Origin of the sequence: Streptomyces sp. OZ13, assembly GCF_052068155.1 — a bacterium.
In the GTDB taxonomy this organism is placed as follows: Bacteria; Actinomycetota; Actinomycetes; order Streptomycetales; family Streptomycetaceae; genus Streptomyces.
The window spans coordinates 57,672-114,340 of record NZ_JBQHCZ010000016.1 but is presented as its reverse complement, the minus strand read 5'-3'; the positions used below and the strand labels follow the sequence as shown (position 1 = coordinate 114,340).

General features: G+C 70.7%; 50 protein-coding genes, 1 pseudogene and 1 riboswitch (1 of these 52 only partly in view). Of the genes and pseudogenes, 35 read left to right on the top strand and 16 right to left on the bottom strand.

Going from position 1 to position 56,669, the window contains the following annotated elements; genetic code table 11:
• The first annotated feature begins 8 nt into the window (after positions 1–8).
• The 8 genes from lepB (at position 9) to ACTMTU_RS28980 (ending at position 6,634) form a co-directional block, all read left to right on the top strand.
• Positions 9–755: a signal peptidase I gene (gene lepB / locus ACTMTU_RS29015; RefSeq protein ID WP_441266412.1), complete on the top strand. Its 747-nt coding sequence runs from the start codon at positions 9–11 to the stop codon at positions 753–755.
• Complete coding sequence (locus ACTMTU_RS29010; protein ID WP_441266411.1) at positions 745–1,281, top strand: NUDIX hydrolase; 537 nt, start codon at positions 745–747, stop codon at positions 1,279–1,281. The genes lepB and ACTMTU_RS29010 overlap by 11 nt, the downstream gene beginning before the upstream one ends.
• A gap of 29 nt (positions 1,282–1,310) precedes the next feature.
• Positions 1,311–1,619, top strand: coding sequence for a DUF2469 domain-containing protein (locus ACTMTU_RS29005; RefSeq protein ID WP_005311352.1), 309 nt, complete (start codon positions 1,311–1,313; stop codon positions 1,617–1,619).
• Positions 1,620–1,735: 116 nt separating this feature from the next.
• On the top strand, positions 1,736–2,098 hold the full coding sequence (locus ACTMTU_RS29000) for a YraN family protein (RefSeq protein WP_441266410.1): 363 nt from the start codon (positions 1,736–1,738) through the stop codon (positions 2,096–2,098).
• A complete protein-coding gene (locus ACTMTU_RS28995; RefSeq protein ID WP_441266409.1) occupies positions 2,098–3,723 on the top strand; it encodes a YifB family Mg chelatase-like AAA ATPase in 1,626 nt (541 codons plus the stop codon). The genes ACTMTU_RS29000 and ACTMTU_RS28995 overlap by 1 nt, the downstream gene beginning before the upstream one ends.
• Positions 3,720–4,901: a DNA-processing protein DprA gene (gene dprA, locus ACTMTU_RS28990; protein WP_441266408.1), complete on the top strand. Its 1,182-nt coding sequence runs from the start codon at positions 3,720–3,722 to the stop codon at positions 4,899–4,901. Before ACTMTU_RS28995 ends, dprA begins: the two co-directional genes overlap by 4 nt.
• A 276-nt stretch (positions 4,902–5,177) precedes the next feature.
• Positions 5,178–6,014: an RNA polymerase sigma factor WhiG gene (gene whiG, locus ACTMTU_RS28985; protein ID WP_441266407.1), complete on the top strand. Its 837-nt coding sequence runs from the start codon at positions 5,178–5,180 to the stop codon at positions 6,012–6,014.
• Positions 6,015–6,076: 62 nt separating this feature from the next.
• Positions 6,077–6,634, top strand: a complete 558-nt coding sequence (locus ACTMTU_RS28980; protein ID WP_441266456.1) for a TetR/AcrR family transcriptional regulator — start codon at positions 6,077–6,079, stop codon at positions 6,632–6,634.
• Between the two features lie 385 nt (positions 6,635–7,019).
• On the opposite strand, the pseudogene ACTMTU_RS28975 reads toward ACTMTU_RS28980, so the two are convergent.
• Positions 7,020–7,814 (bottom strand): annotated as a pseudogene (locus ACTMTU_RS28975) (peptidoglycan DD-metalloendopeptidase family protein); the annotation flags it as partial.
• A gap of 257 nt (positions 7,815–8,071) precedes the next feature.
• Between ACTMTU_RS28975 and rpsB the strand changes: the two are divergent.
• From rpsB to ACTMTU_RS28950, 5 genes are all read left to right on the top strand, one after another.
• Positions 8,072–8,977, top strand: coding sequence for a 30S ribosomal protein S2 (rpsB, locus tag ACTMTU_RS28970; protein ID WP_441266406.1), 906 nt, complete (start codon positions 8,072–8,074; stop codon positions 8,975–8,977).
• Between the two features lie 105 nt (positions 8,978–9,082).
• A complete protein-coding gene (gene tsf, locus ACTMTU_RS28965; protein WP_307708525.1) occupies positions 9,083–9,919 on the top strand; it encodes a translation elongation factor Ts in 837 nt (278 codons plus the stop codon).
• Positions 9,920–10,080: 161 nt separating this feature from the next.
• Positions 10,081–10,845, top strand: a complete 765-nt coding sequence (gene pyrH / locus ACTMTU_RS28960; protein ID WP_441266405.1) for a UMP kinase — start codon at positions 10,081–10,083, stop codon at positions 10,843–10,845.
• Between the two features lie 129 nt (positions 10,846–10,974).
• Positions 10,975–11,532, top strand: coding sequence for a ribosome recycling factor (gene frr, locus ACTMTU_RS28955; RefSeq protein WP_005311329.1), 558 nt, complete (start codon positions 10,975–10,977; stop codon positions 11,530–11,532).
• Complete coding sequence (locus ACTMTU_RS28950) at positions 11,532–12,677, top strand: phosphatidate cytidylyltransferase (RefSeq protein WP_441266404.1); 1,146 nt, start codon at positions 11,532–11,534, stop codon at positions 12,675–12,677. Before frr ends, ACTMTU_RS28950 begins: the two co-directional genes overlap by 1 nt.
• A gap of 61 nt (positions 12,678–12,738) precedes the next feature.
• Here ACTMTU_RS28950 and ACTMTU_RS28945 read toward each other — a convergent pair whose 3' ends face one another.
• The 3 genes from ACTMTU_RS28945 to ACTMTU_RS28935 form a co-directional block, all read right to left on the bottom strand.
• Positions 12,739–13,164: a contact-dependent growth inhibition system immunity protein gene (locus ACTMTU_RS28945; protein ID WP_441266403.1), complete on the bottom strand. Its 426-nt coding sequence runs from the start codon at positions 13,162–13,164 to the stop codon at positions 12,739–12,741.
• Positions 13,165–13,246: 82 nt separating this feature from the next.
• Positions 13,247–13,582, bottom strand: a complete 336-nt coding sequence (locus tag ACTMTU_RS28940; protein ID WP_441266402.1) for a hypothetical protein — start codon at positions 13,580–13,582, stop codon at positions 13,247–13,249.
• 537 nt (positions 13,583–14,119) lie between these two features.
• A complete protein-coding gene (locus tag ACTMTU_RS28935) occupies positions 14,120–14,965 on the bottom strand; it encodes a hypothetical protein (protein WP_441266401.1) in 846 nt (281 codons plus the stop codon).
• A gap of 846 nt (positions 14,966–15,811) precedes the next feature.
• On the opposite strand from ACTMTU_RS28935, the gene ACTMTU_RS28930 reads away from it, so the two are divergent.
• The 5 genes from ACTMTU_RS28930 to ACTMTU_RS28910 all read left to right on the top strand — a co-directional run bounded on the left by ACTMTU_RS28930 (position 15,812) and on the right by ACTMTU_RS28910 (position 22,643).
• Positions 15,812–17,080 carry a glycosyltransferase gene (locus ACTMTU_RS28930; protein ID WP_441266400.1) on the top strand — a complete coding sequence of 423 codons (1,269 nt, stop codon included), beginning with the start codon at positions 15,812–15,814 and terminating at the stop codon, positions 17,078–17,080.
• 483 nt (positions 17,081–17,563) lie between these two features.
• Entirely contained in the window at positions 17,564–18,670 is a 1,107-nt protein-coding gene (rlmN, locus tag ACTMTU_RS28925; protein WP_398065132.1) for a 23S rRNA (adenine(2503)-C(2))-methyltransferase RlmN, read from the top strand.
• A gap of 63 nt (positions 18,671–18,733) precedes the next feature.
• Positions 18,734–18,855, top strand: a riboswitch (TPP riboswitch).
• Entirely contained in the window at positions 18,851–19,951 is a 1,101-nt protein-coding gene (locus ACTMTU_RS28920) for a thiamine ABC transporter substrate-binding protein (protein WP_441266399.1), read from the top strand. (Overlaps the previous riboswitch by 5 nt.)
• Positions 19,952–19,989: 38 nt before the next feature.
• Entirely contained in the window at positions 19,990–21,606 is a 1,617-nt protein-coding gene (locus ACTMTU_RS28915; RefSeq protein ID WP_441266455.1) for an ABC transporter permease, read from the top strand.
• Positions 21,606–22,643: an ABC transporter ATP-binding protein gene (locus ACTMTU_RS28910; protein ID WP_441266398.1), complete on the top strand. Its 1,038-nt coding sequence runs from the start codon at positions 21,606–21,608 to the stop codon at positions 22,641–22,643. The genes ACTMTU_RS28915 and ACTMTU_RS28910 overlap by 1 nt, the downstream gene beginning before the upstream one ends.
• Here ACTMTU_RS28910 and ACTMTU_RS28905 read toward each other — a convergent pair.
• From ACTMTU_RS28905 to ACTMTU_RS28885, 5 genes are all read right to left on the bottom strand, one after another.
• Positions 22,637–23,749, bottom strand: coding sequence for an LOG family protein (locus ACTMTU_RS28905; protein WP_441266397.1), 1,113 nt, complete (start codon positions 23,747–23,749; stop codon positions 22,637–22,639). The two genes, ACTMTU_RS28910 and ACTMTU_RS28905, sit on opposite strands and share 7 nt — an antisense overlap.
• A 175-nt stretch (positions 23,750–23,924) precedes the next feature.
• The gene (locus tag ACTMTU_RS28900) at positions 23,925–25,034 is read right to left on the bottom strand and encodes a hypothetical protein (protein WP_441266396.1); all 1,110 of its coding nucleotides are present in this window, start codon (positions 25,032–25,034) and stop codon (positions 23,925–23,927) included.
• Positions 25,016–25,744 carry an ABC transporter ATP-binding protein gene (locus ACTMTU_RS28895; protein WP_441266395.1) on the bottom strand — a complete coding sequence of 243 codons (729 nt, stop codon included), beginning with the start codon at positions 25,742–25,744 and terminating at the stop codon, positions 25,016–25,018. The genes ACTMTU_RS28900 and ACTMTU_RS28895 overlap by 19 nt, the downstream gene beginning before the upstream one ends.
• 183 nt (positions 25,745–25,927) lie before the next feature.
• Positions 25,928–27,307: an aspartate aminotransferase family protein gene (locus tag ACTMTU_RS28890; protein WP_441266394.1), complete on the bottom strand. Its 1,380-nt coding sequence runs from the start codon at positions 27,305–27,307 to the stop codon at positions 25,928–25,930.
• Positions 27,292–27,807 carry an Lrp/AsnC family transcriptional regulator gene (locus ACTMTU_RS28885; protein ID WP_307708535.1) on the bottom strand — a complete coding sequence of 172 codons (516 nt, stop codon included), beginning with the start codon at positions 27,805–27,807 and terminating at the stop codon, positions 27,292–27,294. The genes ACTMTU_RS28890 and ACTMTU_RS28885 overlap by 16 nt, the downstream gene beginning before the upstream one ends.
• A 163-nt stretch (positions 27,808–27,970) precedes the next feature.
• On the opposite strand from ACTMTU_RS28885, the gene ACTMTU_RS28880 reads away from it, so the two are divergent.
• The 3 genes from ACTMTU_RS28880 to ACTMTU_RS28870 all read left to right on the top strand — a co-directional run bounded on the left by ACTMTU_RS28880 (position 27,971) and on the right by ACTMTU_RS28870 (position 30,718).
• Complete coding sequence (locus ACTMTU_RS28880; protein ID WP_364597711.1) at positions 27,971–29,410, top strand: gamma-aminobutyraldehyde dehydrogenase; 1,440 nt, start codon at positions 27,971–27,973, stop codon at positions 29,408–29,410.
• A 204-nt stretch (positions 29,411–29,614) separates the two neighbouring features.
• Positions 29,615–30,148, top strand: coding sequence for an HXXEE domain-containing protein (locus tag ACTMTU_RS28875; RefSeq protein ID WP_441266393.1), 534 nt, complete (start codon positions 29,615–29,617; stop codon positions 30,146–30,148).
• Positions 30,149–30,178: 30 nt separating this feature from the next.
• On the top strand, positions 30,179–30,718 hold the full coding sequence (locus ACTMTU_RS28870; RefSeq protein ID WP_441266392.1) for a hypothetical protein: 540 nt from the start codon (positions 30,179–30,181) through the stop codon (positions 30,716–30,718).
• 295 nt (positions 30,719–31,013) lie between these two features.
• Here ACTMTU_RS28870 and ACTMTU_RS28865 read toward each other — a convergent pair whose 3' ends face one another.
• Positions 31,014–31,721 carry a glycerophosphodiester phosphodiesterase gene (locus tag ACTMTU_RS28865; protein ID WP_441266391.1) on the bottom strand — a complete coding sequence of 236 codons (708 nt, stop codon included), beginning with the start codon at positions 31,719–31,721 and terminating at the stop codon, positions 31,014–31,016.
• Between the two features lies 1 nt (position 31,722).
• Positions 31,723–32,748 carry an adenosine deaminase gene (locus ACTMTU_RS28860; protein WP_441266390.1) on the bottom strand — a complete coding sequence of 342 codons (1,026 nt, stop codon included), beginning with the start codon at positions 32,746–32,748 and terminating at the stop codon, positions 31,723–31,725.
• Between the two features lie 150 nt (positions 32,749–32,898).
• Here ACTMTU_RS28860 and ACTMTU_RS28855 point away from each other — a divergent pair, with 150 nt between their 5' ends.
• On the top strand, positions 32,899–33,597 hold the full coding sequence (locus ACTMTU_RS28855) for a DUF4190 domain-containing protein (RefSeq protein WP_441266389.1): 699 nt from the start codon (positions 32,899–32,901) through the stop codon (positions 33,595–33,597).
• Here the strand turns inward: ACTMTU_RS28855 and ACTMTU_RS28850 are convergent.
• Complete coding sequence (locus ACTMTU_RS28850; RefSeq protein WP_441266388.1) at positions 33,594–34,196, bottom strand: NADAR family protein; 603 nt, start codon at positions 34,194–34,196, stop codon at positions 33,594–33,596. The two genes, ACTMTU_RS28855 and ACTMTU_RS28850, sit on opposite strands and share 4 nt — an antisense overlap.
• A 175-nt stretch (positions 34,197–34,371) precedes the next feature.
• Here ACTMTU_RS28850 and ACTMTU_RS28845 point away from each other — a divergent pair, with 175 nt between their 5' ends.
• From ACTMTU_RS28845 to ACTMTU_RS28810, 8 genes are all read left to right on the top strand, one after another.
• Positions 34,372–35,886 (top strand): gamma-aminobutyraldehyde dehydrogenase, encoded by a 1,515-nt coding sequence (locus ACTMTU_RS28845; protein WP_441266387.1) that lies wholly within the window; start codon positions 34,372–34,374, stop codon positions 35,884–35,886.
• A 52-nt stretch (positions 35,887–35,938) separates the two neighbouring features.
• Positions 35,939–37,186, top strand: coding sequence for a polyamine ABC transporter substrate-binding protein (locus tag ACTMTU_RS28840; protein ID WP_441266386.1), 1,248 nt, complete (start codon positions 35,939–35,941; stop codon positions 37,184–37,186).
• A 37-nt stretch (positions 37,187–37,223) separates the two neighbouring features.
• Positions 37,224–38,375 (top strand): ABC transporter ATP-binding protein, encoded by a 1,152-nt coding sequence (locus ACTMTU_RS28835; RefSeq protein WP_441266385.1) that lies wholly within the window; start codon positions 37,224–37,226, stop codon positions 38,373–38,375.
• A complete protein-coding gene (locus ACTMTU_RS28830) occupies positions 38,372–39,301 on the top strand; it encodes an ABC transporter permease (RefSeq protein WP_441266384.1) in 930 nt (309 codons plus the stop codon). Before ACTMTU_RS28835 ends, ACTMTU_RS28830 begins: the two co-directional genes overlap by 4 nt.
• Positions 39,301–40,098: an ABC transporter permease gene (locus ACTMTU_RS28825; protein WP_441266383.1), complete on the top strand. Its 798-nt coding sequence runs from the start codon at positions 39,301–39,303 to the stop codon at positions 40,096–40,098. The genes ACTMTU_RS28830 and ACTMTU_RS28825 overlap by 1 nt, the downstream gene beginning before the upstream one ends.
• Before the next feature lie 56 nt (positions 40,099–40,154).
• Positions 40,155–41,567, top strand: a complete 1,413-nt coding sequence (locus ACTMTU_RS28820) for an NAD(P)/FAD-dependent oxidoreductase (protein ID WP_441266382.1) — start codon at positions 40,155–40,157, stop codon at positions 41,565–41,567.
• 151 nt (positions 41,568–41,718) lie between these two features.
• Complete coding sequence (locus tag ACTMTU_RS28815; RefSeq protein WP_441266381.1) at positions 41,719–42,177, top strand: hypothetical protein; 459 nt, start codon at positions 41,719–41,721, stop codon at positions 42,175–42,177.
• 104 nt (positions 42,178–42,281) lie between these two features.
• Complete coding sequence (locus ACTMTU_RS28810) at positions 42,282–44,090, top strand: chitinase (RefSeq protein ID WP_441266380.1); 1,809 nt, start codon at positions 42,282–42,284, stop codon at positions 44,088–44,090.
• Here the strand turns inward: ACTMTU_RS28810 and ACTMTU_RS28805 are convergent.
• Positions 44,041–44,607 (bottom strand): phosphatase PAP2 family protein, encoded by a 567-nt coding sequence (locus ACTMTU_RS28805; protein WP_441266379.1) that lies wholly within the window; start codon positions 44,605–44,607, stop codon positions 44,041–44,043. The genes ACTMTU_RS28810 and ACTMTU_RS28805 overlap by 50 nt on opposite strands.
• A gap of 354 nt (positions 44,608–44,961) precedes the next feature.
• Positions 44,962–46,296, bottom strand: a complete 1,335-nt coding sequence (gene gabT / locus ACTMTU_RS28800; RefSeq protein ID WP_441266378.1) for a 4-aminobutyrate--2-oxoglutarate transaminase — start codon at positions 46,294–46,296, stop codon at positions 44,962–44,964.
• Between the two features lie 405 nt (positions 46,297–46,701).
• Between gabT and ACTMTU_RS28795 the strand changes: the two genes are divergently transcribed.
• The 4 genes from ACTMTU_RS28795 (at position 46,702) to ACTMTU_RS28780 (ending at position 53,512) form a co-directional block, all read left to right on the top strand.
• Entirely contained in the window at positions 46,702–48,924 is a 2,223-nt protein-coding gene (locus tag ACTMTU_RS28795; protein WP_441266377.1) for an ATP/GTP-binding protein, read from the top strand.
• 183 nt (positions 48,925–49,107) lie between these two features.
• On the top strand, positions 49,108–50,691 hold the full coding sequence (locus tag ACTMTU_RS28790) for a PucR family transcriptional regulator (protein WP_441266376.1): 1,584 nt from the start codon (positions 49,108–49,110) through the stop codon (positions 50,689–50,691).
• Between the two features lie 285 nt (positions 50,692–50,976).
• Positions 50,977–51,936: an EamA family transporter gene (locus ACTMTU_RS28785; protein WP_441266375.1), complete on the top strand. Its 960-nt coding sequence runs from the start codon at positions 50,977–50,979 to the stop codon at positions 51,934–51,936.
• A 130-nt stretch (positions 51,937–52,066) separates the two neighbouring features.
• Positions 52,067–53,512 (top strand): aldehyde dehydrogenase family protein, encoded by a 1,446-nt coding sequence (locus ACTMTU_RS28780; protein ID WP_441266374.1) that lies wholly within the window; start codon positions 52,067–52,069, stop codon positions 53,510–53,512.
• A 736-nt stretch (positions 53,513–54,248) separates the two neighbouring features.
• On the opposite strand, the gene ACTMTU_RS28775 is transcribed toward ACTMTU_RS28780, so the two are convergent.
• Entirely contained in the window at positions 54,249–54,986 is a 738-nt protein-coding gene (locus ACTMTU_RS28775) for a dienelactone hydrolase family protein (RefSeq protein ID WP_441266373.1), read from the bottom strand.
• A gap of 440 nt (positions 54,987–55,426) precedes the next feature.
• Positions 55,427–55,924 carry a hypothetical protein gene (locus ACTMTU_RS28770; RefSeq protein ID WP_441266372.1) on the bottom strand — a complete coding sequence of 166 codons (498 nt, stop codon included), beginning with the start codon at positions 55,922–55,924 and terminating at the stop codon, positions 55,427–55,429.
• A 566-nt stretch (positions 55,925–56,490) separates the two neighbouring features.
• Here ACTMTU_RS28770 and ACTMTU_RS28765 point away from each other — a divergent pair.
• Positions 56,491–56,669, top strand: partial view of a VOC family protein gene (locus ACTMTU_RS28765; RefSeq protein WP_441266371.1) — the beginning only. The gene runs 262 nt beyond the window's last position; the window shows 179 of its 441 coding nt (coding positions 1–179); the start codon lies at positions 56,491–56,493; its stop codon lies beyond the right edge, outside the window.

The following is a 56,669-nucleotide window of genomic DNA, read 5'->3' as shown; positions in this document are numbered from 1 at the left end:
GCGCCGGGATGGGCGGAACGGGACGTGACGACGACGGCCGCGGCCGGCTCGGCAATGCGCTGTCGGGGCTGGCCGTGGCCGTCGGCTGTGTGCTCTTCCTCGGCGGTTTCGTGTGGGGCGCCCTCGTCTACCAGCCGTACACGGTACCCACGGCTTCGATGGCGCCGACCGTGGAGGCGGGCGACCGGGTGCTCGCGGAGCGCATCGACGGCGCGGACGTGCGCCGAGGTGACGTCGTGGTCTTCCGCGACAAGCTGTGGGGCGACATGCCCATGATCAAGCGTGTGGTGGGCGTCGGCGGCGACGAGATCGCCTGCTGCGCCGACAACGGCCGGCTGACCGTGAACGGCAAGGCCGTCGAGGAACCGTATCTGCTCCAGAGCGACGGGCCCGCGTCGCAGAAGTTCACCGCGAGCGTGCCCGAGGGGCAACTGTTCCTCCTCGGCGACGAGCGGATGGGGTCGCTCGACTCACGGTCCCACCTCCAGGACCCCGGCCACGGCTCGGTCCCGCGTTCCGCCGTCTCCGCACGGGTGGACGCCGTGGCGTGGCCGCTCGACGGCGGCCTGGTCGAACGACCCGCCGGGTTCGAGGCACTGCCGGGCGGAGTGTCGCAGCCCGGACCGGTGAAGCTCATGCTCGGCGCGGTGGTCGCCGGCGCCGTGCTCATCTTCGGCGGGGCCGCCTACGGGCCGGTGGCGGGGCGTCTCGGCCGCAGCCGGCGCGCGGACAGGGAGGTCTCCGGTGTCGCATGACGGGCCGGCCGCCGTGCCCCCGCTCCGCAAGGTCTCCCGGGTCGTGCTGCTCGATCCGGGGGACCGGATCCTGCTCATGCACGGGTACGAGCCGGGGGACCCGGCGGACGACTGGTGGTTCACCCCGGGCGGCGGCCTGGAGGGCGAAGAGACGCGGGAAGAGGCCGCGCTGCGGGAACTGGCCGAGGAGACCGGGATAACCGACGTGGAACTGGGGCCGGTGCTGTGGCAGCGCCAGTGCTCGTTCCCGTTCGACGGCCGGCGCTGGGACCAGGACGAATGGTATTTCCTGGCGCGTACGACGCAGACCGAGACCGCCCCGGGCGGGCTGACGGAGCTCGAGCAGCGGAGCGTCGCGGGCCTCAGATGGTGGACCTCCGCCGAACTGTCGGCGGCGCGTGAGACGGTGTATCCGACCAGGCTCGCCGAGCTGCTGCGGACGCTGCTCGACGAGGGACCCCCGGGTGCGCCGGTGGTTCTGGACACGGAAACCGTCCAGGACCCCAGTGCGGCTGGCGCACAATAGGGGGACGCAAGGCTGAAGGGGAACATGCCATGAGCGCCGAGGACCTCGAGAAGTACGAGACCGAGATGGAGCTGAAGCTCTACCGGGAGTACCGAGACGTCGTCGGGCTGTTCAAATACGTCATCGAGACCGAGCGTCGCTTCTACCTCACCAACGACTACGAGATGCAGGTGCACTCGGTCCAGGGCGAGGTCTTCTTCGAGGTCTCGATGGCGGACGCCTGGGTGTGGGACATGTACCGGCCCGCCAGATTCGTCAAGCAGGTCCGGGTGCTCACCTTCAAGGACGTGAACATCGAGGAGCTCAACAAGAGCGACCTCGAGCTTCCCGGCAGCTGATTCCACTCCCGCGGGTGACGCGGTTTTCCACACACCGCGGGCTGTCCACAGCTTTCGACCAAGATCCACATTGAGGGGTCCCACGCGTCAGAGTCGGTGCCGGAGGTGGTGCCGGAATGAACGCGACGGGGGCACTGGGACGGTACGGAGAGGACCTGGCGGCGAGGCTGCTGACCAGGTCCGGCATGCGGCTGCTGGCAAGGAACTGGCGCTGCGGTCGGTCCGGGGAGATCGACATCGTCGCCCGCGACGGCGACACGGTCGTCGTCTGCGAGGTCAAGACCCGCAGGATCGGCGGGTACGAACATCCGATGGCCGCGATCACACCGGTCAAGGCGGTACGGCTGCGGCGGCTCGCCGAGTGCTGGCTCGAGCGGCACGGCGGCGCACCACCGGGCGGCGTGCGCATCGACCTCGTCGGCGTGCTGCTGCCCAGGCGCGGCCGCGCGGTCGTCGAGCACGCCCGCGGGGTGGCCTGATGGGATTCGCACGCGCGTGTTCCGTCGCCCTGGTCGGCGTCGAGGGCGTGGTGGTCGAGGTCCAGGCGGATCTGGAGCCGGGAGTCGCCGCGTTCACGCTCGTCGGCCTTCCGGACAAGAGCCTGGTGGAGAGCCGGGACCGGGTGCGGGCGGCCGTGGTGAACTCCGGCGCCGAGTGGCCGCAGAAGAAGCTCACCGTGGGGCTCAGCCCGGCGTCCGTGCCCAAGGGCGGGAGCGGCTTCGATCTCGCCGTGGCCGTCGCCGTGCTCGGCGCCGCCGAGCGGATCGACCCGCGGCAGATCGCCGACCTCGTGCTCATCGGGGAGCTGGGCCTCGACGGCCGGGTCAGACCGGTGCGAGGCGTGCTCCCCGCAGTGCTCGCCGCGGCCGAGGCCGGGTACGAACAGGTCGTCGTGCCTGAGCAGACAGCCGGTGAGGCTTCACTCGTACCGGGGATCTCGGTCCTCGGCGTGCGGAGTCTGCGACAGCTGATCGCGGTGCTCGCCGACGAGCCGGTGCCCGACGAAGAGGCCGTCGAGGAGGGCAGACCCGACCGCATGCTGGCGGGGCTGCTGGTGCCGGGCGCGGGTGTCGGCACGGGCATCGCCACGGACGCGGCGGGCGGACCGGACCTGGCCGACGTCGCCGGTCAGCACACCGCACGCACGGGCCTCGAGGTCGCGGCGGCCGGCGGACACCATCTGCTGCTCTCGGGCCCGCCGGGCGCGGGAAAGACCATGCTCGCCGAGCGGCTGCCCGGTGTGCTGCCGCCGCTGACCCGCCGGGAGTCGCTCGAAGTCACGGCGGTGCACTCGGTGGCGGGCCTGCTCCCGCCGGGCCAGCCGCTGGTGCGGACACCGCCGTACTGCGCACCGCACCATTCGGCGACCATGCAGTCGCTGGTCGGTGGCGGGAACGGCCTGCCGAAGCCGGGTGCCGTCTCTCTCGCACACCGTGGACTGCTCTTTCTCGACGAGGCGCCGGAGTTCTCCGGGAAGGCGCTGGACGCCCTGCGGCAGCCCCTGGAGTCGGGCCATGTGGTCGTGGCCAGGAGCGGGGGCGTGGTGCGTCTGCCGGCCAGATTCCTGATGATGCTGGCCGCCAACCCGTGCCCCTGCGGGCGGCACACACTGCACGGCGCCGGGTGCGACTGCCCCGCCTCGGCGATCCGGCGGTACCAGGCCCGGCTGTCGGGCCCGCTGCTGGACCGGGTCGACCTGCGCATCGAGGTCGAGCCGGTGAGCCGGTCCGACCTGCTCGGCCAGGGCGGCCGCGGAGACTCCACGGCGGTGGTGGCCGACCGCGTGCGCGAGGCACGGGCACGTGCGGCGGCGCGTCTGGACGGTACTCCGTGGTCCGTCAACAGCGAGGTCCCCGGCCACGAACTGCGAACCCGCTGGACGGTCTCGCCCGGGGCGCTGGCGGCGGCGGAGCGGGACGTGGACCGTGGTCTGCTCACGGCACGCGGTCTGGACCGGGTGCTGAGAGTCGCCTGGACCGTCGCGGACCTCGCCGGCAGGGACCGGCCGGAGGCGTCCGACGTCGCCCTGGCCCTTGAACTGCGGACCGGGATCGCGCGGGGCGTACCGGCAGGGGCCCTCGCGGTGATCGGGGGCCGGCCATGACGCCGCGGACACCGGACCGTGGCGCCGACGACCGGGAGCGGATGGCGCGCGCCGCGTTGACGCGCATCCTCGAACCGGGGGACGAGCACGGCGGACGGTGGCTCCGCCAGTTCGGCGCCGAGGGACTACTGGCCCTGCTGACATCGGAGGACTGCGCCGCCGGGGCCCTCGCGGGCGTTTCCGAGCAGCGGGTACAGGGGCTGCGGGACCGGGCCGTGGGAGTGTGCCCGGAGCGGGACCTGGACGCCGTGCACGCGGTCGGCGGCCGGTTCGTCGTCCCGGGCGACGCCGAGTGGCCGAGCCAGCTCGACGACCTCCAGGACGCCTCACCCGTCGGGCTGTGGGTGCGGGGCAGGCCCGACCTGAGGAAATGGGCGCTGCGCTCGGTCGCGGTGGTGGGGGCACGGGCCTGCACACCGTACGGGGCGCACATGGCAACGGGTCTCGGGGCCGGACTCGCGGAGCGCGGCTGGGTCGTGGTGTCAGGGGCGGCGTTCGGCGTGGACGGCTCGGCACACCGCGGAGCGCTGGCCGCCGGCGGTGCCACGGTGGCCGTCCTCGCCTGCGGTGTCGATGTCGCCTACCCCCGCGGTCACGGCAAATTGATCGGACGCATCGTCGAACAGGGGCTCGTCATCGGCGAGTTGCCGCCGGGCGGCCATCCCACCCCGAGCAGGTTCGTCCAGCGCAACCGCGTCATCGCCGCGTTGACGAGGGGCACTGTCGTGGTCGAGGCCGAGTACCGCAGCGGCTCGTTGGTCACCGCGCGCAGTGCCCAACGGCTCGGCCGTCACACGATAGGAGTGCCCGGACCGGTCACCAGCGGGCTGTCGGCAGGCGTCCACGAACTGCTGCGCGGCGAGAGTGTGCTGGTCACCGATGCGGCGGAAGTCGTCGAACTGATCGGCCGGATAGGGGAACTGGCGCCGACGCACAGCGGTCCCGTGGTGCCCAGGGACCTGCTGGACCCGCTCGCCAGGCGGGTTCTCGAGGCGCTGCCCGCGCGGGGTGCGTGCGCCGTGCACCAGGTCGCCCGCGAAGGCGGCACGACGGTCGACGAGGCCCGCGGCAAGCTGTACGAACTTCATTCACTCGGATTCGTGGAACGGGACGGAGAGGGATGGAAGTTGACGCGCAGACGACGTCATGGTTCGAACGCGCGGCGAGGCGTTACTTGACCCCGGGCATTCGGGTGAAAAGGTGAACCCGATGACCTCTGCAGTCCAGTCGACGGGACCGGAGGGGCCGGTGCATGGGGCATCGGCCCCGGCTCGAAGGTGTGGACGACGGCGCATACCCGCCCCGGTTCGAAGGTGTGGACGAAGGCGCATACCCGCACCGGTTCGTAAGCCGGTCCTTCGCCCACCGCAACCGTGCAGTCACGCTACGCTCACCGGGTTCCCGGCCCAGGCGGCCTCCCGCTCCCTTCACAGCAGAACGGCTCAAGGCAACGCATGCCCCAGCACACCTCCGGGTCTGACCGCGCGGCAGCGCCACCCGCTGCCCGTGGCACCGTGCGGCCTGCCGCACCCTCGTCGCTCGAGGAGTTGTGGCGGTCGTACAAGGCCACGGGTGACGGCCGGCTGCGGGAACAGCTGATCCTGCACTACTCGCCGCTGGTCAAGTACGTCGCGGGCCGGGTGAGCGTCGGCCTGCCGTCCAACGTCGAGCAGGCGGACTTCGTCTCCTCCGGAGTCTTCGGGCTCATCGACGCCATCGAGAAGTTCGACATCGAGCGGTCGATCAAGTTCGAGACGTACGCCATCACCCGGATCCGCGGCGCGATGATCGACGAACTGCGCGCGCTGGACTGGATCCCCCGGTCCGTGCGGCAGAAGGCCCGGGCCGTGGAGCGTGCGTACGCCACGCTGGAGGCCCAGCTGCGGCGCACACCTTCGGAGTCCGAGGTCGCCGAGGAGATGGGCATCACGGTCGACGAACTGCACTCGGTTTTCAGCCAGTTGTCGCTCGCCAACGTGGTGGCGCTGGAGGAGTTGCTGCACGTCGGGGGGGAAGGCGGCGAGCGCCTCAGCCTCATGGACACGCTCGAGGACACCGCCGCCGACAACCCGGTCGAGGTGGCCGAGGACCGGGAGCTGCGCAGACTCCTCGCCCGGGCCATCAACACCCTGCCGGACCGTGAGAAGACCGTCGTCACGCTCTACTACTACGAGGGGCTCACGCTGGCCGAGATCGGGAATGTCCTCGGCGTCACGGAGAGCAGGGTCAGCCAGATCCACACCAAGTCGGTGCTGCAGCTGCGGGCGAAGCTGGCCGACGTGGGACGGTGACTCTGGGATCGCCGGGGCGGGATCCGTAAAGTGGTGGCGTGCCCAGGATTCGAGCGGCCTCCGTGGCCGAGCACCGGACGATGCAGCGAGGCGCCCTGCTGGACGCCGCGCGTTCCCTCCTGTCCGAAGGCGGTACGGAGGCGCTGACCTTCCCCGCCCTGGCCGAGCGCACCGGCTTGGCGAGGTCTTCCGTCTACGAGTACTTCCGGTCGCGTGCCGCGGTCGTCGAGGAGCTCTGCGCGGTGGACTTCCCCGTCTGGGCGGCCGAGGTGGAGACCGCGATGGGCAGCGCGGACACCCCGGAGGGCAAGGTCGAGGCGTATGTGCGCCGCCAGCTCGAGCTGGTCGGTGACCGGCGGCACCGGGCCGTCGTCGCCATTTCGGCGAGCGAGCTGGAGGCCGGGGCCAGGGAGAAGATCCGCGCCGCGCACGGGGCTCTGATCGCCATGATCGTCGAGGCCCTCGGCGAGCTCGGCCAGGAGCGGCCCCGGCTGACCGCGATGCTGCTTCAGGGCGTGGTCGACGCGGCGGTCCGCCGTATCGAGCTCGGCGCGGCCGAGGAGCCCGACGCCATCGCGGAAGCGGCCGTCGCCATGGTGCTGCGAGGCGTGCGGGGCTGAGCGTGGCCGCCGCGGCGGGCGCCCGTCGGGCGTGGGTTCCGTCTCGTGGTGTGCCGGGCCCGCCGGATCGTGTGCCCGGCCCCGCCGTACCGCGTGCGGCCCCGCCGGACCGTGTGCCGGGCCCGGCATCGCGTGGTCGCCCGCGCAGGGCGCGGTGCGCCACTGCGCCACCCGCCAGCAGCAAGGTCGCGTGGAGCAGGTCCGCCGCCCCTGCGGCGGCCGTCGGCGGGAGCGCCTCGGGGGCTGCGCGGGGGCCGGGGACTCCGAACACCGGTAGCAGGCGCGACGGGCCGCGGCGCAGCATCCAGGGCGGCAGCAGGGCCAGCGGGTCCAGGTACGCCGTGCCGCGTCGCAGCCCCCAGTGCAGACAGCCCCGGCAGTGGGAGGCTCCCGGCTCGACGGTCGCCACGACCTGCCCGGCCGTCACGGCCGTGCCTTCGTCGACCAGCGGGCGGACCGGTTCGTAGCTCGTACGCAACGGCGGGTCACCCGTACCGGTGAGAGTGATGGTGAGGACGCCCCGGCCGGCGACCGATCCGGCGAAGGAGACCGTGCCGGAGGCCGCCGCTCGTACGGGCGAGCCGGCGGCCGCGGCCAGGTCCACACCACGGTGCCCCGGGCCGTAGGGGGACGAGGGGGGCTCCCACCCCCGGACGACGAGCGGCCGCGGCGCACCGACCGGCCAGCTCCGTGGCGCGTCCGGATCCGGCGCAGCCGTGGTGAGGCCTTCGCCGCTGCGCGCGGGAGTCGCGGGCCGGTGCCGGACGTCCGCGGTCAGGCTGTCATCGCTGCGCGCGGGCGGTGGCGCGTCCGGGTCCGGAGTCGCTTGCCCGGGCCCGGTGTCCGTGGTGAGGGCGTCACCGCTGCCCGCCGGTCCTGGCGGGGTGGCGGGCGGCGGGGCTTCCGGCGCGGACGACGTCGGACCACCGGTGCCCGGCGCACCGACCGTGACGAGACGCTGGTCGAGCTCGTGCGGCGAAGGGCCGGTGCCGGTACGAAGGTCCGGGGCGCTGACCGTGACCACCGGCCCGGCACGGGCCGGCCCCCGTGCTGACGGTGCCGGGCAGCCCGTCACAGCTGTCACAGCTGTCACAGCTGTCACAGCCGTCACGGCCGTCGCGACAAGCACCGGCACGGCGGAGATCCGCCAGATCGCAAACGCGGAAAGCGCACAGTTCATGGACGGAACCGTGCCCCGGCAGCCGCCGCCCCCGTTGATCATGGTCCGGATCTGTGGACAACCGGTCCGTTGTGGACAGCGCCGTCACCCGGTGCGTCCGCGGTCCCGTACACTTCTTCTGGCGATCCGGGTCACCGGGTCGACTTCGCACGCCCCGCCACCAGACTCTCATCGGTCGGTGGCCGCGCTCCTCGGTCCCTTGCGGCACGGCGCGTCGGGGCGTCAGGACATAACCGAGAACCCAAGGAGATACGGCCATGGCCGTCGTCACGATGCGGGAGCTGCTGGAGAGCGGCGTCCACTTCGGTCACCAGACCCGTCGTTGGAACCCGAAGATGAAGCGATTCATCTTCACGGAGCGCAACGGCATCTACATCATCGACCTGCTCCAGTCGCTGTCGTACATCGACCGCGCCTACGAGTTCGTCAAGGAGACCGTCGCGCACGGCGGCTCCATCATGTTCGTGGGCACCAAGAAGCAGGCCCAGGAAGCCATCGCCGAGCAGGCGACGCGCGTCGGCATGCCGTACGTCAACCAGCGCTGGCTGGGTGGCATGCTCACCAACTTCTCCACCGTCTACAAGCGTCTGCAGCGCCTCAAGGAGCTTGAGCAGATCGACTTCGAGGACGTGGCCGCCTCCGGCCTCACCAAGAAGGAGCTCCTGGTCCTCTCGCGTGAGAAGGCCAAGCTGGAGAAGACCCTCGGTGGTATCCGCGAGATGCAGAAGGTGCCCAGCGCCGTCTGGATCGTCGACACCAAGAAGGAGCACATCGCCGTCGGTGAGGCGCGCAAGCTCCACATCCCGGTCGTCGCGATCCTGGACACCAACTGCGACCCCGACGAGGTCGACTACAAGATCCCGGGCAACGACGACGCGATCCGCTCCGTCACCCTGCTCACCCGCGTGATCGCCGACGCCGTCGCCGAGGGCCTCATCGCCCGCTCCGGCGTCGCCACCGGCGACTCCAAGCCGGGCGAGAAGGCCGCCGGCGAGCCGCTCGCCGAGTGGGAGCGTGACCTCCTCGAGGGCGAGAAGAAGGCTGACTCCGAGGACGCTGCCGAGGCCAAGCCGGCCGAGGCCGCTGCCGAGGCCCCGGCCGCCGACGCTGCGGAGGCCCCGGCCGCCGAGGCTGAGAAGCCGGCGGACACCGAGCAGGCCTGACCTCACAGGTTCGGTTGTTGACGGCGGGGACGGTGCCAGTGGGCATCGCCCCCGCCGATCACCCGTAGATCTTCGACTTTCGACTTTCGAGAGAGATTCAAGGACATGGCGAACTACACCGCCGCTGACGTCAAGAAGCTCCGCGAGCTCACCGGCGCCGGCATGATGGACTGCAAGAAGGCGCTGGACGAGGCCGAAGGCAACGTCGACAAGGCCGTCGAGGCCCTGCGCATCAAGGGCCAGAAGGGCGTCGCCAAGCGCGAGGGCCGCTCCGCCGAGAACGGCGCCGTCGTCTCCCTCATCGCCGAGGACAACACCTCCGGCGTCCTCGTCGAGCTGAAGTGCGAGACGGACTTCGTCGCCAAGGGTGACAAGTTCCAGGCCGTCGCCGGCGCGCTCGCCGCGCACGTCGCCAAGACCTCCCCGGCCGACCTCGAGGCGCTGCTCGCCTCCGAGATCGAGCCCGGCAAGACCGTGCAGGCGTACGTCGACGAGGCCAACGCCAACCTCGGCGAGAAGATCGTCCTGGACCGCTTCGCGCAGTTCTCCGGCGCGTACGTCGCCGCCTACATGCACCGCACCATGCCCGACCTGCCCCCGCAGATCGGTGTCCTGGTCGAGCTGGACAAGCCGAACGCCGAGCTCGCCAAGGGCGTTGCGCAGCACATCGCCGCCTTCGCGCCGAAGTACCTCTCGCGCGAGGACGTCCCGGCCGAGGTCGTCGAGGCCGAGCGCCGCGTCGCCGAGGAGACCACCCGCGCCGAGGGCAAGCCCGAGGCCGCCCTCCCGAAGATCGTCGAGGGTCGCGTCAACGGCTTCTTCAAGGAGGCCACCCTCCTCGGCCAGCCGTACGCGCTCGACAACAAGAAGTCCGTCCAGCAGATTCTGGACGAGGCCGGTGTCGCCCTGAAGCGCTTCACGCGCATCAAGGTCGGCATCTGAGTCCGTACGCTACGGACACCGGACCCCGGTAGGGTCTGAAGCAGTCGTCCTCGGTGTTCGCGCCGGACGATCGCAGATCTGACGAGGAGGCCATTGCCGTACGGGAAACCGCAAGGACCCACTGGCAATGGCCTTCTTCGCATGTGCACGAGGAGATCTCCATGAATCAGGGCGCCGCACAAAGCGACGACAACCACGGCAAGAAGTCCGGACGCTTCATGCTGAAGCTGTCCGGTGAGGCCTTCGCCGGAGGAGGGGGTCTGGGCGTCGACCCCGACGTCGTACACGCAATCGCCCGCGAGATCGCCGCGGTCGTACGGGACGGGGCAGAGATCGCGGTCGTCATCGGCGGAGGCAACTTCTTCCGCGGGGCCGAGCTCCAGCAGCGCGGCATGGACCGGGCCCGCTCGGACTACATGGGCATGCTCGGCACGGTCATGAACTGCCTCGCCCTCCAGGACTTCCTGGAGAAGGAAGGCATCGACTCGCGTGTCCAGACCGCCATCACGATGGGCCAGGTCGCGGAGCCGTACATCCCGCTGCGCGCCGTGCGCCACCTGGAGAAGGGCCGCGTGGTCATCTTCGGCGCCGGTATGGGCATGCCCTACTTCTCCACCGACACCACCGCTGCCCAGCGGGCCCTCGAGATCGACGCGGAAGCGCTCCTCATGGGCAAGAACGGTGTCGACGGGGTCTACGACTCCGACCCCAAGACCAACGCGGACGCGGTCAAGTTCGACGCGCTGGAGTACGGCGAGGTGCTGTCGCGCAACCTCAAGGTCGCCGACGCCACGGCGATCACGCTCTGCCGTGACAACGCCCTGCCGATCCTCGTCTTCGAGCTCCTTACCGAGGGCAATATCGCCCGGGCCGTCAAGGGTGAGAAGATCGGCACGCTCGTGAGCAACCGGGGCACCCGAGCCTGATCCGGGGGCGCTCCCTCGAGGGATGGACAAAGTCCTGCCGGTCGGACACCGTGCAGGCAATACGCGACGCAGGTCCCGCCGGCCCAGTGGTACGAGCCGGGCCAACCTCAAGACACGCAGGAGCAAGTGGTGATCGAAGAGACCCTCCTCGAGGCCGAGGAGAAGATGGAGAAGGCCGTCCTGGTCGCCAAGGATGACTTCGCCGCGATCCGCACCGGACGTGCGCACCCGGCGATGTTCAACAAGATCGTGGCGGACTACTACGGTGCCCTGACCCCGATCAACCAGCTGGCCTCGTTCTCGGTTCCCGAGCCGCGGATGGCAGTCGTCACGCCGTTCGACAAGACCGCTCTGCGCAACATCGAGCAGGCGATCCGCGACTCCGACCTGGGCGTCAACCCGAGCAACGACGGCAACATCATCCGGGTGGTGTTCCCGGAGCTCACCCAGGACCGCCGCAAGGAGTACATCAAGGTCGCCAAGACCAAGGCGGAGGACGCCAAGATCTCGATCCGCTCCGTGCGCCGCAAGGCCAAGGAGACGATCGACAAGCTGATCAAGGACGGCGAGGTCGGCGAGGACGAGGGCCGCCGTGCGGAGAAGGAGCTCGACGACACCACCGCGAAGTACGTCGCGCAGGTGGACGAGCTGCTCAAGCACAAGGAAGCCGAGCTGCTCGAGGTCTGATGAACGACTCTTCCTGGGGGGCCCCGCACGGCGCCGGATACGCCGGAGCATGGCCGCCGCCCGACCAGGGGCCCCTCCCGGCGGGTCCCGCATACGATGGGCGCGACGCGCAGCAGACTCGCCCCATGCTCATCGTGCCGGACCTTCCCGACGCAGGTAGAGACGCCGAGGACCACCGCGGCGAACACCGCGAGGACCGTGACCAGGGGGCCGCTCGGCCGGGCGGCCCCCTGTTCCGCGACGAGATGCCGCAGGAGCCCATGCCCACTCCGCCGCCGCCGGGCGATCCCACTCCGCAGCCCTCCGCCCGGCCCGAACCGCCGCAGAAGAAGCGCGCCGGCCGGGACCTGCGCGCGGCGATAGGGGTCGGCGTCGGGCTCGGCGCGGTGATCGTCGTCTCCCTCTTCCTCGTCAAGGCCGTCTTCGTCGGCGTGATCGCTGTCGCCGTCGTCGTCGGTCTGTGGGAGCTGACCTCCCGGCTCGAGGAGCGCAAGCAGATCAAGGCGCCCCTCGTCCCCCTCGCGGTGGGCGGCGCGGCGATGGTCGTCGCCGGCTATGTCCGCGGGGCGGAGGGCGCATGGGTGGCGATGGCTCTCACCGCGCTCGCGGTGCTCGTCTGGCGCATGACCGAGCGGCCGGAGGGCTATCTGAGGGACGTCACGGCCGGCGTGTTCGCCGCCTTCTACGTCCCCTTCCTGGCGACCTTCGTCGCGCTGATGCTGACGGCGGACGACGGTCCGGAGCGGGTGCTCACCTTCCTGCTGCTCACCGTGGTCAGCGACACCGGCGCGTACGCGGTCGGCTGGCGCTTCGGCAAGCACAAGCTCGCGCCGCGCATCAGCCCCGGCAAGACCCGCGAGGGGCTCCTCGGCGCGGTGTCGTTCGCGATGGCCGCCGGGGCGCTGTGCATGCAGTTCCTCATCGACGACGGGACCTGGTGGCAGGGACTCCTCCTCGGCCTCGCCGTCGCCGTCAGCGCCACGCTGGGCGACCTCGGGGAGTCGATGATCAAGCGGGACCTCGGCATCAAGGACATGGGCACGCTGCTTCCGGGCCACGGCGGGATCATGGACCGCCTCGACTCGCTGCTGCCGACGGCGCCGGTGGTGTGGCTGCTGCTGGTGGTCTTCGTGGGGTCGGGCTGACCCCGCGGATCCGCGCGTGAGGGCCCGTCGTCCAGCAGGGCGGCGGGCCCTCTTCGTCGGATCAACGAGGTGACCGCGGTCCTGCCGCGAAACGGGCGAGCTCCTCGGCGGCGCCGCGAGGCAGGCCGGCGACCGCTTCCTCCGGCAGTGCCGTGATCACGGCGCGCAGCCGGGCGCCGAGGTCCGGCAGCAGGTCCCAGGCGGCGGGCGGGGCCTCGACGGCGGCCAGCAGCAGGTCTCCTTCGTAGAAGTACGCGTCCAGGAGCGGCTCCTCGAGGAGCAGGCGCACCACCAGCGGAAGCACGTGGGGCAGGGCCACCTGCTGCGCGACGAGCGTGCGCAGATCCGCCGGACCGAGCCGGCCCAGCGGAACGCGCCGCAGTCCGTGCACCTTGCGGACCAGGTGGGTCGCGTCAGGGGCAGGAGCCGTCCAGCGGGGCGGATCCAGCTCGTCGAGCGTGCGGTCGAGATGCAGCAGGTGGTCCATGGGGGCATTCTCGACCCGCGACCGGAGCGTGTGGGACGGGCCCTGGGCCATCTGTGGCCCGTGAGTGCTCATCAGCCCAAGATCAAAATGGCGGAGCGTCGTCGACAGCTTCACTCGCAGGCGGTGAAGCGCTGTCCGTAGGCGTGGCCTCGTCGCCTTTTCTGCGTCGCTGTTCGCGTTCGAACCGTTGCTGACGCTGCGCCACTCGTGCGGGTGACTGGTAGACCTCTTCGAGAACCTCATCCATCAGGCCGAGGATCTCGTCAGCGGCGGCTACGTCGATCGGCTCAACCACGAGATGGTCGTGGGCGTCCTCATTCCCGCCGAATCGTTCCTTGTGGGCAGCATCTCTCACATTCTCGCGGATGATTCGCTGCTCCAAGCGTGCGTCGATCTTCATATCGAGCGAACCAGACATGATGCCACGGTCTTTGGCAGTTGAGCGGCCTCGTGTCGCGCCGGTCCGCACACCATCGATGGATGGGGGTGACCGAGATACTCGCTCACGGCCTTGATGCTTTCTCCTGCATTCAGCAGAACCAAGGCGTGAACCGCGGATGAGCTTGACCTGTCGGGCCACGTGCGCTTCCTCCTTCTGACCGACCGTCACCCTGCCGGGTATGCATACGCCATTGGAAGGAAGAACGGAGGAATGGTTATCACTCGCCTGCCGTGAGCCCGCAGATCCGAATTCGCGGGCGATACAGTTCATTTGAGGTTGCCTCAGGTTGAAGTCGGCATTCCTACAGTATGAATAGGCGCCTTCCGTGACTTACGTGCTCTCGGCACGCGGTGGGCCACTGTGCCTCCATGAATTCGGTGAATGTCCGTGCACTAGCTGCCAGTTCTGCAGGAAGGTTCAATGATGAAGCGTAAGTCGCTTCGCAGATCTTGGGTCCAGACCGCCACGATGCTTTCGGCCGCGGGATGCCTTGGCGTGGTCGTCAACCTCGCGTCAACAGCAACCGCCCTCGCCGATGCACTCGGCGAGCCCCGTATCGATTACGCGCTCGGGGTGCCAGGCCCGAATGGCGCCGTCAGTGCCGATTTCGATCCCCGCCCCCACTGGGAAGCCCATGACCACGACGACGAAGAAGGAGAGGGACGCTGGTGGGGCGGCTGGCACCATAAGCACCAAGGATCCCAAGGGCCCCAAGGCGACACCGGCGCGCAGGGGCCTCAGGGGTTCCAGGGTGACACCGGTGCGCAGGGGAGCCAAGGGTTCCAGGGCGACACCGGCGCGCAGGGTCCCCAGGGTGACGGGGGTGGTGCGCAGGGGCCTCAGGGGTTCCAGGGTGAGGCGGGTGCGCAGGGCAGCCAGGGGTTCCAGGGTGACACCGGTGCGCAGGGCAGCCAGGGTTTCCAGGGCGACACCGGCGCGCAGGGTCCCCAGGGTGACGGGGGTGGTGCGCAGGGGCCCCAGGGTTTCCAGGGTGAGGCCGGTGCGCAGGGCAACCAGGGGTTCCAGGGTGAGGCCGGTGCGCAGGGCAACCAGGGTTTCCAGGGTGAGGCCGGTGCGCAGGGCAACCAGGGTTTCCAGGGTGAGGCCGGTGCGCAGGGCAACCAGGGGTTCCAGGGCGATGCTGGTGCGCAGGGCAACCAGGGGTTCCAGGGCGATGCTGGTGCGCAGGGCAACCAGGGTTTCCAGGGCGATGCTGGTGCGCAGGGCAACCAGGGTTTCCAGGGCGATGCTGGTGCGCAGGGCAACCAGGGTTTCCAGGGCGACACTGGTGCGCAGGGGTTCCAGGGCGACACCGGCGCGGAAGGGCCCCAGGGCTTCCAGGGCTTCCAGGGCTTCCAAGGTGCAACCGGTCCGCAGGGATCTCAGGGGAATCAGGGCGTCCAAGGTGCGAGCCCTGGGTCCCAGAGCCAGGTCGTCACTGCTACCACCAACACGGGCAACGCTGTTGTCTCGTGCCCTGCCGGCACCTTCGCCGTCGGTGGCGGCTACCAGACCAACGCGGCAGGCCAGCTCGAGATCATCAACGACCGTCCTGTCGGGGGTTCCCCGGCTACTGGTTGGCAGGTCACGGCGGCCGACGCACGCACAATCACCGTTTATGCGGTATGCGCACCGTGAGGCCCGCGCCACGAGCCTCGTCAGGCCGGATGGCGCTCGAGGCCACACCGAGCGACAGCCCACCGTGGACACCCTCCCCCCGCATCCGCCTGTTTGCCCACGTCGGCCGACTCAGTCGCGTTCCTGGATCGATTCGGTAGACGGCCATAAAGAAGCGGATGGAATTGACCGGACTCGCCGCATCGGTCGTGGCCGCCCATGTGGTGGCGGTTGGATTCGCTGGGCCACAGCGGACTCCGACACCACGCCCACGGCTGAATCCAGGCCCGTAGCGCCGATCGATCCGGATTTCGAATCCGCCCGGTACAACAAGGCGATCCGGCTCGGGTCGAGTGACACCGATCATGCGATCGCTCTTCTGAGGCGCATTGTCGACGCCGACCGACGGGCCGGCACCGCCTGTCTGCACCTTGGACGGGCGTTGGCGAAGAAGGGACACGACGGCTTGGCCGAGGACACCTTCGGCCAAGCCGTCCGGGCCGACCGGGCGCTCCAACAGCTCACGCCGGAGCATTTCCGGGATGCTGCCGGCACAGCACCGACAGTCACACAGGCAGGTACGAGAAAATGACCCCGACCCCTAGGTTCTCCGTCTTCACCCCCAGTCATCGACCCCGTTTCCTGGACGAGTGCCTTACGACCCTGCAAGCGCAGACCCGCTCCGACTGGGAGTGGATCGTGCTCCTCAACAACGGCGCGCGATGGCGGCCGGAACGCCCCGACGACCGTGTTCGGGTGGAGATCTCCGACGACATCCGGGGGGTGGGAGCGGCCAAGCGCCGCGCCTGCGAATTGGCACGCGGAGAGATCCTCGTCGAGCTCGATCACGACGACCTGCTGGCAAAGGACTGCCTGGCGGAACTGGCGACGGCCTTCGACGAGAACCCCGACATCGTCTTCGTATACAGCCACACCGCTCAGATCGCCGAGGACGGAAGCCGTGACGACACGCGCTTCAACGAGGCGCACGGCTGGCAATACGAGGAGGTGGAGGTCGACGGTCGCCGACTCTTGCAATCCATCGCCATGGCACCGGCGCCGCACAACGTGTCGTACATCTGGTACGCCCCCAATCATGTGCGAGCGTTCCGTAAGGACACCTACGAGCAGGTCGGTGGGTACGATGCGACACGCGCGGTGCTGGACGACCAGGACTTGATGTGCCGGCTTTTCCAGGCGGGTGACTTCCACCGGATCCCTCGCTGCTTGTACCTACAGCGGCTGCATCCCCACAACACACAGCGCGACACCGAGGTCAACGCGCATATCCAGCGTGAGACCGTCGCCCTGTACGACAAATACATCGAGGCCAACGCACTCGCCTGGACCAAGCGGCGTGGGCTGCTTGCGCTGGACCTCGGCGCGGCGCACCGCAAGGCACCCGGCTATCTGGGAGTGGACCAGTACCCCAGGGACGGCGTCGACATCGTTGCGAGGCTGCCTGAGCCACTGGATCTGCCCGACAACTCTGTCGGCCTGCTCCGCGCCGTGGACTTCCTGGAGCACGTACCGGCGAAGATTCCACTGATCAACGAGCTGTATCGCCTGTTGGCGCCCGGTGGCATGCTCCTTACCCAGACTCCCAGCTCGGACGGCCGGGGAGCCTACCAGGACCCGACGCATGTCGCGTATTACAACGAGAACTCGTTCTGGTACTACACCGACAACCAATACCGCGCATTCGTACCGGAGATCCAGGCCCGGTTCCAGCGATCACGGTTGGTCACCTACTACCCGACCGACTGGCACTCCAAGAACCACATCTCCTACGTGCAGGCCAACCTGATCGCCATGAAGGACGGCGCAGAACGGTGCGGTGGCCCACTGCTGGTGTGATGGGGGTGCACCTCACGACGCGTACGGCCGGTGGCTGTGGCAGACGACCTGTTTGGCGTGGCCGGCGACCATGGACGTCGCCGGTCGGTCGGCGGCCCACTCGTGTGCGTGGCCGCCCCCCACTCGCCCCATGATGGGCCCGTCGGTGACGAGCTCCGGATCTGTTGCGGCGGGCGCGCGGCGCGGTGAGGGTGGCGCGCCGTTCCTCCCCGGCGATCCATCGGTCCGTCTGCGCCGGCTGTTGCTCCTGAACGCGGCGGAGGAATCGGAGGAGAGTGAGACGAGGTACACCGTACACGTGTTCGATTCTATAGCGGGTGTGCGCCAGCGGGACAACACCGCGAGTGTCCTGTCGCTTTGAAGGGGGCTGCGGCGTCCTTCGCCGCGACTGACATCCCGGCGGCGACGGCACGTGGGCCCGGGCCGGTCAGCCAAGCCGAGGCCAGCAGGGCACGGGAATCCGTCTGCGACACTGGATGAACCATGCCCAAGCCAGGAGAACTCACCTTCGTCGCGCCCCGCGGAGCCAAGAAGCCCCCGCGGCACCTCGCCGACCTCACGCCCGCCGAGCGCAAGGACGCCGTCGCCGCGATCGGCGAGAAGCCGTTCCGCGCCAAGCAGCTGTCCCAGCACTACTTCGCGCGGTACGCCCACGACCCCGCCCAGTGGACCGACATCCCGGCGGCCGCCCGGGAGAAGCTCGCCACCGAGCTGCTGCCGGATCTGATGTCCGTGGTGCGGCACATCTCGTGCGACGACGACACCACCCGCAAGACGCTGTGGCGTCTGCACGACGGCACGCTGGTCGAGTCGGTGCTGATGCGCTACCCGGACCGGGTCACCATGTGCATCTCGTCGCAGGCCGGGTGCGGGATGAACTGCCCCTTCTGCGCCACCGGGCAGGCCGGTCTCGACCGGAACCTGTCGACCGCCGAGATCGTGCACCAGATCGTCGACGGCATGCGCGCCCTGCGCGACGGCGAGGTGCCCGGAGGGCCGGCCCGGCTGTCCAACATCGTCTTCATGGGCATGGGCGAGCCGCTCGCCAACTACAAGCGGGTCGTCGGAGCCATCCGTCGGCTCACCGACCCCGAGCCGGACGGTCTGGGTCTCTCGCAGCGCGGGATCACGGTCTCGACCGTCGGCCTGGTGCCGGCGATGCTCCGCTTCGCGGACGAGGGCTTCAAGTGCCGCCTCGCGGTGTCGCTGCACGCCCCGGACGACGAGCTGCGCGACACCCTGGTCCCGGTCAACACCCGCTGGAAGGTGCGCGAGGTCCTCGACGCCGCCTGGGAGTACGCGGAGAAGTCGGGCCGCCGGATCTCCATCGAGTACGCGCTGATCCGCGACATCAACGACCAGGCCTGGCGCGGTGACCTCCTCGGCCGGCTGCTGAAGGGCAAGCGGGTTCATGTGAACCTGATCCCGCTCAACCCGACGCCCGGTTCGAAGTGGACGGCCTCGCGACCCGAGGACGAGAAGGCGTTCGTGGAGGCCATCGCCGCTCATGGTGTGCCCGTCACCGTCCGGGACACCCGAGGCCAGGAGATCGACGGCGCCTGCGGGCAGCTGGCGGCGCAGGAGCGGTGACCCGCAGGGCCGTCGGCCGTGGCTGATACTGTGCCCTGTGCGTTCGCACAAATGAACAACGAAACATTCCGACAGGGGAGCGCACCACAGCGCTGAGAGTGCGGCGAGGCCTTCACGGCCACGGGCCGCAGACCCTCGGACCTGATCCGGGTCATACCGGCGTAGGGAGTCAGCAACATCATGAAAAGCCAGCTTCGGCGTGCCGTCCGCACGGCACTCGTCGGCGCCGTCGGCGTTTGCGTACTCGCGGCGTGCGGCGGGGAGTCCAAGGACAAGGACGCGTCCGGCGGGGCGAGCGGCCCGAAGACCGTGACGCTCGTCAGCCATGATTCCTTCGCGGCGTCCGACGCCGTCCTCAAGGAGTTCACCGCACAGACCGGATACACGGTCAAGGTGCTCAAGAGCGGCGACGCCGGCACCGCGCTCAACAAGGAGATCCTCACCAAGGGCTCCCCGCAGGGCGACGTCTTCTTCGGCGTGGACAACACCCTGCTGTCCCGCGCGCTCGACAACGACCTCTTCACGCCCTACGAGGCCAAGGGCCTCGACCAGGTCGCGCAGGAGGTCCGGCTCGACGCGGGCAAGCACCGCGTGACGCCCGTCGACACCGGCGACATCTGCGTCAACTACGACAAGAAGTTCTTCGCCGACAAGAAGCTCGCGCCGCCGCGGACCTTCGCCGACCTCGCGAAGCCCGAGTACAAGAACATGCTGGTCGTCGAGAACGCCGCCACCTCCTCTCCGGGCCTCGGCTTCCTGCTCGGCACCATCGGCGAGTACGGCGAGTCGGGCTGGCAGAGCTACTGGAACAAGCTCAAGGACAACGGCGTCAAGGTCGTCGACGGCTGGGAGCAGGCGTACAACGAGGAGTTCTCCGGCTCCGCCGGCGGCAAGAAGGCCAAGGCCGACCGCCCGCTCGTCGTCTCGTACGCCTCCAGCCCGCCGGTCGAGGTCCTGTACTCCGAGCCGCAGCCCGCGGAGGCGCCCACCGGCGTGGCCACCGGCACCTGCTTCCGGCAGATCGAGTTCGCGGGCCTGCTGACGGGCGCGAAGAACGAGGCGGGCGGCAAGGCGCTGCTGGACTTCCTGATCAGCAAGAAGTTCCAGGAGGACATGCCGCTCAACATGTTCGTCAACCCGGTCGTCAAGGACGCGAAGCTGCCCGCCCTGTTCACCAAGCACGGCGCGGTGGTCGAGAAGCCCGAGACCGTTGCCGCGGACACCATCGCGAAGAACCGTGAGCAGTGGGTCCGGTCGTGGTCCTCGCTCGTCGTGAAGTAGGCACATCCCTGCGCGGGAACGCGGCACGGCTCGGCCTGATGGCCGGTCCGGTCGCGTTCTTCGGGCTCTTCTTCGCCTACCCCGTCGCGGCGATCGTCGGACGCGGCCTCCACGCCGAGGGAGCCTGGCAGTTCGGCCGGTTCGGCGAGGTGCTCGGCCGGTCGGACATCCGCGACGTGCTGTGGTTCACCACCTGGCAGGCGCTGGCGTCCACGGCACTGACCCTGCTGATCGCGCTGCCCGGCGCGTATGTCTTCGCCCGGCTCGACTTTCCCGGGAAGCGGCTGCTGCGCGCGGTGGTCACCGTGCCGTTCGTGCTGCCGACAGTCGTCGTCGGTACGGCGTTCCTGGCCCTGTTGGGGCGCGGCGGACTCCTCGACGAACTGTGGGGGATCCGGCTGGACACCACGGTGTGGGCGATCCTCCTCGCGCATGTCTTCTTCAACTACGCCGTCGTCGTCCGCACCGTCGGCGGTCTGTGGTCGCAGCTCGACCCCCGCCAGGAGGAGGCCGCCCGGGTGCTGGGCGCGGGACGCCTCGCCGCCTGGCGGCGGGTGACGCTGCCCGCGCTGGTGCCCTCGCTCGCCGCGGCCGCCCTCATGGTCTTCCTCTTCACCTTCACCTCCTTCGGTGTCGTGCAGATCCTCGGCGGCCCCGCCTTCTCCACTCTCGAGGTGGAGATCTACCGGCAGACCGCCGAGTTCCTGGACCTGTCGACGGCGGCCGTGCTGACGCTGGTGCAGTTCCTCGCGGTCGGCGCGGTCCTGGCCGTGCACGCCTGGACGGTGCGGCGGCGGGAGAGCGCGCTGCGGCTCGTCGATCCGGCGCGCACCGCGCGACGTCCGCGCGGCGCTGTTCAGTGGCTGCTGCTCGGCGGCGTCCTGACCACGGTGGTGGTGCTGCTCCTGGTGCCGCTCGCGGTGCTGGTCGAGCGTTCCTTCGACACCCCGGCCGGCTACGGGTTCGGCTACTACCGGGAACTCGGCACCGTGGACCCGTCCGGCGGCGCGTTCCTCGTGCCGCCGATCGAAGCCGTCTGGAACTCCCTCCGCTACGCCCTGGCCGCGACGGCCATCTCGGTAGCCGTCGGCGGTCTTGCCGCGGCCGCCCTCACCCGTCGGGCGGGCAGGCTCGTCCGGGGCTTCGACGCACTGCTCATGCTGCCGCTCGGCGTCTCCGCCGTGACCGTCGGCTTCGGCTTCCTCATCACCCTCGACGAACCGCCGCTGGACCTGCGGGCCTCGTGGATCCTGGTGCCCCTCGCCCAGGCGCTGGTCGGCGTGCCCTTCGTGGTCCGCACCATGCTGCCCGTGCTGCGCGCCGTGGACGAACGCCTGCGGGAGGCGGCCGCGGTCCTTGGCGCGTCCCCGCTGCGGGCCTGGCGCGAGGTCGATCTGCCCCTGGTGCGCAGGGCGCTGGCGGTGGCCGCCGGTTTCGCGTTCGCCGTCTCCCTCGGCGAGTTCGGCGCCACCGTCTTCATCGCCCGTCCTGACAACCCGACGCTGCCGGTGGCGGTCGCACGGCTGCTCGGACGGCCCGGGGAGCTCAACTACGGGCAGGCGATGGCACTGAGCACCATCCTGATGGTGGTGTGCGCGGCGGCGCTGCTGCTGCTCGAACGCATCCGTACCGAGTCCACCACCGAGGAGTTCTGATGGCGCTGCTGGAACTGGCGGGCGTGACCGTACGGTTCGGGCCGCGCACCGCGCTGGACTCGGTGGACCTCAAGGTCGCCGAGCACGAGATCGTGTGCCTGCTCGGGCCGAGCGGCAGTGGCAAGTCGACGCTGCTGCGGGTGGTCGCCGGGCTCCAGGAGGCCGACGCGGGGCGGGTGTTGCTCGGTGGGGCCGACCAGGTGCGCGTACCGGTGCACCGACGCGGGGTGGGGCTCATGTTCCAGGACCACCAGCTGTTCCCGCAGCGGGACGTCGGCGGCAATGTCGCCTTCGGACTGCGGATGCACGGCGCGGACCGTGCGGAACAGGCCCGCAGGGCCGACGAGTTGCTGCGGATGGTGGGGCTGCCGGGTGCGCGGAAGAGGTCCGTCGCGGCCCTGTCCGGCGGCGAGCAGCAGCGAGTCGCCCTCGCCAGGGCGCTGGCGCCGGAGCCGAGACTGCTGATGCTCGACGAGCCGCTCGGCCAGCTGGACCGTGGTCTGCGGGAGCGGCTCGTCGTCGAACTGCGTGACCTGTTCGAGCGGCTGGGCACGACGGTGCTCGCCGTCACCCACGACCAGGGCGAGGCCTTCGCGCTGGCCGACCGGGTCGTCGTCATGCGGGACGGCCGGATCGCGCAGGCGGGGACCCCGCTGGAGGTCTGGCAGCGGCCCGCGTCCGCGTTCGTGGCCCGCTTCCTCGGTTTCGACAACGTCGTGGCGGCGACCGTCGAGGGCACGGCCGCGAACACCGAGTGGGGCAAGTTGCCGGTACCGGACGGGTCACCCCAGGGGGCACGGACGGTGCTCGTACGGCCCGACGGGGTTCGGCTCACCGACCAGTCGGAGGGCCTGCGGTGCACGGTCGAGTCGCGCACCTTCCGCGGGAGCCACGTGGCCGTGCGGCTGCGCCCCGAGGACGGGCCCCCGCTGGAGGCGGAGTGCTCCCTCGGGCAGGCCCCGGCCGTGGGCACCGCGGTGGGTGTCGTGTTCGCCGCCGAGGAGGTGGTGGTGCTCGGACCGGACGCCCCTCAGTGAGCGTCCGTCAGCAGCCGCCGCAGGGCGTCCGGTGCCTCGTCGACCGAGTCGACAAGGGCGATCCGCGCCTCCATCGACCGGCCGCGCGCGAGTGAGCGCAGCAGCGGCCACGCCGGCAGATGATCCGTCCAGTGGTGCCGGTCGACGAGCACCATGGGGGTCGGTCCGCCGCGCGACTCGTAGTAGTTCGGCGTGGCGTTGTCGAAGATCTCCTGGAGTGTTCCGGCGGCGCCCGGCAGGAAGATGACACCCGCGTTCGACCTGGCCAGCAGGCCGTCCTCACGGGTGGCGTTGGCGAAGTACTTGGCGATGTGCCCGGCGAAGGCGTTCGGCGGCTCGTGGCCGTAGAACCAGGTCGGGATGCCGACGGAGTCGCCGCCGCTCGGCCAGCGGTGACGGACCTCGAAGGCGGCCTGCGCCCAGTCGGAGACGGACGGCAGGAACGACGGGGCCTTGGCGAGCAGCAGCAGCGCGTCGTCCAGCATCCCGTCCGGGTGCGGTGCCGCGTACGCGCCCAGGTTGGCGGCCTCCATCGCGCCCGGCCCGCCGCCGGTGGCGACCGTGAATCCGGCACGGGCCAGCTCGCGGCCCAGCAGTGCGGCGCCGGCGTACGCGTCGGTGCCGCGGCCCATCGCATGGCCGCCCATCACGCCCACCACCCGCTCGCCGGCGAGGTGTTCGTCCAGGGCGTCGGAGATCGAGTCGTCGTGGACGGCGCGGAGCATGGAGGCGAAGATGTCCCCGTCGGCCTTCGTCTGCTGGAACCACGTGTAGGCCAGGGCGTCGGGCGTCGACTCGTACCCGCCGTCCTCGAGGCCCTCGAACAGGTCGTCGGGGGAGTAGAGCCGGCCGCTGTACGGGTCGAAGGGCAGATCGGGCACGGGCGGGAAGACGAGGGCGCCGTCCGCGCGGACCTTGGCGGCGGCGTCGGGCTCCATGGGGCAGCCGAGGAACACGGCGGAGGCCGTGTCGGCGCGCAGGAGGTCGGCGGTTCGCCCGGTGAGATCCACGGACTGGACGCGGTGCCCGGCGAGCGAGCCGCGGGCGACGGCGTCGTCGAACTCTTCGAGGGACTCGATCTCGCGGTCGTGCGGGGTGGCCGTCATGCGCCCACGATAGGCGGGCCGGGCCTCGCTCCCCCGACCCGCCCGACCCGCCCGACCCGCCCGACCCGCCCGACCCGCCCGGCCGCCCCCCGGCCCGGACGCGCAGAGAGCGTCGCCGCCGGCTCGACGGCGCAGTACGGCGTGCCTCAGCGCCTCAACGCCCCGCGGTAACGGTTCAGCGGGTCAGCGGGGTGGCCGCCAGGGCGCCGACGGTCAGGGTCAGTGGGACGAAGACCATGAACAGGACCCCGGCACGCAGGGCCGCCGCCTGTCGCAGCACCGTCGCCGGGGCGCCCAGCCGGACCAGGTCCGCGGTCGCCTCCGTGCGGGACTGGCGGGACTCCAGCGCCGCCGTCAGCAGCGCCGCCGTCGTGCACACGACGACCAGGGTCGTGCCCAGTGCCGTCATTGGGCCCCACGGGCGCGGGGCGGAGCCGTACGCGGCGACGGCCGCCATCGCTCCGGAGGCCACCGCGCAGACCACGCCGAGGGGGCGGCCGATGCGCCGTGACTCCGCCATGAGGATGCGGCCGGCCAGCAGCCGGAGCGCGCTCGGCCCGGCCGACTGGAGCAGACGGCCGCACAGGTGGGTGAGGGCAGGTCCGGCGAGCCACAGGCCGGCCGCCGTGAGGGCCCAGCCCGCCAGCACGCCGGGCGGCCGGGTGTCGGCCTCCGTTCCGCTCACGTAGGTCTCGACGGCCAGGCCCACCGCGATCAGCGCGACGCCCCAGGGCAGCCCGGCCGGGGCGCCGGCCGACTCCTCGGCGTCGGGTACCGCGGGGCGCGGCCGGAGGGCGACGGCGGCCGCCGCGGTGGACACGAGCGGCACGAGCGACAGCAGGGTGAGCGCGGCCGGCAGCGGCAGCGGCGTTCCTGCGGAGAGCAGTTCGGCCGCGGCCCCGTCGAACGGCAGCCCCGTCAGGTCGCCCCGCAGGTGCAGGAAGAACAGCAACGCGAGGACGCTGCCGAGCGTGCAGGAGAGGGCGGTGGAGGACGCGGCGAGGACGGCGAGGCGTACAGGCCCGAGTCCGACCGCGGAGAGGCCGGAGCGCGGCCGGGTGCCGGGGTCCGTGCGGGCCACGGCCACGGCGAGGTACACCGTGGCGGCGAGCGGCAGCGCGCACCACAGCAGGCGCCCCACGGAGGACCGGTCGTCGGGATGCGACAGCGCGTGCATCAGTGTGCACAGCAGCAGGAAGCCGACACCCGCCGATGCCGCCGCCACCGTGAGCCGGCGCAGCAGTACCAGTGGATGCGACCCGCGCGTCAGACGGAGAGCGAGCACGCGGCCCGCCCTTCCGCGTCGGCGGTCGCCTGGGATCCCACCCGCCGCCCGTCGGCGAGCGTGATCGTACGGTCGGCGACCGCAGCGACGTCCGCGTCGTGGGTGGCGAGCACCATGGTGATCCGGTGCGAGCGGACGGCGGCCATCAGTGTGCGCAGCACCTGGGCGCGATCCTGGCTGTGCAGCGAGGCGGTCGGCTCGTCCGCGAAGAGCACGGACGGGGTGGTGACCAGGGACCGTGCGACGGCGACGCGCTGCTGCTCCGCCCGCAGCAGCGCGTAGGGGCGCTTGCGCGCGCAGGCGCCGATGTCCAGGCGTTCCATCCACTCCATCGCCGTGGTCCGTGCCGCCCGGCGGGAGACGCCGGAGAGCAGCAGCGGCAGGGCGGTGTTCTCCCAGGCGTTGAGCTCCGGTACGAGCGTGGGCTCGGGGTCGATCCAGCCGAAGCGGTCGCGCCGCAGTCGCTCACGCACCAGGGCGGGCATGGTGTGCACGGGGGAGCTGTTGAACCACACCTCGCCCTGCTGCGCGACGAGCTGCCCGGACAGGCACCGCAGCAGTGTGGTCTTGCCGCTGCCGCGCGCACCGAGCACGGCGAGGATCTCGCCCTCCCGCACGCCCAGCGACACGCCCACGAGGGCCGGGGAGCCGCGGTGGGCGTGGTGCAGGGAGCGAGCCCAGATCACATCGTTGTCGGGCGGGGCCACCATGACGTACACCTCGGTTCTGATCAGATTTCCGGCCCCCCGTACGGGGGAACGAAGGCAGGGCCGATCGGTCACTGGGCACGCTAAGGAGTCACTGCCGGGCTACCGGGAAGCACGCGGCCCGGGCACCGTCCATCTCACTCGGATGGAGGTACCCGGGCCGCGTGCGGGGAGGGCGGGGTGGGGTCAGAGCTTGGTCCACGCCTCGGCGAGGACGCCGCGCAGGATCTGCTCGATCTCGTCGAACGTCGACTGGTCGGAGATCAGCGGCGGGGCCAGCTGGACGACCGGGTCGCCCCGGTCGTCGGCCCGGCAGTACAGGCCGTTGTCGTACAGCGCCTTGGAGAGGAAGCCGTACAGGACGCGCTCGGTCTCCTCGTCGTTGAAGGACTCCTTGGTGACCTTGTCCTTCACCAGCTCGATGCCGTAGAAGAATCCGTTGCCGCGGACGTCGCCGACGATCGGGAGGTCGTGCAGCTTCTGCAGCGTGGAGAAGAAGTTGCCCTCGTTGTCGAGGACGTGCTGGTTGAGGCCCTCGCGCTCGAAGATGTCGAGGTTGGCGAGACCCACGGCCGCGGACACCGGGTGACCGCCGAAGGTGTAGCCGTGCAGGAAGGTGTTGTCACCCTTGTAGAACGGCTCCGCGATGCGGTCGGAGACGATGCAGGCGCCGATCGGGGAGTAGCCCGAGGTCATGCCCTTGGCGCAGGTGATCATGTCCGGCACGTAGTCGAACTTGTCGCAGGCGAACATCGTGCCGAGCCGGCCGAAGGCGCAGATGACCTCGTCGGAGACGAGCAGCACGTCGTACTGGTCGCAGATCTCGCGGACCCGCTGGAAGTACCCGGGCGGCGGCGGGAAGCAGCCGCCCGCGTTCTGCACCGGCTCGAGGAAGACCGCGGCGACGGTCTCGGGGCCCTCGAAGAGGATCTGCTGCTCGATCTGGTCGGCGGCCCAGCGGCCGAAGGCCTCGGGGTCGTCGCCGTGGATCGGGGCTCGGTAGATGTTGGTGTTCGGCACCTTGTGCGCGCCGGGGACCAGCGGCTCGAAGGGGGCCTTGAGCGCGGGCAGGCCGGTGATGGACAGGGCGCCCTGCGGGGTCCCGTGGTAGGCGACCGCGCGGGAGATCACCTTGTACTTGGTGTGCTTGCCCTGCAGCTTGAAGTACTGCTTGGCCAGCTTCCAGGCGGTCTCGACGGCCTCGCCGCCGCCGGTGGTGAAGAAGACCTTGTTGAGGTCGCCCGGCGCGTGGTGGGCGAGACGCTCCGCGAGCTCGACCGCCTTGGGGTGCGCGTAGGACCAGACGGGGAAGAACGCGAGCTCCTGGGCCTGCTTGTAGGCGGTCTCGGCGAGCTCGTGCCGGCCGTGGCCCGCGTTGACCACGAACAGGCCGGAGAGACCGTCGAGGTAGCGCTTGCCCTTGTCGTCGTAGATGTAGGTGCCCTCGCCACGCACGATGGTGGGCACGGGTGCGTGCTCGTACGACGACATGCGGGTGAAGTGCATCCACAAGTGGTCGTAGGCGGTCTTGGAGAGGTCCTTGCTCACGGCTATCGGGTTCCCCACATATAGGTCTGCTTCTTGAGCTTGAGGTAGACGAAGCTCTCGGTGGAGCGCACGCCGGGGAGCGCACGGATCCGCTTGTTGATCACTTCGAGCAGGTGGTCGTCGTCCTCGCAGACGATCTCCACCATGAGGTCGAAGGAGCCCGCGGTCATCACCACGTACTCGCATTCGGCCATGGCCGTCACCGCGTCCGCGACGGGGTCGAGGTCGCCCTCGACCTTGATGCCGACCATCGCCTGGCGCCGCAGGCCCACGGTGAGCGGGTCGGTGACGGCGACGATCTGCATCACGCCCTGGTCGAGCAGCTTCTGGACGCGTTGCCGCACGGCCGCTTCGGAAAGGCCGACGGCCTTGCCGATCGCGGCGTAGGGACGGCGACCGTCCTCCTGGAGCTGTTCGATGATCGCGAGGGAGACCGCGTCGATCGTCGGGGTCGACGAACCACCTGCGGTCCCGTTCCTGGAGTCTGCGCTACGGCTGGCCACAACCTCACTCTGCACCGCTACTCGTCTGTCTGGCAAGCCCTGAGCGATGAAATTCGTTGTTGTGAGGGTGAAACTTAACTGAATCCGAAGTTGGAGGGTGGCGGGCCTGTTGAAACCGTCCGCGAAGAGATTAGGGTGGGTGTCTCACCCATCGGACACGACAGGAGGGGTGGCAACAGTGACCACCGAGCTGCGTCGACTGCGCAACTACATCAACGGGGAGTTCAAGGACGCCGCCGACGGCCGGACGATCGACATCGTCAACCCCGCCACGGGCGAGGTGTACGCCACGTCGCCTCTCTCCGGCCAGGCCGACGTCGACGCCGCCATGGACGCAGCCGCGGCCGCTTTCCCCGCCTGGCGCGACACCACGCCCGCGGAGCGCCAGAAGGTGCTGCTGAAGATCGCCGACGCGTTCGAGGAGCGGGCCGAGGACCTGATCGCGGCCGAGTCGGAGAACACCGGCAAGCCCCTCGGGCTGACCCGCACCGAAGAGATCCCGCCGATGGTGGACCAGATCCGCTTCTTCGCCGGCGCCGCCCGCATGCTCGAGGGCCGCTCCGCCGGTGAGTACATGGAGGGCATGACCTCCATCGTCCGGCGCGAGCCGGTGGGCGTCTGCGCGCAGGTCGCCCCGTGGAACTACCCGATGATGATGGCTGTCTGGAAGTTCGCGCCGGCTCTCGCGGCGGGCAACACCGTCGTGCTGAAGCCGTCCGACACCACGCCGGCCTCGACCGTGCTGATGGCCGAGATCATCGGTGCGATCGCGCCCAAGGGCGTCTTCAACGTGGTGTGCGGCGACCGCGACACCGGCCGTGCGATGGTCGAGCACCCGGTCCCCGCGATGGCGTCCATCACCGGTTCCGTGCGGGCCGGCATCCAGGTCGCGGCCTCCGCGGCGAAGGACGTCAAGCGTGTCCACCTCGAGCTCGGCGGCAAGGCGCCGGTCGTGGTCTTCGAGGACACCGACATCGCCAAGGCCGTCGAGGACATCTCGGTGGCGGGCTTCTTCAACGCCGGCCAGGACTGCACGGCGGCCACCCGTGTGCTCGTGCAGGAGTCGATCCACGACGAGTTCGTGGCAGCGCTCGCCAAGGCGGCCGCGGAGACGAAGACCGGCGCCCCGGACGACGAGGACGTGCTCTACGGTCCGCTGAACAACGCGAACCAGCTGGACCAGGTCACCGGCTTCATCGACCGCCTCCCGGCGCACGCCAAGGTCGAGTCGGGTGGGCAGCGGGTCGGCGACAAGGGCTACTTCTACGCCCCCACCGTCGTCTCCGGCCTCAAGCAGGACGACGAGATCATCCAGAACGAGGTCTTCGGACCGGTCATCACCGTGCAGTCCTTCTCGGACGAGTCGCAGGCCCTCGAGTGGGCGAACGGCGTGGAGTACGCGCTGGCCTCCTCGGTGTGGACCAAGGACCACGCGCGGGCGATGCGGATGTCCAAGGCGCTGGACTTCGGCTGTGTGTGGATCAACACCCACATCCCGCTCGTCGCCGAGATGCCCCACGGCGGCTTCAAGAAGTCCGGCTACGGCAAGGACCTGTCGGCGTACGGCTTCGACGACTACACGCGCATCAAGCACGTGATGACGTCGCTCGACGGCTGAGTCCCTGTCGCGGAACGCTGCGCGCCCGGTGCACCTGTGCACCGGGCGCGCTGTCGTGCGGCGGGTCCCATTGGGTTGCTGACGAATGCGACCGCGTCCACGGCGAACGAACCGTGAGGCCGTCCACCGGCCCCGCACCCCTGGAAGCCCACGGGATCCGTGAAGGCGCGGTACCGCGACGGCTCCTGGAACAGACTGGGGATCATGAGCGACGACCGTCTCGACGCGACTGTGACATACGGCTTGTTGGCCGCCTGGGCCCTGCACGACCTGGAGGAGTTGGCCACGGGGCCGCAGTGGATACGGGAGAACCTTCCCGTGCTCCGCAAGCGGTTCCCGCAGGCCCCCGATCGGGTCTGGCGGGCGATGGAGGCGGTGGACGAGCGGGAGTTCACCGCGGCGGTGGGGGTGATGGCCGCGATCGTGGGGGCGGCAGCCGTCGCGGGACACCGCACGGGCGGCAGGTCGGCCTTCTATCAGGGCGCGGTGGACGGGTTCGGGTTGCACGGTCTGGTGCATCTCGCCCAGGCGGCCGCCTTCCGCGGCTACACCCCGGGCTCGGTGACCTCCCTGATCGTGGTGCCGTTCGCGCTGTGGGCCAGGGGGCGGCTCCGGCGCGCCGGGGTGCTGCGGCCGGCCAGGTCGCGGGATGTGGTGGCGGGGCTGGCGATGGCCGCCGGTGCGACGGCGGTGGCCCACGCGGTCGGCCGGAGGATCAGCGGATCGCGCTGGTTTTGAACACGTTCACTTCTGCCGTAGGGTGCCGGTATGAGCGAGCGAGCAGCCCTCGTGCGGGGGATACGCGTGTGGTTGGCCTTCTTCGTCGTGTGTCTGGTGCTCAGCGGCGCGACGGCGTTTCCTCTGGTGACGGAATTGCGCCTGCTCGAGGATCTGCTGGCCTCCTCCGCCTCCCCGCTCCCGGAGCAACTGCCCGCCCTCATGGAGTGGATCGGGCGGGTACGGGAAGGACTCGACGCGACTGAGGCGAAGTACCCGTTCGTGCTCTACGGCACCGACTGGCTCGCCTTCGCCCACCTCGTGATCGCCGTCGCCTTCTACGGGCCCTACCGCGACCCCGTGCGCAACGTCTGGGTCGTCGAGTTCGGCATGATCGCCTGCGCCGGGATCATTCCGCTCGCCCTGATCTGCGGCCCGATCCGGGGCATCCCCTTCTGGTGGTCGGTCATCGACATGTCCTTCGGCGTCTTCGGCGTGATCCCGCTGTACCTCGTCCGCCGCAGGATCAAGCGGCTCGAGGCGCTGACGGCCCCGGCGAGCGCGGCCGGACCGGTGCCGTCAGCGGCCTGAGGTCACTGGCCGTCCGGCGTGCCGAACGTGGTGAGGACGATGTCCGTGACGACCGGGTTGGCGTCCCACCCCTTCGCGTCCGTGGGGTTCCGGCCCGTCCACTGCCACCTGGGAGAGGCCGCCCGCCGCCAGCACGGCCGGCAATACGGCCACCGGCGCGCGTCCGACTACCGCTTGTGGCCCGTTTAGCCGAACCGCGGCACCGCCGCCGCCCGCTGGGCTCCCCGGTGCGCACACGGGGCGATGTCGTTCCGGACACGGGAGTTGTGGGCCATGTCGGTGCGGATCCGGTCTGTCACCTGCGAGGTCCCTTGGGAGAGCGCGAGTCTTCGAGGACGGCCCTGAGGGCGTCGACCCGGTTCGTGGTGATCGAGTCGATGCCACAGTCGATCAGGCGCCGCATCGTACGGCGGGTGTCCGCCGTCCACGCGGAGACGAGCAGACCGTCCCGGTGCACACGGTCCGTCAACTCCCGTCCCACCAAGCCGAAACGGTAGTTGAGCCAGCGCGGCTTCACGGCCTCGAGCAGCGCGGGCCGCGGCGGAGCCAGCGTCGTCCAGGTCATCGCGATCTCCGCGGCGGCGTCGGCCGCGCGGACCGCGAGCATCGTCGCCGGGCCGGCGCAGTAGTAGACGTGATCCGCCGCACCGCAGTCGCGGACGGTGTCCACCACGCGCCGCACCGACTCCGGTGTCGCGCCGGGCAGATCGATCATCAGCCGGTGCGGCCCGAGTCCGGTCAGCGCCTCGCGCAGGGTGGGCACCCCGCCGTGGGTGAGGCCGTCGACCTCCGCCTTCGTGAGCCCCGCAAGCGGCCGGTCATGGCCCCACAACCGCTTCAGCGTCGCGTCGTGCAGCAGCACCGGGACGCCGTCCCTGGTGAGGCGCACGTCGATCTCGACCGCGTCCGCGCCCCGCTCCAGGGCCGAGCGCAGCGAGGGCAGGGTGTTCTCACGGAACCGGTACGGGTCGCCGCGGTGGGCGACCACCGTCACCGCGCCCATGTCAGCGGGAGAGCCACTCGGCGGTGTACGTGTCGATCTCCGAGACGATCCGGGCCTTGCCCGCCGGATCGAGGAACGACGCCTGCACCGCGTTCTTGGCGAGCCCGGCGACACCGCGTTCGTCCAGGTCCAGCAGCCGGGCGGTGACCGCGTACTCGTGGTTGAGGTCGGTGCCGAACATCGGCGGGTCGTCGCTGTTGACCGTGACCAGGACACCGGCGGAGACCATCTCCTTGACCGGGTGCTGCTCGAGGTCGGTGACCGCCCGGGTGGCGATGTTGGACGTGGGGCACACCTCCAGCGGGATCCGGTGCTCGGCGAGGTGCGCCAGCAGCTTCGGGTCCCGTACCGCGCTGGTGCCGTGGCCGATGCGCTCGGCCCGCAGATCGTTCAGCGCGTCCCAGATCGTCTGCGGCCCGGTCGTCTCGCCGGCGTGCGGCACGGAACGCAGCCCGGCGGCGATCGCGCGGTCGAAGTACGGCTTGAACTGCGGGCGCGGAACGCCGATCTCGGGTCCGCCGAGACCGAAGGAGACAAGGCCCTCCGGCCGCAGGTCGACCGCGAGCCGGGCGGTCTCCTCCGCGGCCTCGAGACCTGCCTCGCCGGGGATGTCGAAGCACCAGCGCAGCACCACCCCGAGCTCCCGCTCCGCCGCGACGCGGGCGTCCTCGATGGCGGCCATGAAGGCCTTCTCGTCGATGCCGCGGCGGGTGGAGCTGAACGGCGTGATGGTCAGCTCCGCGTAGCGGATGTTCTGCCGCGCCATGTCACGGGCGACCTCGAAGGTGAGCAGCCGTACGTCCTCAGGGGTGCGGATCAGGTCCACGACCGAGAGGTAGACCTCGATGAAGTGCGCGAAGTCGGTGAAGGTGAAGTAGTCGGCGAGTGCCTCGGCATCGGCGGGCACCTTCGAGTCCGGGTGGTTCGCGGCCAGTTCCGCGACGATCCGCGGAGAGGCGGAACCGACATGGTGCACATGCAGCTCTGCCTTGGGCAGCCCTGCGATGAAAGGGCGCAGATCGGTCATCGGATTCCTCCAGGTGGGACGGGCCGCTCCCGCGGACCGGCGACAGGCCCCGTTCGCCGGGCGGTGGTTGTGCTCCGGGATCATGGTAGGCGGCCCACGACGCCGGGAACCGAGGCCGTAACATGGCCGGACCACCGATGGGGGAGAACGATGTCCGACAATCAGGCCCAGCCGCCCGGCGGGCCTCAGCCGCACGACCCGTGGGCTCCGCCGGAGAGCAGCAGCGCAGCCGGCAAGGTGCCCCTGGACAAGCCGGCAGCGGCCCCGCCCGGAGTGCACGACCAGCCCACGGTCATCTCGATGCCCGGCTCGGGCCCCGAGGACACCGGGTCCGTCCCGCCGCCGCCCGTCGCACCGGGCGGCCCCGCACCCGCCCAGCCGGCCGCGGGAGCTTACGGCTACCCGGCCGCCCCGAGCCTGCCGCAGCCCCCGGCCGCCGGTTTCGGCGCCCCGGACCCGTACGGCGCGGGGTACCCGGGCTACCCCGGTTACGGCCAGACCGCGGGCTGGCAGCAGCAGCCGGCCAACGGCATGGGCATCACCGCGATGGTGCTCGGCATCCTCTCCGTCTGCCTGTTCTGTCTGTACGGCGTCGTCGCCATCGTCCTCGGCATCCTCGCGCTGATCTTCGGCATCCTGGGCCGCAAGCGCGCCCAGCGGGGCGAGGCCACCAACGGCGGCATGGCGCTGGCGGGCATCATCCTCGGCGTGTGCGGCATCGTCATCGGGGCCGTCGTCATCGCGCTGATCGCCTGGGGCATCACCACGGCGATCAACGAGGAGAACAAGCAGGACGACTACGACTACGACAGCTACTCGAACCACCTGGTCGTCGACGTCACCCGCTAGGTCCTTCCTCCTGGACCGGGCAGGATGCCCCGGTCCGGCCGCTGTCGGCCGATGCCGCTCCGCAACTCCTCGCGTGCCTCCATCAGCGCGAACCCCAGCAGATTGAGCCCGCGCCAGCGCGCGGGGTCCTGCGCCCGCTCGTCGTCCGCGGCCAGCCCGATGCCCCAGATGCGGTCCATCGGGCTGGCCTCGACGAGCACCCGGTCCCCCGTGGCCAGCAGGAAGTCGCGCAGCGCCGCGTCCTGCCCGAACTTGTGCACGCTGCCCGAGCGCACGATGTCGAACCGCTCGCGCTCCCATATGGCGTCGTCGAAGCCGCGCACCAGCCGCCCCGCCTTCTTGGCCTCCGCCGGTGACTTCGCGGCCAGCGCCTTCCGCTCCGCCTCCGCGTCGCCGAACAGCCGGGCCTTGGACGCCATCATCCAGTGCTCCGCCGTCGCGTACCGCACGCCGTCGACCTCGAACGGTGACGGCCACCACTGACTCAGGCAACTGCTGCCGATGGTGCCGTCCTTGCGCGGCGTGTGCCCCCAGAAGTGCAGGTACTTCACCCGTCGCCCGGCCGCCGTGCTCTCGATCAGCTCATTGATCGTCCCCATGCACAGGAGTCTGGCAGCCGCCACGGACATCCCGTCCCGCGCGGGCACCGGTGACGCGACACATGGTCGACCGATTCCGTCGCGTAATCAAATGGCAACAACGGAATCCCTTGTTGCGTGGGTCACCCTCTGTCAGGATCGGCACTCAATTCGAGCTGGGACTACGGAGAGCGCTATGGGCAACCGCTTCCAGACGCAGGACCGCTTCGCTGCCGGCGCGCAGTTCATCGGCGGAAAGCTGCGACCCGGAACCTCGGGGCGTACGCAGGACATCGTCGATCCGGCCACGGGGCGGACGATCCACACGTACGAACTGGCCGGCCCCGCGGACGTGGACGCGGCCGTCGCCGCCGCCCGCGACGCCCGGCCCGGCTGGGCCGGCGCCACCCCCGGCGAGCGCTCCGAGGCGCTGCACCGCTTCGCGGCCGTCCTCGCCGGCCAGGCCGAGGACCTGGCGGGTGCCGAGTCGCTCCAGTGCGGCAAGCCCATCAGACTGAGTACGGGGTTCGACGTCCCCGGCACCATCGACAACACCGCGTTCTTCGCCGGCGCCGCCCGTCACCTCGAGGGGCAGTCCGCGGGCGAGTACAGCGGCGACCACACCTCGTACGTACGGCGTGAACCGATCGGCACGGTCGGCTCCATCGCCCCCTGGAACTATCCGCTGCAGATGGCCGCCTGGAAGGTTCTGCCGGCCATCGCCGCGGGCAACACCATCGTGCTGAAGCCCGCCGAGATCACCCCGCTCACCTCGCTGATGTTCGCCCAGGCGGCCACCGAGGCAGGCGTCCCCGACGGCGTCGTCAACATCGTCAGCGGCGCGGGCAGGGACGCCGGCGAGCACCTCGTCGGCCATCCGGACATCGACATGACCTCCTTCACCGGCTCGACGGCAGTCGGCAAACGCGTCGCCCGAATCGCCACCGACACCGTCAAGCGCCTCCACCTCGAACTCGGCGGGAAGGCCCCGTTCGTGGTCTTCGACGACGCCGACCTCGAGGCCGCCGCGCACGGGGCGGTCGCCGGATCGCTCATCAACACGGGCCAGGACTGCACCGCGGCCACCCGCGCCTATGTCCAGCGGCCCCTGTACGACGCCTTCGTCGCCGCGGTCGCCGATCTGATGGCGACGGTCCGGCTCGGTGACCCGTTCGACCCGGCGACGGACCTCGGTCCGCTCGTCTCCCATCTGCACCGCGACCGCGTCGCCGCCGTCGTCGACCGGGCCCGCGGTTACGCAACCGTGGTGACCGGCGGCGAAGCGCCGCAAGGGGAGCTGCGCGACGGCGCCTACTATCTTCCCACTCTGATCACCGGTGCCGCCCAGGACAGCGAGATCGTCCGACACGAGATCTTCGGACCCGTCCTGGTCGTGCTGCCCTTCGACACCGACGACGAGGGCCTCGCTCTCGCGAACGACACGCCCTACGGGCTGGCGGCCTCCGCCTGGACCCGGGACGTGTACCGCGCCGGCCGTGCCACCCGGGAGATCAGGGTCGGCTGTGTGTGGGTCAACGACCACATTCCGATCATCAGCGAGATGCCGCACGGCGGATACGGCGCCAGCGGCTTCGGGAAGGACATGTCGGTGTACTCCTTCGAGGAGTACACGCAGGTCAAGCACGTGATGTACGACAACACCGCCGTGGTCCGCAAGGACTGGCACCGCACGATCTTCACAGGCCGATAGCCGCCGGGCCGCGCTCGTCGCGGCCACATCCACCCCGAAAGGGCAGAGCGTCATGGAGCAGTACGAGACCGAGCGCCTCTCCGCGGCCCAGCTGGCGGCCATGCGGCGCAGCCTGACGAACGGGCGAGGGGCGCTGTCCCGCCGTTCGCTGCTGCGGGTGTCGGGCGCGGGCGCGCTCGCCGTCGGCGGCGCGGGCATCCTGAGCGGCTGCGGCATCCCGCCCGCCAAGCGGGAGAGCGGAGCCGCCGACTCCGACGACCACTCGGACAAGGAGAAACAGCTCACCTTCTCCAACTGGACCGAGTACATGGACACCAGCGAGGACGGGAAGAGCCGCCCGACCCTCGAGGCGTTCACGAAGCGGACCGGGATCAAGGTCAAGTACACCGAGGACATCAACGACAACGTCGAGTTCTTCGGCAAGATCCAGCCGCAGCTCGCGGCCGGCCAGGACACCGGCCGCGACCTGATCAACGTCACCGACTGGCTGGCGGCCAGGATCATCCGGCTCGGCTGGGCCCAGAAGCTCGACCCGTCGCTGCTGCCGCACGCCTACGCCAACCTCTCCTCCCAGTTCCGCACCGTGGACTGGGACCCCGGCCGGGCGTACTCGTACCCGTGGACCGGCATCCCGTGCGTCATCGCCTACAACTCGAAGGCGACCCGCGGCCGGAAGGTCGACTCCGTCACCCAGCTGCTCGACGACCCTGCGCTCAAGGGCCGCGTCGGCTTCCTCACCGAGATGCGCGACAGCGTCGGGATGACCCTGCTCGACATGGGCAAGGACCCCGGCAAGTTCACCGACGCCGACTACGACGCCGCCGTCGGGCGCCTTCAGAAGGGCGTCGACAAGAAGCAGATCCGCCGCTTCACCGGCAACGACTACACGTCCGACCTGGCCAAGGGCGACATCGCCGCCTGTCTCGCCTGGGCGGGTGACGTGATCCAGCTCCAGGCCGACAACCCCGACATCAAGTACGCGATCCCGGCCGCCGGTTATGTCACGGCGACCGACAACCTGCTCGTCCCGGCCGAGGCACGGCACCGCAAGAACGCCACCCGGCTCATCGACTACTACTACGAGCTGCCCGTCGCCGCGCAGCTCGCCGCGTACATCAACTACGTGTGCCCGGTCGCCGGCGTCGGCGCCGAACTCGCGAAGATCGACCCGGAGCTGGCGAAGAACCCGCTGATCATCCCGGACGAGGCCATGGCCGCCAAGTCCCATTCGTTCCGCTCGCTCTCCTCCAAGGAAGAGACGGCGTACGAAGAGAAGTTCGCCAAGCTCATCGGCGCCTGACCCGCCCCCCTTCCCCCGACACCTGGGATCGCGACCCATGACTGACAAGCAAGCGGGCGGCGATGTCCGCCTCTCCGGGATCAGCAAGACCTACGGCTCCTTCACGGCCGTCCACCCGCTGGACCTGACCGTCCCCCAGGGCTCGTTCTTCGCCCTGCTCGGCGCCTCCGGCTGCGGAAAGACCACCACGCTGCGGATGATCGCCGGACTCGAGGACCCGACGACGGGCACCGTCCGTCTCGGCGACAAGGACGTCACCGCCCTGCCGCCGCACAAGCGCCCCGTGAACACGGTCTTCCAGAGCTACGCGCTCTTCCCGCACCTGAGCGTCTACGAGAACGTCGCCTTCGGCCTGCGCCGCCGCGGCGTCAAGTCCGTGAAGAAGCAGGTCGACGACATGCTGGAGCTCGTCCAGCTCGGCGACTTCGCCCAGCGCAAGCCGCACCAGCTCTCCGGTGGCCAGCAGCAGCGGGTCGCCGTCGCCCGCGCGCTCATCAACCACCCGCAGGTCCTGCTGCTCGACGAGCCGCTCGGCGCCCTCGACCTCAAGCTGCGGCGCCAGATGCAGCTCGAGCTCAAGCGCATCCAGACGGAGGTCGGCATCACCTTCGTCCATGTCACCCACGACCAGGAGGAGGCCATGACCATGGCCGACACGGTCGCGGTGATGAACGGGGGCAGGGTCGAGCAGCTCGGAGCGCCGGCGGAGTTGTACGAGAACCCGCGGACCACCTTCGTCGCCAACTTCCTCGGCACCTCCAACCTCATCGAGGCCGAGGTGGTCCAGAGCTCGGGCGGCGAGGTCGTCGTCACCGCGGGCGGCGGCAAGCTCCGGCTGCCCGCCGGGCGCTGTCCGGACGCCACCGCCGCCGGCGGCCGGCTCCTCGTCGGGGTCCGGCCGGAGAAGATCTCCCTCACTCCCGTCGCCGACGCGGACGCCGTGCCGGCCGGCCGCAACTCCGTCACGGGCCGGATCCTCGACTCCTCCTTCATCGGCGTCTCCACGCAGTACGTCGTCGAGAGCCCGGCGGGCAAGAGCCTCGAGGTCTACGCACAGAACGTCGAACACCGGGCCGGCCTCGGGCCGGGCGCCGAGGTCGTCCTGCACTGGAACCCGGAGCACACCTTCGGCCTCGACGCCGCCCAGGCCATCGACGCGGGTGTGGAGACGGTGGGGGAGCGCCCATGACCGTCACCCAGGCACCGCCGCTGTCGCCCGCCCCCGGCGGACCGCCCGCCCACAAGACGCCGGTGCGCCGCAGGCTGGTCCCCTACTGGCTGCTGCTCCCGGGCATCCTGTGGCTGGTCGTCTTCTTCGTGCTGCCCCTCGTCTACCAGGCGTCGACCTCCGTGCAGACGGGGTCCCTGGAGGAGGGCTTCGAGGTCACCTGGCACTTCGCGACCTACTGGGACGCGCTGAGCGAGTACTACCCGCAGTTCCTGCGATCGCTGCTGTACGCGGGCACCGCCACCGCCCTGTGCCTGCTGCTCGGCTATCCGCTCGCGTATCTCATCGCGTTCAAGGCCGGCCGCTGGCGCAATCTGCTGCTGGTACTGGTGATCGCACCGTTCTTCACCAGCTTCCTGATCCGCACGCTCGCCTGGAAGACGATCCTCGCGGACGGCGGACCGGTGGTGGAGGCGCTGGGCGCCGTCGGGTTCCTGGACGTCACCAGCTGGCTCGGGCTCACCGAAGGCAGCCGCGTGCTCGCCACACCGCTGGCGGTCGTCACCGGTCTGACGTACAACTTCCTGCCGTTCATGATCCTTCCGCTCTACACCTCGCTGGAGCGGATCGACCCGCGGCTCCACGAGGCGGCCGGGGACCTGTACGCCAGGCCCGCCACGACCTTCCGCAAGGTGACCCTCCCGCTGTCCATGCCGGGCGTGGTCTCCGGGACGCTGCTGACGTTCATTCCGGCGAGCGGTGACTACGTCAACGCCCAGCTGCTGGGCTCGACCGACACCCGCATGATCGGAAACGTCATCCAGTCGCAGTTCCTGCGGGTGCTCGACTACCCGACGGCGGCCGCGCTGTCGTTCATCCTGATGGCGATCGTGCTGATCACGGTCACCGTCTACATCCGCCGGGCCGGAACGGAGGACCTGGTCTGATGAGCTGGGCAAGGCGCAACATCGTCGTCATCGCGGGACTGCTCACGCTCGCGTACCTGATCCTGCCGAACATCGTCGTGATGGTGTTCTCGTTCAACAAGCCGGCCGGGCGCTTCAACTACGCCTGGCGGGAGTTCTCCACCGACGCGTGGCGCGACCCGTGCGGCGTCGCCGACCTGTGCGGCTCGCTCGCGCTCTCCCTGCAGATCGCGCTGTGGGCGACGGTCGGCGCGACCGTCCTCGGCGCCATGATCGCCTTCGCGCTCGTCCGCTACCGGTTCCGGGCCCGCGGCACGATCAACTCGCTGATCTTCCTGCCGATGGCGATGCCCGAAGTGGTCATGGCCGCCTCGCTGCTGACGCTCTTCCTCAACCTCGGGGCCGAGCTGGGCTTCTGGACCATCCTCATCGCGCACACCATGTTCTGTCTGAGCTTCGTCGTGGTGGCGGTGAAGGCACGGGTCATGTCGATGGACCCCAGGCTGGAGGAAGCGGCGAGAGACCTCTACGCCGGGCCCGTTCAGACGTTCCTGCGGGTCACGCTCCCGATTGCCGCACCCGGCATCGCCGCCGGCGCGATGCTGGCCTTCGCCCTGTCCTTCGACGACTTCATCATCACCAACTTCAACTCCGGCAACACCGTCACCTTCCCCATGTTCGTGTGGGGTTCGGCCCAGCGCGGTACGCCCGTCCAGATCAACGTCATCGGTACGGCCATGTTCGTCGTCGCCGTACTGATCGTGGCCGGCGGTCAGATCATCAGCAGCCGCCGGAAGAAGCGCGCCCTGACCCGGTAGACCGGACCAGCCCCCACCGGCACCGGATCCGGTAGCACCCAGAAGGAGTGGGAACCATGGCCCCAGCCGCCATGACCTCTGCACGATCACTCTCCGACGCGCGGCCCGCGCCGTTCTGGCTGGAAGACCCCGGCAAGCCCGAGCCGCTGCCCGCCCTCGCCGGCGACGAGAGGTGCGACCTCCTTGTCGTCGGGGGCGGATACAGCGGACTGTGGACGGCGCTGCTCGCCAAGGAGCGGGACCCGGCACGGGACGTCGTCCTGATCGAGGGCCGGGAGGCGGGCTGGGCCGCCTCCGGCCGCAACGGCGGCTTCTGCGCCGCCTCGCTCACCCACGGCCTCGGCAACGGACTGGCCCGCTGGCCGGACGAGCTGACCAAGCTGGAGGAGCTCGGCGGGCGCAACCTCGACGCCATCGAGGAGGCCGTCGGCCGGTACCGCATCGACTGCGACTTCGAACGCACCGGTGAGATCGACGTCGCCACCGAGCCCCACCAGCTCGCCGAGCTCCACGAGATGCACCAGGAGGCCACCCGGCTCGGATTCACCGGCCTCGAACTCCTCGACGCGGACGCGATGCGCGCGGAGGTCGACTCGCCGACCTTCCTCGGCGGGCTGTGGGACCGCCGCGGGGTGGCGATGCTGCACCCTGCGAAGCTGGCCTGGGGCCTTCGCCGGGCGTGTCTGGAGCTCGGGGTGCGCATCTACGAGAACACCCCCGGCCTGCGGCTCACGCCCTCCGGCCCGGGCATCGTCGTCCGCACCCCCTACGGCCGCGTCCTCGCGCACCGGGTGGCGCTCGGCACGAACGTCTTCCCCTCGCTGATCAGGCGGGTACGCGCCTACACCGTCCCGGTGTACGACTACGCGCTGATGACCGAGCCGCTCAGCGCCGCCCAGCTCGCCTCCGTCGGCTGGAAGCGGCGGCAGGGGCTCGGCGACAGCGCCAACCAGTTCCACTACTTCCGCATCACCGCCGACAACCGCATCCTGTGGGGAGGCTACGACGCCGTCTATCCCTTCGGCGGCAAGGTGCGCGCCGAGATGGACCACCGGCCGGAGACCTATCTGAAGCTGGCGTCGCACTTCTTCCGCTGCTTCCCGCAGCTCGAAGGGCTCCGCTTCAGCCATGCCTGGGGCGGCGCCATCGACACCTGCACCCGCTTCTCCGCCTTCTTCGGCACCGCGCACGGCGGCAAGGTCGCCTACGCGGCCGGCTTCACGGGCCTGGGCGTCGGCGCGACCCGGTTCGGCGCCGACGTGATGCTCGACCTGCTGTCGGGAGAGCGGACCGAGCGGACCGAGCTGAAGATGGTGCGCAGCAAGCCACTCCCGTTCCCGCCGGAACCGGTGGCGTGGGCCGGTATCGGCCTGACCAAGTGGGCCATGGCGAGGGCCGACGCCAACGGCGGCCGGCGAAATCTGTGGCTGCGGACGATGGACCGTTTCGGCCTCGGCTTCGACAGCTGACCCGCCGCCCCGGCCGCCGCTGCCCGCCGGCGTCCCGGACGCGCGGTGCGGCTCACCGACGGCTGATCCCCCAAGTCGCGTAATGGATGGGCCCCGCCCCGCTCTCTGTGTGTGCAAGCACCCTCGTGCACACGGAAACGGAGACCGGACCATGACCGGAACGAGCGCCAGGATCGCGATGGAGTGGCTGGCGGCGGTGGCGCCGGACCCGGAGGCCTGCCGGTGGGAGTGGGAGCGGAACCAGCACGGGATCGCCCTCCTGCCGGCGGGCCGGCGCTGGGACGTACTGATCCTGCCGGGCGAGCTGGGGTATCCCACGCTGGATGTGCTGACCCGGCTGGTCGACCGGCCGGGTCCGGTCCTCTCCGGCTTCGGTGAGTCCCGCATGGGCTTCTTCGTGCCGCCCGGCACCGCGGGACGGTGGCTGGGCACCGGTATCCGCACGGCGGGGCAGGGCACTTGGATCGTCGTGCCGTATCCGGGCAGGACGGTGGGGCGGGTGCGCTGGCTGATCCCTCCGGACGGCTCCGGGACACTGACGGATCCCTCACTGCTGGAGCTCGCCATGCACGAGGCCGCCGCGGGGCTCGCGCACGGCGGCAGGGACTGAGCGCGGCGTGGCCGACCAGGAAGTGCCAGAGGTCTTGACAACCTGATTGGTCTGGACCATGTTGTGGCCGCCGCACTCGAATCCCCCCATGCCCGGAGGCTTTTGTGGACCGCACAAGACTTACGGCTGCCCTTGCGGCAGCCGTCCTCGCTGTCACAGGACTCGTCGCCACCACCGGGTCAGCGGCGGCGGCCGACACCGAACTCGCCCGCAACGGAGGCTTCGAAGCCGGGCTCACAGGCTGGACCTGCACCGCGGGCAGCGGCGTCGCCGTCTCCTCGCCCACCCATGGCGGCACCTCCGCGCTGAAGGCCACCCCGGCCGGCGGCGACAACGCGAAGTGCGCCCAGACCGTCACCGTGAAACCCGACTCCGCCTACACGCTCAGCGGCTGGGTCCAGGGAAGCTATGTCTATCTCGGCGCGTCGGGCACCGGTACCACCGATGTCTCCACCTGGACGGCGTCCGCGCCCGGTTGGCAGAAGCTGACGACCTCGTTCCGCACCGGGCCGTCGACCACCTCCGTGACGCTCTACACCCACGGCTGGTACGGCACCCCCGCCTATCACGCCGACGACATCTCCCTCTTCGGCCCCGGCGGCGACCCCGCCACCGTCCCGGCCGCGCCCGCCGGCCTGCGTGCCGGCAGCCCCGGCTCCACTTCCGTACCGCTGATATGGAACTCCTCGTCCGGTGCGACCAGTTACCACGTCTACCGGGACGGCGCGCGGGTCGCGACCGTCGGCGGCACGTCCACCACCGTCACCGGGCTGACCACCGCCACGACCTACACCTTCCAGGTATCCGCCGCCAACGACGCGGGCGAGTCGCCCAAGTCCGCCGCCGTCAGCGCCACGACCACCTCCGGCGGCGGCGACACCGGCGGCGACCTGCCCGCCCACGCCCTCGTCGGCTATCTGCACGCCAGCTTCGCCAACGGCTCCGGCTATACCCGCATGGCCGACGTCCCCGACTCGTGGGACGTCATCAACCTCGCCTTCGGCGAACCGACCTCGGTCACTTCCGGCGACATCCGCTTCAGGCTGTGCCCGGTCGCCGAATGCCCGAACGTGGAGTCGGAGGCGGAGTTCAAGGCCGCCGTCAAGGCCAAGCAGGCCGCCGGCAAGAAGGTACTGATCTCCATCGGCGGCGCCAACGGGCAGGTGCAACTCGCGACGACGGGTGCTCGCGACGCCTTCGTCACCTCGGTCTCGAAGATCATCGACGACTACGGCCTCGACGGCCTCGACATCGACTTCGAGGGCCACTCCCTGTCACTGAACACCGGCGACACCGACTTCCGCAGCCCCACCTCGCCCGTGATCGTCAACCTGATCTCGGCGCTCAAGACCCTGAAGGCCAAGTACGGCGCGGACTTCGTGCTCACCATGGCCCCCGAGACGTTCTTCGTCCAGCTCGGGTACCAGTACTACGGCTCCGGCCCGTGGGGCGGCCAGGACCCGCGCGCCGGGGCGTACCTCCCGGTCATCCACGCCCTGCGCGACGACCTCACCCTGCTGCACGTCCAGGACTACAACTCCGGCCCGATCATGGGCCTGGACAACCAGTACCACTCCATGGGCGGCGCGGACTTCCACATCGCCATGACCGACATGCTCCTCACCGGCTTCCAGGTCGCCGGCGACCAGGCGAAGTTCTTCCCCGCCCTGCGGCCCGAGCAGGTGGCGATCGGACTCCCGGCCTCCACCCAGGCGGGCAACGGCCACACCTCGCCCGCCGAGGTGAACAAGGCACTCGACTGCCTGACGAAGAACGTGGCCTCGGCCTGCGGCTCGTACCGAACTCACGGCACCTGGCCGGCCCTGCGCGGCCTGATGACCTGGTCCATCAACTGGGACCGCTTCAACCAGTTCGAGTTCTCGAGGAACTTCGACGCCTACAGATGGAGTTGAGGAACGGCAGCAGCGCCCCGAAGAGGCACAGGCTGCCGAGCACGTCCAGCGGCCAGTGGTAGCCGCGCAGCACCAGACCGATGCCCGTCGCCAGGGTGAGCACCCCGGCGGCGGGCATCGCCCATCTCCGGCGCAGATACGGCGTGACGAGCAGCGCGGCGCCGCAGTAGGCGACCATCGCGGTCGCCGTGTGGCCCGACGGGTACCAGCCGGTGCCCGGCTCCAGCGGGGCGGGACGGGCGATCCACAGCTTCAGCGGGACGACCAGCGCCGGCACCGCCGCCATCGCGCCAACGGCGGCCAGCGTCGGCACCCACTGGCGCCTCTCGCGCAGCAGGGAGTGTACGACCGCCGCCGCGAGCACAGGCAGCGCGACGGCCATGCTGCCGAGATCGGCGAGGAGTTCGGTGACGGTGGCGGGCCCGGCGCCGAACAGGGCACGTCCCAGTCGCACGTCCGCGGTGAACAGCGGCCCCTCGACGGCCACCTGCCAGGTCATCAGCGCGAAGAGCGTCACACAGAGAAGGACGGCGGCCCGGGAACGCCGAGAGGCCGGCCACATCGGAACAGGGGGGGTGGTTCCGAGGTGGCCGGCCGGACCGGTTTGCCGCGCGCCCCGGGGGGTTTGGGGCGGGCGGCAAACCGATCGGTGAGGAGTTCCGGAGCCTGCAGCTCCAGTGGTGTGCGCGAGGGCACGACCAGGTCGGGGCTGGGGAGGCTCCGGCCTGGGATCGCCCGCAGTCTCCTGCGAGCGGGGTGTTTCTCTCATCTGCAGAAACCGTACGTCAGGCGGAAGGGGACCAACAGCCGGATCTCCATCCCGCCATCGGCCCCCCACAGCTTCTTCACAGAGTGGCTTCGTCGCCGCCGGTCAGACGCGGGCGAACGCCTGCTCGAGGATGTCGAGACCCTCGTTCAGCAGGTCCTCGCCGATGACCAGCGGGGGCAGGAAGCGCAGCACGTTGCCGTAGGTGCCGCAGGTGAGGACGAGCAGGCCCTCCGCGTGGCACGCCTTGGCGAGCGCGCCGGCCGCCTCGGCGTTCGGTTCCTTCGTCGCGGGGTCCTTCACCAGCTCGATCGCGATCATCGCGCCGCGCCCGCGGATGTCACCGATGATGTCGTACTTCTCCTGCATCGCGGCCAGGCGGCCCTTCATGACCTCCTCGATCCGCCGCGCCTTGCCGTTGAGGTCGAGCTCCTTCATCGTCTCGATGGAGCCCAGCGCACCGGCGCAGGCCACCGGGTTGCCGCCGTAGGTGCCGCCGAGGCCGCCGGCGTGCGCGGCGTCCATGATCTCGGCGCGGCCGGTGACCGCGGCCAGCGGCAGACCGCCGGCGATGCCCTTGGCCGTGGTGATCAGGTCGGGGACGACGCCCTCGTCCTCACAGGCGAACCACTGGCCGGTCCGGCAGAAGCCGGACTGGATCTCGTCGGCGACGAAGACGATGCCGTTGTCGTTCGCGAACTTCACGATCGCGGGCAGGAAGCCCTTGGCCGGCTCGATGAAGCCGCCCTCGCCGAGCACCGGCTCGATGATGATCGCGGCGACGTTCTCCGCGCCGATCTGCTTGGTGATCTGGTCGATGGCCTGCGCCGCGGCCTCGGGGCCGCAGTTCTCCGGGCCGGTCGGCCAGCGGTAGCCGTACGCCACCGGCACGCGGTACACCTCGGGCGCGAACGGGCCGAAGCCGTGCTTGTACGGCATGTTCTTGGCCGTCAGCGCCATCGTGAGGTTGGTGCGGCCGTGGTAGCCGTGGTCGAAGACGACGACCGCCTGGCGCTTGGTGTGGGCACGCGCGATCTTGACGGCGTTCTCGACCGCCTCGGCACCCGAGTTGAACAGCGCCGACTTCTTGGCGTGGTCGCCCGGGGTCAGATCGGCCAGCGCCTCGCACACCTCCACGTAGCCCTCGTACGGCGTCACCATGAAGCAGGTGTGCGTGAAGTCCTGGAGCTGGGCGCTCGCCCGGCGTACGACGGCCTCCGCGGAGGCGCCGACCGAGGTCACGGCGATGCCGGAGCCGAAGTCGATCAGGCGGTTGCCGTCGACGTCCTCGATGATCGCGCCGCCCGCACGAGCCGTGAACACGGGCAGTACGGACCCCACCCCGCCGGCGACCGTCGCGGTACGGCGGGCCTGCAGCTCGATCGACTTCGGGCCGGGGATGGCGGTGACGACGCGGCGCTCCTGCGGGATTGCGGTCATGAGGGGCTCCTGGGGGTGTATCCGGACGCTTGTTGTCTTTCTCCGCAGGCTAGGGGCGCCGCGCCGGTGCGGGCATGCGCCGATCGGGAGTATTGGGGGTGTGTCGTTGTCCGTCACGGCCATAGGCGCGTGAGCGGGCCCGGTCCCGGAGGCGCCGGAGGGGCAGGAGAGGGCGAAATCCGGCCGGTTCCGCACGGCACGGAGCCCTTGGGCCCCGAGGGACACGGGATCATGGCCCGGTGTGCCGTCCGCCCAGGGGCGCACGCACTAGATTGACCGTGCAGAGAGCGGGCCTGGCTGGTCAGGGGGCAGCGGTTCATGGAATCCGAAGGCACATACGACGCACGCGGCACACGCGCCAATCCCGTGCCACGTCCCGCCGGTCCACCGGCGGAGGTACCGTCCGTGCCGCCCGGCACCCCCGCCCGGCCCGGCCACGCCCCGGCCACCCGGCCCCGGGTCGCGGAGTGGCTGCGCGTGCCCCGTCCGGCAGCAGCCCCCGGGATCTGGCGGCTGGGCCACCGTGACCGCCCGGAAGAGGAGCCGGACCTCGTCCCCGCCCGGCAGCTCTTCGGCGGAGCCTTCGTCGCCTACCTGTGCGGCTGGCTGCTCTGGTCCCTGCTGTGGAACCGCTACCTCGAGGGATGGTGGTTCTTCGTCGACGACTGGTGGCTGCTGCCCATGCTGTGGGCCGTGCCCGACGACTGGCGGTCACCCGACAACGCCAACTTCGAGATGTACGTCCTGGCCAGCTACCTCTACAACGGCCTCGTCCTGGGGCTGCTCGCCGTCGGCTTCGGCCGGGTCGGCAACTGGCAAGAGATCTGGCAGCGGTACGGGGTGCCGCTGTGGCCGCTGTTCGTGTTCCTGCCGGGCGTCTGGCGCGAGATCCCGCGCACCGTCACCTGGCTCACCTGGGTCTCGAACATCTACTACGTGCTCCTCGCCGCGGCGGTCGTCGCCGCCGTCGGCCGGGCCGGCACCTGGCCGGTCGTGCAGCGCAGGCGCGCGAGGACCGCGGGACCGCTGCCCGACGCCCCGCCACCACCGAAGGACCCCGCCGAATGGCCGGAGCTGCGCAGCGCCGGCCTGACCGAGGCCGCCGACCGGCTCGCCGAGGCTGCTCGGGCCGGGACCCTCGGCGATGTGGACTACGCGCGGATCCGGCGCGCCTGGCAGGGCGTCCACGCCCGGCCGGAGCGGCTCGCAGCCTTCGCCGAGACCGTGCGCAGGCACGGCCCCGCCGCCTGCGCCCACCCGTCGGGCCTGCGGGACCTGCCGGTGCGCACGGCGACGCACGACCTGGCGACCGGTCAGGTGAAGATCGGCACCGTGGTCGACGACGCACGCAACCCGTACGTCCGCCGCACCACCGGCGTCGCCCTCGAGCCCGCCCTGCTCGGCACGTCCCTGCTCGCCGTCGGGCCCTCGGGGTCCGGCAAGAGCGTGCGGCTCGTACGGCCCGTCGTCGAGTCGCTGTGCCTGCTGGCGCTCGCCAACCGCGCCGCCGTCGTGGCCGTCACCGCCCACGGGGCCGCCGTCGCGGCGGACGGCGACTTCGACCTCGTCGTCTCCGTCGGCCGCCCCGACTCGACTCACGACCTCGACCTCTACGGCGGCGCGGAGGACCCCGACGAGGCCGCCCGGATCCTCGCGGAGGCGCTCGTCGGGGACCTCGCCGCCGGTCTGCCCGGCGGCGACAGCCGGCGCGCCGCGACAGCGCTGGCCCAGCTCATCGGCCCCTACCGGTGCGTGCACGGACACTTCCCCGCCGTCGCGGAACTGCGGGAACTGCTCGGCGGTGCGCCGGCCGCCCTCGACGCGCTGCGCACGGCCCTCGAACAGGCGGGCGAGGTGTCGCAGCTGCGTGAACTGGACGCCCGCGAAAGGCAGTCGGCCCGCGGCGACGACATCGGGGTGCTCCTCGCGGAACGGATCGCCTTCCTCGACCGGCCGGCGTTCGCCTCGTTCTTCCGTACCGACGGCGAGGGGCGGACGTTCTCGCTGCGCGCCATCGAGCACCCCCTGCGGGTCCGCGTCGACCTGCCGGAGCGCGGCCACGCGGAGGCCTCGCGGATCGTCGCCCGGCTGGTGCTCGCCCAGTTCACCGAGGCGGCGCTCACCCGCTCCGACCGCTCGCTCTTCGCCTGCCTCGTACTGGACGACGCGACCAGCACCGTCACCGCCGACTCCGTACGCGCGCTGCAACGGCTGCGCTCCGCCAACGCCGGCGTCGTCCTCGCGCTCCGCACCCTCGAGGACGTGCCCGAGCCGCTGCGCGGCCCCCTGCTCGGCGCCGTCGGCTGCCGGATGGCCTTCTCCGGCCTCGCCCCCTGGGACGGCGGCCGGTTCGCCGAGACCTGGGGCACCGAGTGGGTCCAGACCCGCGACGTCACCAACCGGCAGATCATCTCCGACGAGCCCCTCACGAAGGCGCTGCACATGATGCGCCGCCTGGTCACCGGAAAGGCGGCCACCGCGGAGGCGGTCACCGTGCGTGAGGTCGAACGCGCCCGCTGGTCGGCGTCCGACCTCGCCCACTCGGTGCCCGCCGGGCACGCGGTGCTGTCGCTGACGTCCGTACGGGGGGAGCACGCGCCGCCGCTGCTCGTGGACCTGCGGACCTGAGCGGGCACCGGGGGGCGCGGCATGAGCGGGGCAGCCGGCGAGCTCAAGGGGGCCGGCCGGGGCCCGAGCGGGGGACGGCCGGCGGTCGGCGACTGCTACGCCCTGGCAGAATCGACATACGCCGTTCATACGGGACGGCGAAATCCGAACCCGCCGCCTCCCTTTCGAAGGGCCCCAGGTCCCATGCCGCCCACCCTCGCCTCGCTCGTCCAGCACTCGGCGCTCAAACTCACCGTGCGCGCCGGAGAGGACCGGCTCGAGACACCCGTGCGGTGGGCACACGTCAGCGAGCTCGCCGACCCCGTGCCGTACATGGAGGGCGGCGAACTGCTGCTCGTCACCGCCATGACCCTCGACGCGGAGGACCGCGACGCCATGCGCCGCTATGTGCGCAGGCTGGTCGGCGCGGGAGTCGTCGGACTGGGCTTCGCGGTCGGCGTCTACTACGAGGACATTCCCGAGGCGCTCGTCGAGGCCGCCAGGGAGGAGGGGCTGCCGCTTCTCGAAGTGCCGCGCCGCACCCCGTTCCTCGCCATCAGCAAAGCAGTCTCGGCGGCCATCGCAGCCGACCAGTACAGGGCCGTGACCGCCGGTTTCGAGGCACAGCGCGAGCTGACCCGGGCCGCGCTCACAGAGGGGCCCGGCGCCGTCGTCGCGCGGCTCGCCGCGCACATCGACGGATGGGCGGCGCTGTACGACACCTCGGGCGCGGTCGTCGCCGCCGCGCCCGACTGGGCGGCCCGGCGGGCTGCCCGCCTCACGGGCGACGTCGAGCGGCTGCGCGAGCGGGCCGCGCCCGCGAGCGCCGTGGTCGGCGGCGCAGAGGACGACGACCGCGTCGAGCTCCAGTCGCTCGGCACCGGACGCCGGGTCCGCGGCGCCCTCGCCGTCGGCACCGGGGCCCCGCTCGGGACCGCGGAACGCTACGCCGTGCACTCGGCGGTAGCCCTTCTGACCCTGGCGACGGAGCAGTCCCGATCGCTTCAGGCCGCCGAACAGCGGCTCGGCGCCGCGGTGTTGCGGATGCTGCTGTCCGGACAGCCGGACCATGCCAGAGCCGTCGCCGGCGACCTGTACGGCGGACTGCTCGACGCCCCGTTCCGGCTGCTCATCGCCGAGACCGCCGGCGACCCGGACACCGGCGCGGGCGACCGGCCCGCCGCCCTGAGCGCGTTCGCCGAGTCGGTCGAGTCGGCGGCCGGCCGGGCGGGGGAGACCTTCCTCGCCGTCCCCGACGGGACGGACGGCCGCACGGTGCTGCTCGCCGTGGACGGCGGAGCGGTGGCCGCCGCCTGCCTGGCGGCCTACGGGGACAAGGACGCCGACGAGGCCGAGGTCTACGTCGGACTCTCCGCGCCCACCGGTCCCACAGCGGCCGCGGGTGCCTACAAGCAGGCCGAGCAGGCGCTCTCGGTCGCCCGGCGGCGCGGACGCGCCCTCGTCGAGCACGAGGAACTGGCGGCGGGATCCATCGTGCCCCTGCTCGGCGACGACGCCGTCCGCGCGTTCGCGGACGGCATGCTCCGAGCGCTGCACGAGCACGACGCGACCGGCCGGGGCGACCTCGTCGCCTCGCTCCGGGCCTGGCTTTCGCGCCACGGCCAGTGGGACGCCGCCGCGGCCGACCTCGGCGTGCACCGCCACACCCTGCGGTACCGGATGCGCCGCGTGGAGGAGATCCTCGGCCGCTCGCTGGACGACCCGGACGTGCGCATGGAGCTGTGGCTGGCGCTCAAGGCGACGGGCGAGCCCCAGCGGCCCCGATAGGGCGCGGCGCCGCTCCGGGGCGATCAGCGGTTCCGGGTCCGCGGCGGTCCCGGAGTGCGGCGGCGGTGCGGTCGGCGGCGGCCCGGGTCGCGGCAGGTCCCGGCGGTCCCGTCAGGCAGCGTTCCGTCAGACGGCGGACTCGGGCGATCAGCCCGGGCCTGTCCACAGCGATGGGCCCGCCGAAGGCGGGCCGGGATCGAAACAGAATGCCGAACGCGCTGGATCCTGCCCGGATACGGGCAGGATTGTTGGATCCGAGGCTCCCGCTTCCCTAATCTCCTGCTCATGACAAACCCCGCCACCGAGCCGGCGTCCGCCGCACCCGCCCTCACCGCGCGCCCGGACGCCTTCGCCCGCCGCCGGCTCTCCGGAGCCGTCTGGGCCGCCCTCGTCATCGTGTACGTCGTCTGGGGCTCCACCTACCTCGGCATACGCATCGTCGTCGAGACGATGCCGCCGTTCGTCTCCGCGGCGATCCGCTTCGTCGTCGCCGGCCTGGTCCTCGGCGCGCTGGTCGCCTGGCGGCGCGGCCCGGCCGCTCTCAAGGTCACCGGGCGGCAGCTCGCCTCCGCGGCCGTCGTCGGCCTGCTGCTGCTCCTGGGCGGCAACGGTCTGGTCGTCCTCGCGGAGACCTCCGTCCCCTCGGGGCTCGCCGCGTTGCTGATTGCCGTGGTCCCCGCCTGGGTCGTCCTCCTGCGCCGGGCGTCCGGCGAGCGGCCCGGCCGCGGCGCCTACGGCGGAGTGGCGCTCGGACTGGCGGGACTCGCCGTGCTGACCCTGCCAGGCCTCAGCGGCGACGTGCGCATCACCGGCGTGCTCACCATCGTCGCCGCGTCCCTGATGTGGTCGATCGGTTCCTTCTCGTCCTCCCGGATCCCGATGCCGGCCGATCCGTTCGCCGCCAGTGCCTACGAGATGGTCGCGGGCGGCATCGGCTGTGCCCTCGTCGCCCTCGGCAGGGGCGAACACCACGGCTTCGTCCTGGGAGACGTCTCCGCCCGCTCATGGACCGCGCTCGCCTACCTGGTCGTCTTCGGCTCACTGCTCGCGTTCACCGCCTACGCCTGGCTCCTGCACAACGCCCCGCTCTCGCTCGTCGCCACCTACGCGTACGTCAACCCGGTGGTCGCCGTGCTGCTCGGCGCCCTGGTCCTCGACGAGCGGCTGTCCTGGCCGATCGCGGTGGGCGGTGTCGTCGTCGTGGCGGGGGTCTTCCTGATCGTGTCCACGGAAAGGCGCCGCTGACTCGCCAAAGCGGCCAGCCGCGGAAGGCGACCACTCCATGCCGGACAAACGACCCGGCGGACGCGCGGCCCTACCGTGTGGAGAGAGCAACCGAGCAGACCCCACTACTTCGGAAGGGCCGGGACTCCGCATGACTTCCACCCACGCCTTCTGGCTCGCCGGCCGCCAGGCCACCGGCGAGACCGTCCTCGACGTCACGTCCCCGTGGGACGGCCGCCTCGTCGGCAAGGTCTCCGTACCGACCGCCGACCAGGTCGAGGAGGCCGTCGCCGCCGCGTACGCCGTGCGCGACGAGTTCGCCGCCACGCCGGCCCACGTCCGCGCCGCCGCCCTCGATCACGTGTCGAAGCGCCTGGTCGAGCGCACGGAGGAGATCGCGCAGCTGATCTCCGCCGAGAACGGCAAGCCGATCAAGTGGGCCCGCGGCGAGGTCGGCCGGGCCGTCTCGGTGTTCCGTTTCGCCGGGGAGGAGGCCCGTCGCTTCAACGGTGGAGAGGCCCAGCGCCTCGACACCGACGCCGGCGGCCAGGGCCGTCTCGCGCTCACCCGCCGCTTCCCCAAGGGCGTCGTGCTCGGCATCGCGCCGTTCAACTTCCCGCTCAACCTCTGCGCCCACAAGATTGCTCCGGCGATCGCGGTCGGCGCGCCGATCATCCTCAAGCCCGCCCCGGCGACCCCGCTGTCCGGGCTGATCCTCGGCGAGCTGCTCGCGGAGACCGACCTGCCCGCCGGCTCCTGGTCCGTGCTGACCGTGCCGAACGAGCAGATGCCCGCCCTGGTGCAGGACGAGCGCCTGCCGGTGATCTCCTTCACCGGTTCCGACAAGGTCGGCTACGCGATCATGGACTCGGTCCCGCGCAAGCACTGCACCCTGGAGCTCGGCGGCAACGGCGCGGCCGTCGTCCTCGCCGACTTCGCGAGCGAGAAGGACCTGGACTGGGCGGCGACGCGTATCGCCACCTTCTCCAACTACCAGGGCGGCCAGTCCTGCATCTCCGTGCAGCGCGTGATCGCCGACACGACGGTCTACGACCGCCTGCTGCCGAAGATCGTCGCCGCCGTCGAGGCCCAGGTCACCGGCGACCCGTCCGACGCCGCCACCGACGTCGGCCCCCTCGTCAGCGAGGACGCCGCCAAGCGCGTGGAGACATGGGTGGACGAGGCGGTGCAGGGCGGCGCCAAGCTGCTCACCGGCGGCAAGCGTGACGGCGCCACCTACGCGCCCACCGTGCTGACCGACGTCCCGGCCGACGCCACCCTCGCCTGCGAGGAGGTCTTCGGCCCGGTCCTGACCGTGACCAAGGTCGACGGCGAGACCGAGGCGTTCGCGGCGGTCAACGACTCCAAGTACGGCCTCCAGGCAGGCGTGTTCACGCACGACGTGCAGACCGCCTTCCGCGCCCACCGTGCCCTCGAGGTCGGCGGCGTGATCATCGGCGACGTCCCGTCCTACCGCGCCGACCAGATGCCGTACGGCGGCGCCAAGCAGTCCGGCGTCGGCCGCGAGGGCGTGGCCTTCGCGATGGACGACTACACGTACGAGCGGGTGCTGGTCCTCACCGGCCTGGCGCTGTAACGCCGTACGCCACGACCGGCGGCCGGAGCCCACTGTGCGGGGGCTCCGGCCGTCTTTCGTGCACCTGGCCCGGCCTGCGGAAACGGCCGATCTTGGCTGAGGTTCGCGCACTCACGGGAACATCGGCGTGCTCTCCCGCCATGGCGAGCGTCGTTCCACGCAAAGACAAGGCTGGTGGGCATCGTCCTGTCGGTGCTGTGCTACTCGGATCCCTTGTGCGTCCCGTCCGGCGGTGGAACCCGGAGGCGGCGACTGCTGTCCGGGCACCCCTGTCCGGCCGGAGTGTTCCCGTGTCGGGACCGCGTGTCCTCGTCCCCCTGTCCGTCCCCGGTGACTGCGCGGACACCTCCCGGACAGCATGTCCGCCGGCGTGTCCGGACGCTGGTCGACCGAAGGGATGGTCACCGGGGCAGGGGCGACCTGTGACACTTCCGCAGCGCTTCAGCCCGGGCTCGCGGCGGGTCAGATGGCAGTTGATGCGGCTTTACGCGTGGTCAGCACAGTGACGCCGCAGTAAATACGTACATCTCGCCTGGAAGCCGGAACGGTCCGCCGCAGGTCGCGACGATCAGGGCCAGGGCTCCGTCGCAGTAAATCCGCTATTTACTGCGGCAGTTGTGAATACGTCTCCCCGATCGCACAACTGCCCGAATGCGTTTCTGCTGTGAGGGCTCGAGGGGAGGAGACTGTCAGTGCGCGACGCTGATCAGTCCTGGCGCCGGCATGTTTGCCTGGGTCATGCCCCCAGGTCCTCCGTCACGGGCAGGCACTCGGCGAGCAGGTCGACGACGTCGCGCCAGGCTCGCTGCGCGTGCTGTGGGTGGTGGCCGACACCGGGGACCACGGGGTGGCCGACCGGCGGGTGGTGGAAGGCGTGCAAGGCGCCGCCATAGACCGCGAGGCGCCAGTCGACGCCCGCGGCCTGCATCTCAGCGGTGAACGCGTCTCGTTGCGCGGGCGGCATGATCGGGTCTTCCGATCCGACCCCGGCCCACACCGGGCAGCGGATGCGCGCTGCCTCGCCCGGTCGGCCCGTGGTCAGTGCGTTGACTGTCCCGATCGCGCGCAGGTTGACGCCGCCTCGCCCGAGTTCCAGCGCGATGGCGCCCCCGGTGCCGTAGCCGATGGCGGCGATCCGGTCGGGGTCGGTCCGCGGTTCGGTGCGCAACTCGTCGAGTGCCGCGTGGCCGATGTCCCGCATCCGGTCGGGATCAGCGAGCAGTGGCATGCAACGGGCCAGCATCTCCTCGGGGTCACCCAAATAGCGCCCGCCGTGAAGGTCGAAGGCCAGCGCTACATATCCCAGCTCGGCGAGAGCATCGGCCCGGCGGCGCTCGACGTCGCTGAGCCCCATGCCCTCTGGTCCGAGCAGCACCGCGGGCCGGCGGTCGACACCGGCCGGGAGCGCGAGGTGCCCGATCATCGTCAAACCGTCGGCCGGGTACTCGACCGTACGCGTCGTAATCGTCGTCATGGGACTGGACTGTAGTGATCGTCGAGCCCGGTCCGGCCGGTGTTCTGCCGCCGGCAGATCAGCGCGGGTATCCCTCTGAAATACGGGACGGGCCCGGTAGTAACGAAGGCGGCTGCGGGTCAAATGAAAGCGTTCCGGCCATGTTTGCCGCGGGAAGCGGCGAGATCCGGCCCGATCCGGGAAGATCCGGGCCGATGCGGTGACCGTTTGCGCTGGTCGGAGAGAAACCGCAGGTCAGGGGCGTTGTGAGGGGCCCACCGCGCGGGGGCTCCGGCCGTCTTCGCGTATCCGGGGTCTGGCCTGCGGGGACGGACGGATCTTGGCTGGGGTTCGCGCACTCACGGCATGGTGACGGTCGGGATCCCGGTCCGCTGGTCGTTGTGAGGCCGCCAGGGACGCCGGAGCGTGGAAGTCGGCGGGCAAGTCAGGGTCCCTCGAGCTCAGTAGCCAGTGGCCACCTTCTCGGCGGTGCGGCCCTCGCCCGCCATGAACCGCCAGACCAGGGCGTGCCCCAGGACGATCAGGGCGATCAGGGCGAGGGCCGCGGCCTGGATGGGGCGGAGCCCCATGTGGTGGGCGAGCTCGGGGAAGGCGCCCACAACAGCGATCAGGACATAGAGCAGCGCGGCGCCGGCCTGCTGCCAGGTGACGAAATGGTCGCCACGGGCGCGGGCCAGCAGCCGCAGGGTGCACACGCAGCCGACCACGGCGAGCGCAATGAAGGCCGCGCGCCAGACCTCAGGCTGTGCGGTGCCGCCGACCTGGGCGAAGAGGCCCATCAGGGCAGGGAGCAGGAAGGACAAGTAGATCCCGCCGACAACGCGGCGCAGGGCCGGGTCGCGCATCCACTCGGCATGGCCCTGGACGACGTTCCACCACAGGCCGACCAGGGTGAAGCAGGTAGCGGAGAACAGGGCGTAGAACGTGCTGACATCCATGATCGATGAGCATTGCAGCGCTACCGGCCCTGGCAGTCACCACACGCTTACTCCCGCTCAGATGCAGTAGTCACGTCGCGCGCAACCGCTGCTTCTCGTAGCGGGTGTTCCGGCCCGTCTCTGCCCGCCTCGACCCGTCCGAGCCCGGCTCGGCGTGGGGTCATGTTCCCGTGGGAACATCCGGCTCTGCCCGGTGCCGCGCGGCGGGGCCAGGACCGGTGCGGCGAGGGCGAGCGGCACGGGGAACTCCACCCCCAAAGGTGACCCGGCACCGTGAATCAGTGAGGGGAGGCGTAATGCTCAAGCGCGCGGGCTGCGAATCGTCGAGGAAGCATGGAAAAGCTCGCGACGGAGGCTGCGGTCGATCGTCTTCATGGGAGCGGCCACATGCGCCGCACTCACCCTCGGTGGTGGCGCCTGGCTCGCGGGTCTGCTGCAACTGTGCCGAGGCGCGATCCAGATTTTCGGAGTTCGGCGGTCCGAGGATGTCGAGAACGTGCCACTGGCTCCGTCCCAGGGACATCAGAGGCGACCACCGGCCGCGCGAGGAAGTAGGAGAGACCAGCATGGCGATTCAGCGGATGGACAACGTCGGCATCGTCGTCGAGGACATGGATGCCGCCATCGCGTTCTTCGTGGAACTCGGTATGGAGCTGGAGGGCAGGGCGGAGGTCCAGGGCCCCGTCGCCGACCAGTGCACCGGGCTCGACGGCGTCCGCTGTGACATCGCGATGGTCCGGAGCCC

Bases quoted from the DNA above. Each gene is read 5' to 3' on its own strand.
- lepB (WP_441266412.1), top strand. From the start codon at position 9: ATGGGCGGAACGGGACGTGACGACGACGGCCGCGGCCGGCTCGGCAAT.
- ACTMTU_RS29005 (WP_005311352.1), top strand. From the start codon at position 1,311: ATGAGCGCCGAGGACCTCGAGAAGTACGAGACCGAGATGGAGCTGAAG.
- ACTMTU_RS29000 (WP_441266410.1), top strand. From the start codon at position 1,736: ATGAACGCGACGGGGGCACTGGGACGGTACGGAGAGGACCTGGCGGCG.
- ACTMTU_RS28995 (WP_441266409.1), top strand. From the start codon at position 2,098: ATGGGATTCGCACGCGCGTGTTCCGTCGCCCTGGTCGGCGTCGAGGGC.
- dprA (WP_441266408.1), top strand. From the start codon at position 3,720: ATGACGCCGCGGACACCGGACCGTGGCGCCGACGACCGGGAGCGGATG.
- whiG (WP_441266407.1), top strand. From the start codon at position 5,178: ATGCCCCAGCACACCTCCGGGTCTGACCGCGCGGCAGCGCCACCCGCT.
- rpsB (WP_441266406.1), top strand. From the start codon at position 8,072: ATGGCCGTCGTCACGATGCGGGAGCTGCTGGAGAGCGGCGTCCACTTC.
- tsf (WP_307708525.1), top strand. From the start codon at position 9,083: ATGGCGAACTACACCGCCGCTGACGTCAAGAAGCTCCGCGAGCTCACC.
- pyrH (WP_441266405.1), top strand. From the start codon at position 10,081: ATGAATCAGGGCGCCGCACAAAGCGACGACAACCACGGCAAGAAGTCC.
- ACTMTU_RS28950 (WP_441266404.1), top strand. From the start codon at position 11,532: ATGAACGACTCTTCCTGGGGGGCCCCGCACGGCGCCGGATACGCCGGA.
- ACTMTU_RS28945 (WP_441266403.1), bottom strand. From the start codon at position 13,164: ATGGACCACCTGCTGCATCTCGACCGCACGCTCGACGAGCTGGATCCG.
- ACTMTU_RS28940 (WP_441266402.1), bottom strand. From the start codon at position 13,582: ATGTCTGGTTCGCTCGATATGAAGATCGACGCACGCTTGGAGCAGCGA.
- ACTMTU_RS28930 (WP_441266400.1), top strand. From the start codon at position 15,812: ATGACCCCGACCCCTAGGTTCTCCGTCTTCACCCCCAGTCATCGACCC.
- rlmN (WP_398065132.1), top strand. From the start codon at position 17,564: ATGCCCAAGCCAGGAGAACTCACCTTCGTCGCGCCCCGCGGAGCCAAG.
- ACTMTU_RS28920 (WP_441266399.1), top strand. From the start codon at position 18,851: ATGAAAAGCCAGCTTCGGCGTGCCGTCCGCACGGCACTCGTCGGCGCC.
- ACTMTU_RS28915 (WP_441266455.1), top strand. From the start codon at position 19,990: ATGGCCGGTCCGGTCGCGTTCTTCGGGCTCTTCTTCGCCTACCCCGTC.
- ACTMTU_RS28910 (WP_441266398.1), top strand. From the start codon at position 21,606: ATGGCGCTGCTGGAACTGGCGGGCGTGACCGTACGGTTCGGGCCGCGC.
- ACTMTU_RS28905 (WP_441266397.1), bottom strand. From the start codon at position 23,749: ATGACGGCCACCCCGCACGACCGCGAGATCGAGTCCCTCGAAGAGTTC.
- ACTMTU_RS28895 (WP_441266395.1), bottom strand. From the start codon at position 25,744: ATGGTGGCCCCGCCCGACAACGATGTGATCTGGGCTCGCTCCCTGCAC.
- ACTMTU_RS28875 (WP_441266393.1), top strand. From the start codon at position 29,615: ATGAGCGACGACCGTCTCGACGCGACTGTGACATACGGCTTGTTGGCC.
- ACTMTU_RS28870 (WP_441266392.1), top strand. From the start codon at position 30,179: ATGAGCGAGCGAGCAGCCCTCGTGCGGGGGATACGCGTGTGGTTGGCC.
- ACTMTU_RS28865 (WP_441266391.1), bottom strand. From the start codon at position 31,721: ATGGGCGCGGTGACGGTGGTCGCCCACCGCGGCGACCCGTACCGGTTC.
- ACTMTU_RS28860 (WP_441266390.1), bottom strand. From the start codon at position 32,748: ATGACCGATCTGCGCCCTTTCATCGCAGGGCTGCCCAAGGCAGAGCTG.
- ACTMTU_RS28855 (WP_441266389.1), top strand. From the start codon at position 32,899: ATGTCCGACAATCAGGCCCAGCCGCCCGGCGGGCCTCAGCCGCACGAC.
- ACTMTU_RS28850 (WP_441266388.1), bottom strand. From the start codon at position 34,196: ATGGGGACGATCAATGAGCTGATCGAGAGCACGGCGGCCGGGCGACGG.
- ACTMTU_RS28845 (WP_441266387.1), top strand. From the start codon at position 34,372: ATGGGCAACCGCTTCCAGACGCAGGACCGCTTCGCTGCCGGCGCGCAG.
- ACTMTU_RS28840 (WP_441266386.1), top strand. From the start codon at position 35,939: ATGGAGCAGTACGAGACCGAGCGCCTCTCCGCGGCCCAGCTGGCGGCC.
- ACTMTU_RS28835 (WP_441266385.1), top strand. From the start codon at position 37,224: ATGACTGACAAGCAAGCGGGCGGCGATGTCCGCCTCTCCGGGATCAGC.
- ACTMTU_RS28830 (WP_441266384.1), top strand. From the start codon at position 38,372: ATGACCGTCACCCAGGCACCGCCGCTGTCGCCCGCCCCCGGCGGACCG.
- ACTMTU_RS28825 (WP_441266383.1), top strand. From the start codon at position 39,301: ATGAGCTGGGCAAGGCGCAACATCGTCGTCATCGCGGGACTGCTCACG.
- ACTMTU_RS28820 (WP_441266382.1), top strand. From the start codon at position 40,155: ATGGCCCCAGCCGCCATGACCTCTGCACGATCACTCTCCGACGCGCGG.
- ACTMTU_RS28815 (WP_441266381.1), top strand. From the start codon at position 41,719: ATGACCGGAACGAGCGCCAGGATCGCGATGGAGTGGCTGGCGGCGGTG.
- gabT (WP_441266378.1), bottom strand. From the start codon at position 46,296: ATGACCGCAATCCCGCAGGAGCGCCGCGTCGTCACCGCCATCCCCGGC.
- ACTMTU_RS28790 (WP_441266376.1), top strand. From the start codon at position 49,108: ATGCCGCCCACCCTCGCCTCGCTCGTCCAGCACTCGGCGCTCAAACTC.
- ACTMTU_RS28785 (WP_441266375.1), top strand. From the start codon at position 50,977: ATGACAAACCCCGCCACCGAGCCGGCGTCCGCCGCACCCGCCCTCACC.
- ACTMTU_RS28780 (WP_441266374.1), top strand. From the start codon at position 52,067: ATGACTTCCACCCACGCCTTCTGGCTCGCCGGCCGCCAGGCCACCGGC.
- ACTMTU_RS28775 (WP_441266373.1), bottom strand. From the start codon at position 54,986: ATGACGACGATTACGACGCGTACGGTCGAGTACCCGGCCGACGGTTTG.
- ACTMTU_RS28770 (WP_441266372.1), bottom strand. From the start codon at position 55,924: ATGGATGTCAGCACGTTCTACGCCCTGTTCTCCGCTACCTGCTTCACC.